Annotated in this window: 43 protein-coding genes and 2 pseudogenes (1 of these 45 cut by a window edge); 22 read left to right on the top strand and 23 right to left on the bottom strand. The window is 38.4% G+C overall.

What is annotated here, in order from left to right; genetic code table 11:
* Window positions 1-90: 90 nt before the first annotated feature.
* The 10 genes from H6G69_RS14795 to H6G69_RS14840 all read left to right on the top strand — a co-directional run bounded on the left by H6G69_RS14795 (window position 91) and on the right by H6G69_RS14840 (window position 8,158).
* The gene (locus tag H6G69_RS14795) at window positions 91-408 is read left to right on the top strand and encodes a Nif11-like leader peptide family natural product precursor (protein ID WP_190688134.1); all 318 of its coding nucleotides are present in this window, start codon (window positions 91-93) and stop codon (window positions 406-408) included.
* Window positions 409-582: 174 nt separating this feature from the next.
* The gene (locus tag H6G69_RS14800) at window positions 583-1,854 is read left to right on the top strand and encodes a nif11-class peptide radical SAM maturase 3 (protein WP_190688137.1); all 1,272 of its coding nucleotides are present in this window, start codon (window positions 583-585) and stop codon (window positions 1,852-1,854) included.
* A gap of 47 nt (window positions 1,855-1,901) precedes the next feature.
* Window positions 1,902-2,087, top strand: a complete 186-nt coding sequence (locus H6G69_RS14805; RefSeq protein WP_190688139.1) for a hypothetical protein — start codon at window positions 1,902-1,904, stop codon at window positions 2,085-2,087.
* A 95-nt stretch (window positions 2,088-2,182) separates the two neighbouring features.
* Window positions 2,183-3,322 carry an aminoglycoside phosphotransferase family protein gene (locus H6G69_RS14810; RefSeq protein WP_190688141.1) on the top strand — a complete coding sequence of 380 codons (1,140 nt, stop codon included), beginning with the start codon at window positions 2,183-2,185 and terminating at the stop codon, window positions 3,320-3,322.
* Window positions 3,323-3,353: 31 nt separating this feature from the next.
* A complete protein-coding gene (locus H6G69_RS14815) occupies window positions 3,354-4,475 on the top strand; it encodes a T3SS effector HopA1 family protein (protein ID WP_190688144.1) in 1,122 nt (373 codons plus the stop codon).
* 419 nt (window positions 4,476-4,894) lie between these two features.
* A complete protein-coding gene (locus tag H6G69_RS14820; protein WP_190688147.1) occupies window positions 4,895-5,104 on the top strand; it encodes a hypothetical protein in 210 nt (69 codons plus the stop codon).
* Between the two features lie 133 nt (window positions 5,105-5,237).
* Complete coding sequence (locus H6G69_RS14825; protein ID WP_190688149.1) at window positions 5,238-5,459, top strand: hypothetical protein; 222 nt, start codon at window positions 5,238-5,240, stop codon at window positions 5,457-5,459.
* 502 nt (window positions 5,460-5,961) lie between these two features.
* On the top strand, window positions 5,962-6,171 hold the full coding sequence (locus H6G69_RS14830) for a hypothetical protein (RefSeq protein WP_190688152.1): 210 nt from the start codon (window positions 5,962-5,964) through the stop codon (window positions 6,169-6,171).
* 160 nt (window positions 6,172-6,331) lie between these two features.
* On the top strand, window positions 6,332-7,354 hold the full coding sequence (locus tag H6G69_RS14835; RefSeq protein ID WP_190688155.1) for an aldo/keto reductase: 1,023 nt from the start codon (window positions 6,332-6,334) through the stop codon (window positions 7,352-7,354).
* A 24-nt stretch (window positions 7,355-7,378) separates the two neighbouring features.
* Window positions 7,379-8,158: a peptidylprolyl isomerase gene (locus tag H6G69_RS14840; protein WP_190688158.1), complete on the top strand. Its 780-nt coding sequence runs from the start codon at window positions 7,379-7,381 to the stop codon at window positions 8,156-8,158.
* Between the two features lie 86 nt (window positions 8,159-8,244).
* On the opposite strand, the gene H6G69_RS14845 is transcribed toward H6G69_RS14840, so the two are convergent.
* The 4 genes from H6G69_RS14845 to H6G69_RS14860 are packed head-to-tail and all read right to left on the bottom strand — an operon-like array spanning window position 8,245 to window position 13,994.
* Window positions 8,245-9,000, bottom strand: a complete 756-nt coding sequence (locus H6G69_RS14845) for a peptidylprolyl isomerase (protein WP_190688160.1) — start codon at window positions 8,998-9,000, stop codon at window positions 8,245-8,247.
* 59 nt (window positions 9,001-9,059) lie between these two features.
* Window positions 9,060-10,622: an HlyD family efflux transporter periplasmic adaptor subunit gene (locus H6G69_RS14850; RefSeq protein WP_190688163.1), complete on the bottom strand. Its 1,563-nt coding sequence runs from the start codon at window positions 10,620-10,622 to the stop codon at window positions 9,060-9,062.
* Between the two features lie 23 nt (window positions 10,623-10,645).
* Window positions 10,646-13,375, bottom strand: coding sequence for a peptidase domain-containing ABC transporter (locus tag H6G69_RS14855; RefSeq protein WP_190688166.1), 2,730 nt, complete (start codon window positions 13,373-13,375; stop codon window positions 10,646-10,648).
* Window positions 13,269-13,994, bottom strand: a complete 726-nt coding sequence (locus H6G69_RS14860) for a helix-turn-helix domain-containing protein (protein WP_190688169.1) — start codon at window positions 13,992-13,994, stop codon at window positions 13,269-13,271. Before H6G69_RS14860 ends, H6G69_RS14855 begins: the two co-directional genes overlap by 107 nt.
* 542 nt (window positions 13,995-14,536) lie before the next feature.
* On the opposite strand from H6G69_RS14860, the gene H6G69_RS14865 reads away from it, so the two are divergent.
* Window positions 14,537-15,904 (top strand): NB-ARC domain-containing protein, encoded by a 1,368-nt coding sequence (locus H6G69_RS14865; RefSeq protein ID WP_190688171.1) that lies wholly within the window; start codon window positions 14,537-14,539, stop codon window positions 15,902-15,904.
* 183 nt (window positions 15,905-16,087) lie between these two features.
* Here the strand turns inward: H6G69_RS14865 and H6G69_RS14870 are convergent, their stop codons facing one another.
* Window positions 16,088-17,206, bottom strand: coding sequence for a hypothetical protein (locus tag H6G69_RS14870; protein ID WP_242072067.1), 1,119 nt, complete (start codon window positions 17,204-17,206; stop codon window positions 16,088-16,090).
* A 262-nt stretch (window positions 17,207-17,468) separates the two neighbouring features.
* Between H6G69_RS14870 and H6G69_RS14875 the strand changes: the two genes are divergently transcribed.
* A complete protein-coding gene (locus H6G69_RS14875; RefSeq protein WP_190688177.1) occupies window positions 17,469-18,968 on the top strand; it encodes an AMP-binding protein in 1,500 nt (499 codons plus the stop codon).
* A 215-nt stretch (window positions 18,969-19,183) separates the two neighbouring features.
* On the opposite strand, the gene H6G69_RS14880 is transcribed toward H6G69_RS14875, so the two are convergent.
* Together H6G69_RS14880 and H6G69_RS14885 are read right to left on the bottom strand one after the other, a co-directional pair.
* On the bottom strand, window positions 19,184-21,439 hold the full coding sequence (locus tag H6G69_RS14880; protein ID WP_190688179.1) for a DUF1796 family putative cysteine peptidase: 2,256 nt from the start codon (window positions 21,437-21,439) through the stop codon (window positions 19,184-19,186).
* Window positions 21,440-22,635: 1,196 nt separating this feature from the next.
* The gene (locus H6G69_RS14885; RefSeq protein ID WP_190688193.1) at window positions 22,636-23,430 is read right to left on the bottom strand and encodes a GH25 family lysozyme; all 795 of its coding nucleotides are present in this window, start codon (window positions 23,428-23,430) and stop codon (window positions 22,636-22,638) included.
* Between the two features lie 125 nt (window positions 23,431-23,555).
* Between H6G69_RS14885 and H6G69_RS14890 the strand changes: the two genes are divergently transcribed.
* On the top strand, window positions 23,556-29,345 hold the full coding sequence (locus H6G69_RS14890; RefSeq protein WP_397326929.1) for an AAA family ATPase: 5,790 nt from the start codon (window positions 23,556-23,558) through the stop codon (window positions 29,343-29,345).
* A 27-nt stretch (window positions 29,346-29,372) separates the two neighbouring features.
* Here H6G69_RS14890 and H6G69_RS14895 read toward each other — a convergent pair whose 3' ends face one another.
* The 8 genes from H6G69_RS14895 to H6G69_RS14930 all read right to left on the bottom strand — a co-directional run bounded on the left by H6G69_RS14895 (window position 29,373) and on the right by H6G69_RS14930 (window position 43,658).
* Window positions 29,373-35,240: an AAA family ATPase gene (locus tag H6G69_RS14895; protein ID WP_190688196.1), complete on the bottom strand. Its 5,868-nt coding sequence runs from the start codon at window positions 35,238-35,240 to the stop codon at window positions 29,373-29,375.
* Between the two features lie 785 nt (window positions 35,241-36,025).
* Window positions 36,026-36,292 (bottom strand): hypothetical protein, encoded by a 267-nt coding sequence (locus tag H6G69_RS14900; RefSeq protein ID WP_190688199.1) that lies wholly within the window; start codon window positions 36,290-36,292, stop codon window positions 36,026-36,028.
* 46 nt (window positions 36,293-36,338) lie between these two features.
* Window positions 36,339-36,593, bottom strand: coding sequence for a hypothetical protein (locus H6G69_RS14905; RefSeq protein ID WP_190688201.1), 255 nt, complete (start codon window positions 36,591-36,593; stop codon window positions 36,339-36,341).
* A gap of 412 nt (window positions 36,594-37,005) precedes the next feature.
* On the bottom strand, window positions 37,006-37,890 hold the full coding sequence (locus H6G69_RS14910; RefSeq protein ID WP_190688204.1) for an ABC transporter permease: 885 nt from the start codon (window positions 37,888-37,890) through the stop codon (window positions 37,006-37,008).
* Between the two features lie 9 nt (window positions 37,891-37,899).
* A complete protein-coding gene (locus tag H6G69_RS14915) occupies window positions 37,900-38,694 on the bottom strand; it encodes an ABC transporter ATP-binding protein (RefSeq protein ID WP_190688207.1) in 795 nt (264 codons plus the stop codon).
* A 12-nt stretch (window positions 38,695-38,706) separates the two neighbouring features.
* Window positions 38,707-39,732 carry an ABC transporter substrate-binding protein gene (locus H6G69_RS14920; protein WP_190688210.1) on the bottom strand — a complete coding sequence of 342 codons (1,026 nt, stop codon included), beginning with the start codon at window positions 39,730-39,732 and terminating at the stop codon, window positions 38,707-38,709.
* Between the two features lie 244 nt (window positions 39,733-39,976).
* The gene (locus tag H6G69_RS14925) at window positions 39,977-40,915 is read right to left on the bottom strand and encodes an ABC transporter substrate-binding protein (protein ID WP_190688213.1); all 939 of its coding nucleotides are present in this window, start codon (window positions 40,913-40,915) and stop codon (window positions 39,977-39,979) included.
* Between the two features lie 418 nt (window positions 40,916-41,333).
* Entirely contained in the window at window positions 41,334-43,658 is a 2,325-nt protein-coding gene (locus tag H6G69_RS14930) for an FAD/NAD(P)-binding protein (protein ID WP_190688215.1), read from the bottom strand.
* 365 nt (window positions 43,659-44,023) lie between these two features.
* On the opposite strand from H6G69_RS14930, the gene pyrE reads away from it, so the two are divergent.
* Window positions 44,024-44,545 carry an orotate phosphoribosyltransferase gene (gene pyrE / locus H6G69_RS14935; protein ID WP_190688218.1) on the top strand — a complete coding sequence of 174 codons (522 nt, stop codon included), beginning with the start codon at window positions 44,024-44,026 and terminating at the stop codon, window positions 44,543-44,545.
* Between the two features lie 12 nt (window positions 44,546-44,557).
* On the opposite strand, the gene H6G69_RS14940 is transcribed toward pyrE, so the two are convergent.
* Window positions 44,558-45,424 carry a Cof-type HAD-IIB family hydrolase gene (locus H6G69_RS14940; protein WP_190688221.1) on the bottom strand — a complete coding sequence of 289 codons (867 nt, stop codon included), beginning with the start codon at window positions 45,422-45,424 and terminating at the stop codon, window positions 44,558-44,560.
* Between the two features lie 108 nt (window positions 45,425-45,532).
* Between H6G69_RS14940 and H6G69_RS14945 the strand changes: the two genes are divergently transcribed.
* The 4 genes from H6G69_RS14945 (at window position 45,533) to H6G69_RS33910 (ending at window position 49,334) form a co-directional block, all read left to right on the top strand.
* The gene (locus H6G69_RS14945; protein ID WP_190688224.1) at window positions 45,533-46,348 is read left to right on the top strand and encodes a class I SAM-dependent methyltransferase; all 816 of its coding nucleotides are present in this window, start codon (window positions 45,533-45,535) and stop codon (window positions 46,346-46,348) included.
* A 117-nt stretch (window positions 46,349-46,465) separates the two neighbouring features.
* Window positions 46,466-46,873, top strand: coding sequence for a FosX/FosE/FosI family fosfomycin resistance hydrolase (fosX, locus tag H6G69_RS14950; protein ID WP_190688227.1), 408 nt, complete (start codon window positions 46,466-46,468; stop codon window positions 46,871-46,873).
* Window positions 46,874-47,488: 615 nt separating this feature from the next.
* Window positions 47,489-48,604, top strand: coding sequence for a sulfate ABC transporter substrate-binding protein (locus H6G69_RS14955; protein WP_190688230.1), 1,116 nt, complete (start codon window positions 47,489-47,491; stop codon window positions 48,602-48,604).
* 469 nt (window positions 48,605-49,073) lie between these two features.
* Window positions 49,074-49,334, top strand: coding sequence for a hypothetical protein (locus H6G69_RS33910; RefSeq protein ID WP_242072070.1), 261 nt, complete (start codon window positions 49,074-49,076; stop codon window positions 49,332-49,334).
* Between the two features lie 108 nt (window positions 49,335-49,442).
* Here H6G69_RS33910 and H6G69_RS14960 read toward each other — a convergent pair whose 3' ends face one another.
* The 5 genes and pseudogenes from H6G69_RS14960 to H6G69_RS33915 form a co-directional block, all read right to left on the bottom strand.
* A complete protein-coding gene (locus tag H6G69_RS14960) occupies window positions 49,443-49,808 on the bottom strand; it encodes a hypothetical protein (protein WP_190688233.1) in 366 nt (121 codons plus the stop codon).
* A 321-nt stretch (window positions 49,809-50,129) separates the two neighbouring features.
* The gene (locus H6G69_RS14965) at window positions 50,130-51,146 is read right to left on the bottom strand and encodes a TOBE-like domain-containing protein (protein ID WP_190688236.1); all 1,017 of its coding nucleotides are present in this window, start codon (window positions 51,144-51,146) and stop codon (window positions 50,130-50,132) included.
* Window positions 51,147-51,468: 322 nt separating this feature from the next.
* Window positions 51,469-51,570 (bottom strand): pentapeptide repeat-containing protein, encoded by a 102-nt coding sequence (locus H6G69_RS34805; RefSeq protein WP_397326930.1) that lies wholly within the window; start codon window positions 51,568-51,570, stop codon window positions 51,469-51,471.
* Window positions 51,571-51,592: 22 nt separating this feature from the next.
* Window positions 51,593-51,661 (bottom strand): pentapeptide repeat-containing protein, encoded by a 69-nt coding sequence (locus tag H6G69_RS34810; RefSeq protein ID WP_397326931.1) that lies wholly within the window; start codon window positions 51,659-51,661, stop codon window positions 51,593-51,595.
* A pseudogene (locus tag H6G69_RS33915) lies at window positions 51,658-51,885 on the bottom strand (IS701 family transposase); the annotation flags it as partial. The gene H6G69_RS34810 and the pseudogene H6G69_RS33915, both read right to left, overlap by 4 nt.
* Between H6G69_RS33915 and H6G69_RS34815 the strand changes: the two are divergent.
* The 4 genes and pseudogenes from H6G69_RS34815 to H6G69_RS14990 all read left to right on the top strand — a co-directional run.
* Window positions 51,880-51,963 (top strand): annotated as a pseudogene (locus tag H6G69_RS34815) (IS1 family transposase); the annotation flags it as partial. The pseudogenes H6G69_RS33915 and H6G69_RS34815 overlap by 6 nt on opposite strands.
* Window positions 51,964-52,303: 340 nt before the next feature.
* On the top strand, window positions 52,304-53,992 hold the full coding sequence (locus H6G69_RS14980; RefSeq protein WP_190688239.1) for a Mu transposase C-terminal domain-containing protein: 1,689 nt from the start codon (window positions 52,304-52,306) through the stop codon (window positions 53,990-53,992).
* A gap of 3 nt (window positions 53,993-53,995) precedes the next feature.
* Complete coding sequence (locus H6G69_RS14985) at window positions 53,996-54,832, top strand: TniB family NTP-binding protein (protein WP_190688242.1); 837 nt, start codon at window positions 53,996-53,998, stop codon at window positions 54,830-54,832.
* On the top strand, window positions 54,832-55,341 hold the full coding sequence (locus tag H6G69_RS14990) for a TniQ family protein (protein WP_190688246.1): 510 nt from the start codon (window positions 54,832-54,834) through the stop codon (window positions 55,339-55,341). The genes H6G69_RS14985 and H6G69_RS14990 overlap by 1 nt, the downstream gene beginning before the upstream one ends.
* 52 nt (window positions 55,342-55,393) lie before the next feature.
* Here the strand turns inward: H6G69_RS14990 and H6G69_RS14995 are convergent, their stop codons facing one another.
* Window positions 55,394-56,092, bottom strand: a complete 699-nt coding sequence (locus tag H6G69_RS14995; RefSeq protein ID WP_190688249.1) for a M48 family metallopeptidase — start codon at window positions 56,090-56,092, stop codon at window positions 55,394-55,396.
* A protein-coding gene (locus H6G69_RS15000; RefSeq protein ID WP_190688252.1) for a type I restriction endonuclease subunit R crosses the window boundary here: on the bottom strand, window positions 56,089-57,671 show its 3' end. 1,594 nt of this gene lie beyond the right edge of the window; only the last 1,583 of its 3,177 coding nucleotides appear in the window; the start codon falls outside the window, past its right edge; the stop codon is at window positions 56,089-56,091. Before H6G69_RS15000 ends, H6G69_RS14995 begins: the two co-directional genes overlap by 4 nt.

Below are 57,671 nucleotides of genomic sequence, written 5' to 3' on the forward strand. Positions count from 1 at the left end.
AAACTCACGGCTTCAATTATCTCCATCATTTATCCGGTTTTGTCAGTAAAGTATTACATCTTGCCCGACCAGTAATCATAGGAGAATATTATGTCTTTAGAAAACGTCAAAGCTTTTTACGCTAGACTTGCTAATGATGAAGATTTTCGCAATCAAATTCAAAATGTCAAAGATAAATCAGAGTGTAGTCAAATAGTCAAAGCAGCTGGTTATGATTTTACTTCGGAAGAATTAGAAGAATATACTAGCTATTTGTTGGAATTAGGTAGTGATAATAATGCTGAACTTAGAGACCTCAACGAAAAAGAATTAGAAGCCGTTTTTGGTGGAGCCACTTCAGTACTGCAATTATTACCTTATTTGCCAATACTGTTATATGGGGTTGTACCTATCAAATATCTCTACTAATTAATCTTGATGGTGCAAACTACAAGGTGTTTGCAGATATTTGTCGGTGTTGCATCAATGTGGTATGAATTCAGCGTTTCTATGAAAAATAAAGTTTGAACAGCACAAACAATCATCCCATTAATTAGCAGCACCGCTTTTTTTGATATCAATAATTTAATCGAGGATATATTCATGACTTATCGCAGAATTAGCTATGCCGTTTGGGAAATTACTTTGAAATGTAATTTAGCTTGTCAACATTGTGGTTCTCGTGCTGGTCATACAAGAACAAAAGAACTGTCTACTGAAGAAGCTCTTGATTTAGTCAGACAAATGGCAGATGTGGGAATTACAGAAGTAACACTGATTGGTGGTGAGGCTTTTTTACGTCCTGACTGGTTAGAAATTGCTAAAGCTATTACTTCGGCTGGGATGCTTTGTGGAATGACAACTGGCGGTTATGGTATCACACTTGATACAGCACGTCGAATGAAAGATGCGGGAATTAGAGTAGTTTCGGTATCAGTTGACGGCTTAGAAGCAACTCACGATCGCCTGCGTGGTAGAGTAGGTTCTTGGCAATGGGCTTTTAAAACCATGAGCCATCTTAAAGAAGCGGGTATTTCCTTTGGTTGCAATACTCAAATTAATCGCTTGTCTGCACCAGAATTTCCTCGCATATATGAGTACCTTCGTGATGCAGGTATCTTTGCATGGCAAATTCAGTTAACTGTTCCAATGGGCAATGCTGCTGATAATAATGAGATTTTACTGCAACCATACGAACTACTTGATGTTTACCCAATGATTGCTCGTGTGGCTGAAAGAGCAAAGCAAGAAGGAGTGCAAGTTCAGCCAGGAAATAATATTGGCTATTATGGCCCCTATGAGCGACAGCTGCGCGGTGGAGAAGCTTGGTCTTTTTGGCAAGGTTGTAGCGCTGGCCTCTCTGCATTAGGAATTGAGGCTGATGGAGCAATTAAAGGTTGTCCTTCACTACCCACATCAGCTTATACTGGCGGCAATATCCGTGACCATTCTCTGCGAACAATTATTGAAGAGACTGAAGAATTACGCTTTAATCTTGGTGCTGGTACTCCCAAAGGAACCGAACATTTGTGGGGTTTCTGCAAAACTTGTGAATTTGCTGAACTTTGCCGGGGTGGTTGCAGTTGGACTGCTCATGTTTTCTTTGATAAACGAGGTAATAATCCTTACTGCCATCACCGTGCTTTGACTCAAGCAGAACGCGGTTTGCGAGAAAGAGTGTTTCTCCAACATCAAGCAAAAGGCAACCCATTTGATAACGGAGAATTTGCCTTAGTTGAAGAACCTATTAATGCACCTTGGCCAGAAAATGATCCGCTTCATTTCACAGCTGACCGTATTCAATGGCCACAAGGTTGGGAAGAGGATAAAGTAACATCTTTGTTAGTTCCAGCGACTGTTGCAGGCGAAAGCTAAGAAGTTAAAGAGTTACAAGTCTTTTATCATTTAGGTTTAATCAGATTATGTCTAATAGTTCTCAAATTACCGAAAATACTCAATTTACTAATAATTCTCAGTCTCAAGTTGAGGATTCACCTACTTTATTACCTCGTGCTGCTTGGGATAGTCAAGTAGCTTATTTGCGAGTTTTGTTTAGAGCTAAAAAAGCTTTAGACAGAATAGAACAAGCTCACAAATCGAAACGATAAGTTTTTGGCAAAGGCAATAAACCTAGACAATACTTATTTGCCTTGCCTACTATCTGATAACATCAGTCAATTAAAAAATCAAACTTGATTGTGATATGACACTTGTCTTAAATTCTCAAAATGTTGTTGAATATTTGACTGCTCAAGGTTTATGCAGTCAGTCAGAACAGGCACTGAAAATTGAGCCAGTCACAGCTAAAAACTTTAATTTATTAGTGACATTTACCCAGCGTCAACTTTTGGTAAAACAAGAACGACATAATCAAGAAGGGAAAGCTTTTGGTGAGTTTGTTGGTGAGTGGCGAATTCAAGAATTATTACGAGAATTTTCTCAACTGAATCACCTGTATCCTTGGCTACCACAGGTACTGCATTTTGATCAACAAAACTCCATTATGGTCTTTCGGTATTTAGATAATTATCGAGATTTAATGGATTTTTATGCTAAAGAAAATCATTTCTCTAGCGAAATATCAGCAAAAATTGGTACTCTTTTAGCAACTATTCATCGGGATACATTTAACTGCCAAGAATATCAATATTTCTTGGAGCAAAAACAAGGTAATTCACAAGTTTATCAGGTCACAAATTTAATTCAAGGTTTGGCAAGGATAGAACCAGAGATTTTTGGTGTAGTGCCTGCTGATGCCTTAAAGTTTTTCGCATTGTATCAGAGGTATGATAGTTTAGGTCAGGCGATCGCACAATTAGGTAGTGCTTTTACTCCCGCTTGTCTGACTCATAATGACTTGAAACTAAATAATATTCTTTTGAGCAAAGATTGGGAACAATCAAATCAATTTAGCCTCCGATTAATTGATTGGGAACGTTCTGCTTGGGGAGACCCCGCCTTTGATTTAGGCACAATTATTAGTAGCTATTTACAACTTTGGTTGAGTAGTTTAGTTATTAGTAAATCATTAAGCATTGAAGAATCTTTGCGTTTAGCGGTTACACCGTTAGAACAGCTTCAACCCTCAATTGGCAAACTGAGTTTAGCTTACTTACACACTTTTCCCACAATCTTAGAACATCGTCCAGATTTTTGGCTGCGAGTTGTGCAATTTGTCGGTTTTACTTTGATTCAACAAATTCATGCCATGATTCAGTATCAAAAATCTTTTGGTAATACTGGCATTGTTATGCTTCAGGTAGCTAAGACATTGTTATGTCGTCCTGAACAATCAATGTCAACAATTTTTGGTGCTAGCACTGCTGAATTAATTTATGCCTAATATTGTTTAAAAAATTTGATTTTCCAAAATTATGCAGTTACTTGATTTGACTCAAACTCAGTTTAAAATCGATACTAGCCAGCCATTGCTCAATGTTTTGACAGATATTGTTCATCAAGTTGAAATTCAACCTAATTTCTCCATCCATCATCCAGATTACCAACCATTAGAACTACCAGCAGAAATAATTGAACGGTTTCAAAAAACACCACAAGAAATTCAGCAAAAATACCTGAGTTTACAATTACGCAGCTTTCTTTATGGCATTTATTACAACGGTTCGATGCAAAGTGTATTAGCACTAGATAAAGAAAGAAAAAATCTTGCCTTAGATTTAGAAAATAATACTTTCTTGGGTGTAGATTTAGCCTTTTATGAGCGATTACATCAAAACAATTGTGGAGAAGGCTATTTTGATTTTGGTTGGTCTGTTGTCAAAGAAGAAAGTGATGGTAGTTTAGCCGTTACTAAAAACGGTTTGAGACTACATATTGACAGAAACAAGCATCTACAAGCATCAGAAAATACTGCTGTTGTCGGTGATATTGTAGCGATTAAAATGCCTAAAAATCTCGTGCAGAATGGCTTTTATATGGCTGTCAGCAATTTAGGATTAAATCGAACTGTAGATTTTAACAGCCAGCCTGTAACTGTGCGGATATATTTTAATTTGACTCCCGAAGGTGCTGTTTTGGTGATGAACAGCCTGACAAAGCAACTCAATCAAATACAGATTCCTTTTAGCTTTAAAGTTCTGTATAACCCTGATGATTATCAACGTTATGATTCTGGGGTTTTATATTTTGATCAAAGGGATTATCCGGCTGTACAAAATATTTTAAGGCAAGTGTATGATGAAATGCGCCCATATTTTCATTCGGAAATTCCTTTATTTACTAAACATCTAGCACCAGGGTTAGGATTAGCAGAAGAACCAAACCAAAAATTTGCTGTTCAAGAAAGTTTTGGGATGAATCGTTGTCAGATTGTAGCTAATGGATTATTAGAAGCTTGGTATCAAGATGATAATTCACCGCAGCAGCGATTTGAAGCTATATATAAGCACTTTTCGCTGTTGAGTATTGATTTGCAACGCCCTTATCTAAATGCTAATTCAACAGATATATATACTGAAATACAAGTAGAGACGTAGTATACTAAGTCTCTACTGCATTTAAATTTGTGTTAGTCAGCCCAAGCAATTGTTTGGGCTGATTTTTTATATTGTTATAATATTAAAATTGTCAAGCAAATAAGAAAAATAAAAATTTAAATTTGTTTAGATACTCAATACTTTGAATAATATTAAAAAAGGTCATAAAAATTATATTTATGGTTTTTAATAGCAGTAATTTTTACGAAATGGACATAATCTGTTATGAAAGCAGATTGTAATTAACAAATATGTTCATTTTTAGCGAATAAACGGACATTGATTTGTGATTTTTTTGTCTCCTTTTTATATATTACGCCTCTAGATTTTTTTTAATTAATATTAGAAGATATAAATCGACAAGGCACTTCAAAGTCTAGCCTTAACTTAAATAATTTGACTTAGGAGTACATTTCAAAATGGCTGCTATTGCAATTGCAGATTTACGTCCTGTTGGTTGCGATCTTCTTTGCGATCGCGAAAGCTTTATGGATGAATTGTCTGAGGGTGAACTCAGCATTCAAGGCGGATTAACTCCAACTCCTTTTTGGGCTTCTGTAGCTGTAGTTGGTGGTGCTGCTGTAATTAGCGGTGCTGTTTCTGCGGCTGTTGCTTACTTCTCCAAATAGCGAAGCGATCGCATCGCAATTTTGCACCATCTTGACTCTGTTTTGGATATCACTGGCAGCTAGTTACAGCTATCAGATGATTTATAGCTATTTCAACCTGAATTTAAATTAACCCTTTTGGAGGTCACTGATCATGGCAACTATCAACATTACCGATTTGCGTCCTGCTGGTTCTACATTGTTCTTTGATGGCGAAAGCTATTTAGAAGAACTATCTGATGACTTAACTAGCGCAACTCATGGTGGAGTCTTCATTACATTGATTTCTCCTGCTTCACCTCAAATTGGTGCTGCTGCTGTTGGTGCTGCTATTGCTTCTGCTGCATTAACTTACAACATTGTTAAAAATTGGTAATACTTACCAATCACTTCCTTAGCATATTTAATTAAGTTGAAGACATTAGATTAGTTCACATCTTGCACCTAGCCCCAGCGAATGGAATTCGCGGCTATACAAACGAAGTCCGCCTACGCGGACTAACGCAATATCATGGGTTTGGAACCCGCGCAGGTGGTCACTGAGCTTGTCGAAGTGCGGGTTTTGTCTGTGTAGCTGCGACTTCAGTCGCTTGGTGCAAGATATGTGTTAGTCTTTTTGTCTTTGTTAGAGCTTAATTACAAAGATTGGGTGGAAAGGGGTAAAAGTATAAGTTTGTCGGGGTTTTGAATACTTAGATACTTACACTTATATACCCCTTTACCCTTACTCAAATTTCCCTTTTACTACTTCTATACATATATATTGAAGTGAAGTATAGAGGTAGTCACCTAAGCTAAGATAGTATTGACTACTAAATACCTTGACTTGGTTAATTGATGCTCCGCTTAGTTACTTTAATCAGCAGGAGATTAAGGTTATGAAACGTCATTTTTTTGACTTTACAGATTCTCAATGGGCAATCATCGGTGCTTTAACTGTTCTGGCAATGGTTTTAGCTGCAAACGTGGGATATTTTATAGTTAGAGATATTGTGAAAAAATCCGATAATCGTCACGAACAAGTAAGCCGACAAATCAATCAAGAAGGGCAAAATAACCGCTCAGATGAAAGCGATCGCTCTCTTTAACTTACGGCTGATGCCAGTATTTTAATCGTAATTGCATAAGTAAATATTCTCTAAAAAATTGGATGGCTGGTATATTTTTATATCTATACTGCTCACAATTAATTCGAGCCATCCTGTTTTTAAATAATTAATTTGCAGACATCTCAGCCCCGTTAGATTTATGAAACTAACCGACCTCGCACCGCCTCAAGCAACATTAGAAAGTAAAGTTACTCATACGACAAATCAAAATATAGAATCTGATTTGCCGTTTTATCGTCAACTAGGACGGACTGATTTAACAGTTAGTTGTCTGGGCTTGGGTGGTGGTGGTGGTATTTCCAGCGAAGATACTTTTTACGCCTTTGACAGAGGAATTAACTACTTTTTTTACTCTAGCGACCTCCATCATCACATCTATAGTTGGATGTCTGGAGCATTGCGTCAGTTGTGTGGGCGCGGTTCTTCGGTACGAGAAAAAGTAGTATTAGCCACAGTGACTTATATTAAAAGTCAAGAAATGGCGATCGCTGCTTTATTAGATCAGTTCATGGAATTAGGAATTGATTACATTGATGTATTTTTCTGGGGCTGGATTGGCGAGCAAGATGAATCAGCTTTACACAATTGTTTACAGCTATCTCCTGATTTAAGAGGCCCAAATAGCGTCTATCAGCGCACTATCGAAAGAATGTTTGACACCTCAGAACGCCTCAAAAAAATGGGGGTCGTGCGTTATATCGGTGCTTCTTTCCATGACTTAAATGTAGCTCAAAAGTGGCTAAATAGTCCTTTGTTAGATGTAGTCATGGTCAGACATAATATTGCCCATCGTTCAGCCCAAAATTTAATATTTAATCAATTAGATCCTCAAGATAAAACTCGACAAGGTGTCGTCACATTTAAGAGCGCAGGTTCCCACACAGGTTTTTTAGGAAATCCCCCAGTAGGCTTACCAGAAGATTGTTGGCGACCTACTGTCCCAGATTTATACCGTTATTCTTTAACGCAGAACTGTGTAGATGTCTGCTTAACAGGTTTGACTAAGCGATGTGAAATAGATCAAGCGCTCGCCGCCATCCAACAGGGAAAACTTTCCCCTGCTGAAATTGAATATCTAAATCTCTGCGGTGATTTACATCGTAACAAGCTAAAAATTCATCAAATTTCACCTGAAAAACTCATTTCCCAAGCTTCACGATAAACTTATTATTCATCAAAACCAACAATGAAAGATACTTTAGAAACAACTCAATTACAGCCTCTCCAAAAAGTTACATTACCAGAAATTCCTCCGGCTAAAGACGAAGAAATTCTGGCTTATCTACGTCGTTCTACTCAAATTGCGGAAATTGCAGCCAAAGCTGAACAAGATGCCCTAATTTTGAACCTCTGTGAACAATTAAATGTGACGGCTTCAGATGCAGAATTACAAGCAGCCGGAGATCAATTTCGTCTAGAACACAAATTATTAGGAGCTTCAGAAACCCTATTGTGGCTTTCTGTGCAACGTATTACCGTAGAAGATTGGTCTTATGGAATTAGATTAAACTTATTAACCAAGAAGTTAAAAGAATTATTATTTGGCGAAATTGTCGATAATTACTATATCCAACATCGCCAAAACTTTAGACGTGTGGCTCTCTCTCAAATTCTTGTGCGCGAACTAACACAAGCACAACAAATAGTCCGCATTATCAAAGAAGAAAATGCTTCTTTTTGTGCGTTAGCATTAGAACATTCCAAAGGTAAACAATCTAAAGAAAACGGTGGCTTTGCTGGAATTCGCTTTTTATCAGAACTTTTACCAGAAATTTCCACAGCCATTTCTCAAGCAAAAGAAGGGGAATTAATAGGGCCGATTCAAACTACACTTGGTTATCACATTATTAGAGTAGAGAAATTCTTTCCTCTTGAACTTAATGCAGAACTGAGAGAAGAAGTTCTAGACTCATTCTTTCAAGCTTGGTTACAAGGAAAATTAAATTTTGCCCTTCCCGGCTCGTGACAAAAAACTTTTATAATTAAGTTAGTAAAAAACTAGAGCTAAATTAATTTAGCTCCAGTTTTTTAATGAACATCAATTTTTTATTTCTAGGCTACTTGCTGATTTAAATCAAGATTTATCACTGTTTTAAATTCCTTAACTTGTTGCTTTAACCATTCAGCAAACAAATCCGACAAAATAATAGCGTGTAGTTTTTCATCTAAATGTGGCTGAATCAGTTCTTCGACAAAAATCAAATGTACGCCTTTAGAAGTCATAATTGGTTTGATAAGTTGAGGTGGTTTAGCCGCAAAAACAGCCATAGAGACTTCGGGCTTTAAATCTTTGCGATGTAATATACCTTTATAACCTCCTTGACGACGTAATTCTACATCTTCAATATATTTGTGAGCCACATCATAAAAACTCATCTCGCCTTCTTGAATAGCGTAGAAAAGTTCTATAGCTAAATCTTCATCATCTAAAATAACTTCATGCATAATTACACCAACATAATCGAGTTGATGTTCAAAAAACCAAGGTTCAACTTTATCAGCAAATAAGTGATTAGCTAATTTACCAGAAACAAAAGTTGTATGTGCAATATGCTCAAAATCATCTAATGAAAGACTATGTTTTTCTAGCCATCCCCATGTCTGTTCAGCACTATGCAGCTGATAAACTAACCTAAACTGGTCTGCTGCTTTTTGCAGTTCTTCTGGTTCTACTTTTATGCCAACTTCTAGGGCAGTATTTTCAATAATCTTCCGACTAATAATAGCTTCAGTTAGTTCAGGAAGTTTACAAGTTAGCCTCACTTGGTCGAGAATGTCTTCGCTCGTAATAGTAATAATTTTTGACATGATATGCTTCCTCAATTAGCTACCTAAACTTCAATAAATACAAGTTGTTTTTAATCTTTTTATAATTCCACTCCACCCCGTTGCAACTTCTTAAATGGGTCGAGTAAAAAGTCAATAATGCGACGCTGACGCACAATTATCTCCGCAGTGGCTGTATCTCCTGGGCGCAAGGCAATACACTTATCACCTGTCGAGATACAATGCTTGTTGAGAGAAATTTCTAAATCATAAGCTGCTAATTTACCATTACCAGTATCCATCTCTAAACTAGTAGGAGAAATTTCAATTAACTTACCTTCTATAACGCCATAATCTTGAAAAGGATAAGCATCAAATTTTAACTTAACTGGTAATCCTGTACGCAAAGAACCGCTTTCATTAGTGGCAATTTGCGCTCGAATGATCAAAGGTGAACTTAAAGGAGCAATTTCTGTAACCATTGTTCCTTGTTGCACTACAGAACCAGCTTTTTGGATAGGTAATTGAAATACTGTACCATCTTCTGGAGCTTTTAGAATTCGTTGTTCTATCTGAAAATTTAAAGCTTTAATTTGACTCTTAGTTTGAGCGATTTCTGCTTTTAGTGAGGTGATTTCTGTTTCTAAATTTTTTAACTGTTCTTCAGTTTTTAAGATGGCAAGCTTACCAGAATGAGTCAATGTCTGATAACTTCTTTGTTGTTCTTGTAATTGTAACTTAGCTAATTTAATATCTGTATCTGCTTGTTGCAGAGTACGTTCGTAACTGCTTTGTTGTTCTGCTAACCGTAACTTGGCTTGCTCAATATCTGACTTTGTTTGTTCATATAATTTCTTTTGTTCTTGAACTAGATCCTGTTTTTCCACAAACTTAATTTCCGGAACAACTTGTTCTTGCAAAAGTTTGCGATAGCGTTCAACTTCGCGCTGAGTGCTAGATAAACTATTCTCAACTAATCGATTAGCAGTATGGCTATGCTGAAGTACTTGTCGTGCTTGATTAACTTGAGATAGTTTTTCTTCTTTTTTTAAGTCAGCAGAATTTGTAGTAGCACTAAGATTCTGTTGTGCTTGGTCAATTTGAGCCTGTTTTTCTAATTCTTGCGCTTGATTTTGTTGTCGTTGAGTTGCTAAAGCTACTACTAACTGATTCTTTAATAAATTAAATTGCGAAAGTCGATTTAATTGTCCTTCTAATTTATCTTGTGTTTGTCGCAATTCTGCTTTGACCAACTCAGATTCTAACACTAATAAAATTTGCCCTTTTTTGACTAACTCACCTTCTTTAACTCGAATTTCTGCGACAGTTCCCGGTACAGCAGCATCTAACTTTATTGTTTTTCCTTCCGGCTCAAGTCTGCCTCTAGCCATACCAGTTTCATCTACTTTAGAGAGCATTGCCCAAGGTAAAACTATAGACACAAATATTACTAAAAAATAGAGTAATCCTCTTGTCCAAACTTTAGGTAAACTATCGAGTGACCCCTTGGTGACATCAGACCAATCATCTGTGGATATCACTGGTGTTTTTAGAGTTAGATTGTGAATATTCTCTTCACTAACTTGATTTTGAGATGTATTTTTTTCACTCAATTCATAGTGATGAGTTTGAGAATTTACTCTTCCATTTAGTGTATTTGGCATAAGTTACAAAAAAATTTAAGTTCTTATACAGAAGCATCTAATTGTTGTTGATTAAGATAAAAGTAATGTCCTCGTTTTGCCATCAATTCTGAGTGAGTTCCTTTTTCAACTAACACACCTTTATCTAGCACTAAAATTAAATCTGCATTGCGTACAGTCGAGAGGCGATGAGCAATCACTAAAGTAGTTCTTCCTTTCAAAATTGTGTTGAAATTATTCTGAATAATTCTTTCTGATTCTGCATCTAAATGAGAGGTTGCCTCATCTAAAATTAATAATTTAGGATTGCCTAATAATGCCCGAGCAATAGCGATGCGTTGTCGTTGTCCGCCAGATAATAAGCCGCCACCTTCACCAATTTGGGTTTCATATCCCATTGGTAGTTTTTTAATAAATTCGTCTGCACCTGCTAGTTTTGCGGCTACAATAATTTGTTCTAAACTCGCCCCAGGATGACCCAAGCTGATATTTTCTCGAATTGTACCACCAAATAAAAAAGTATCTTGATCAACTACTCCAACTTGATGACGTAAGGAACGTAAAGAAATACTAGTAATATCTTGTTTGTCAATTAAGACTTTGCCATTTGTAGGCGGATATAAACCTAGTACTAATTTAGAAATTGTAGTTTTTCCTGAACCACTACGTCCGACTAATGCCACCATGTGTCCGGGTTTGACCTCAAAAGTGAGATTTTCTAAGACATTTATATCGCTTTCTGGATGATAGCGAAATGTCACGTTATCAAAGCGAATTTCGCCTTGAATTGATGGTAAAGATTGTCTAGCTTGATGTTGTAAATCTTCTTCTGGTTCTGTATCTAAAACATCGTTGATGCGTTCAGTGGCAATCACTACTTCTTGCAATTGATTCCATAATACTGTTAAACGTTGGAAAGGAGTAATAATATTACCCAGCAGCATATTAAATGCTACTAGTTGCCCTATAGTTAACTGATTATGTATGACTAAATGCGCTCCAAACCATAATAAAACTGTTGTGACAATTGCTTGAATTGTGTTGCTAAATATTTGCAAGCGATTGCTAATAATTTGTCCAGAAAAGTTGGTTTGAATTTCTTTATCTAATAATTCTTCCCAATGCCAGCGTACTGTTTGTTCTACTGCTGTCGATTTAACTGTTTTCACACCAGTTAAAACTTCAATTAGATAGCTACTTTCGTTGGCATAAGCATTAAATATTTCTCGAGAAATTTTTTGTAAAAATGGTGTAGCGATTAATGCCAGCAGAAAAAAAGGTGGCACTATTAGCAATGAAAGCAGTGCCATTTTCCAGCTATACCAAAACATTAAACCTACATAAATAAAAACCGTCAATAAATCTAGCAGAATAGATAATGCTTCACCAGATAAGAAGCGTTGTATTTTCCGGTTTTCTTGGACGCGAGAGAGAATATCTCCGACATAGCGAGATTCAAAAAAGCTTAAAGGTAGTTGTAGAGTATGGCGAATAAATGCAACTATCAATGCTAAATCAACTTTGTTTGCAGTGTGATCGAGCAAATATTGTCGCAATCCGGTCATTGCTACGCGGAATAAGCTAAAAATCAATAAACCCAATCCGACTGCTGTCAAAGTCAGTTCTGATTGTTGTACAACTACCCTATCTAAAATTAGCTGGGTGAATAGTGGGGTGATGAGTCCAAATATCTGGATAAATATTGAAGCTACAAAGACTTCTAGCATGACTAATCCATGAGGTTTCATCAACTCAAAGAATTGCCAGAAGGGGGTTGTTGCTTCTTTAACGTCTTTAAAAAAAGCTGTGGGTTGTAGTAGCAGTGTATAGCCAGTCCAATTAGCTTTAAACTGTGTGTGGCTGAGGGTACGCTGACCAATAGCGGGGTCTGCAACTATAACGTGTTTGGATGTGATTTCATAGACAACGATGTAGTGTTTGCCTTCCCAATGAACGATCGCAGGTAGTTTTTGTTTAGCTAATTGGTCAAGGCTAGCTTTGACTGGTCTTGTAGTAAAACCGATACTTTCTGCGGCAACAGATAATCCGCGCAGTGATGCACCATTGCGGTCAACGTTGGCAATATCTCGCAGGCGATTGAGACTAAAGCTTTTTCCCCAATAGCGAGACACCATGACTAAACAAGCTGCACCGCAGTCGGATGAACTTTGTTGGGCGAAAAATGGATAGCGACGAATGACTCGTTGTAGTAAGTGTCCGACTCTTTGTGTAGGATTGGGAAAGTAAGCTTTACTAATTTTTTTGGCGGATTTTGGCTCTGTGAAGGAGTTGGATATAGGATAGTTTGAGGGATTTGTCGGAGAGTCTATATTTGTTTGGGGGAGGCGATCGCAGTTAAATAACAAGTTACGCTGCTGTGCTTTTTCCCATAAATGTTGTCGGATTTGAGGATACTGCTTCATCAACGATGATAAGACTTCACCAGAAACAAAGCATAATTGCAAATTAACACTCGCTCTGGCCGCATAAGCTTGGAAACGAGCTTCGGGAAATAAGGTAAATTCGCCGAAGGAATCTCCGACTTCGAGAGTGGCGATTAATTCACCGGTTTCGTTCAACAAGCGAGTTTTACCTGTAATCACGATGTAAATACCAGGTTGAGCCTCACTTCCTTGCCAAAATTTACCGACTTTTGGCTTTAAATATTTAAATTCTGGGCCATAAGAAAGCCATTCTGCTTCCGTCAGAGAGCAGCCCAAAAATTTGTTCAACTGTTGTAGCGAAATTAACTGCTCGGAGAGATTTCCCACCATGAATATTTAACTCCCTACCCAATGTTGCTAAGTTAATCGGCAGAAGTCCACGCTCATCCATGATGCTTTCGGATTTAAGGTCGTGGATTAAGATTTTGGCATTATTTGGTTTTTGGGTTGTGGCTGCTGATTGTTGACTTTGTTTTGGAATGGTTGATAAGCCCATTTGTTTGAGCAGTCGTTTGATATGGCGATCGCTCAATTCAATTCCCAATTCTTTAGCCAAATGTTTGCTTAACCAGCTGATTGTCCAGCGTCTAAAACAGTAGCCATAATCACGGGGACTTTGACTAATCAGTTCTTTTAAACGTTCTGAATAGGCCTCATTCACTGTTTTCGGACGACCAATTGGACAATCTTGCCATTGGTGGGCCATACCAGTGCGTGCTATGTGCGTCCAATGTCTGACTGTCGCTGTACTACATTTTAGGGTTCGACAAATTTCAACTTGAGATTTTCCCTGATCAGCTAGCAACATAATTTGAATGCGCTGGCGATATTGATTAGGTAAATCTTCTTGCAAACTCTTTTGCAGCAGTTTGCGCTGAAAAGGCGTTAATATCTGCTCTTGCACCAGATCATTGCCTTTGCAAGTAATTTGATTATTCTGCTGTGACATATTTAGTAATCGTTGGGAGAATCGACTTAGCTAAATAACTGGTACAACTGTTTAACTAATACGATGAAATAAGTCTCCGATTCGTCTTATCACATGAATGATGTAACAATGCTTATTATTCTCATTCAAATCTACTTTGTCAAGTTAAAAATAGGTAAAGAGACCTCACAAGCGGGGGTCAACACTATAATTAGAAATTCGCTATATCATAAAAAAATCTTAACTGAATATACTTAATTTCCTCTGATAAATTTTTATTTTGCCAAATTATTAATTAAATATAAACAAAATAATTATGGCAAAATCAATAATTTTATATTTGCTTTGGGATCGCTACTAATTTCGTGCCAAATTAGTAACAGTAAAGAGACAAAATCAAACTTGATTTCACTCATGTGATGTTTTAAATTAATATATGCATTCTCTGATGAATTAGTAAGTGGTCATCATGAATTGCGTACACAAAAAAATCTGAAAGAGTGACTAGTATTGTTACTCAGCACTTTCAAATCAGAACTCAGGGGGTTAACCCTTTGACCACGATGATTAACCAAGATTTTCTTCAAACCTTAGCGACGGCGAAAGGTGTATCTAATCTTGAACTAGATGTTGTAGTTTTAGCAATGGATGGTGATTCAACTCCAGCAATTGCCAAGAAGTTGAATGTTAGTGAAGATACTGTTCGCAAGAGACTCAGCGAGGTATATCGTAAGTTTCAAATTCCCGGAAGTGGCCCTGTCAAGTTAACTAAATTACAACAAATTTTAGTATCTCAGTATCAACAATATCTGAGTCAAAGCTATTCAGATTTGCCCAATCATCTCCCAAGTGATGGACAACAAGACATTAATCTGCATCACATTTGGAATGGCGCGCCTGATGTCTCAGCTTTTTATGGACGGACTGAAGAACTAGCAACATTAGAAAAATGGATTGTGCGCGATCGCTGTCGAATTGTAGCATTGTTAGGTATGGGAGGAATTGGCAAAACTTATCTGTCTGTAAAGTTAGCTAGGCAAATTCAAGAGCGCTTTGAATACATTATTTGGCAATCTCTCCATCAAGCCCCAACAATTCAGGATGTTTTAGCCAATTTAATTACAATCTTATCTCAGCCACAGAAAATTGATTTGCCAGAAGCCCTCGATCAAAGAGTTTCATTATTAATCAAATATTTGCGCGAAAAGCATTGTTTATTAGTGTTAGACGCTGTAGAAATAGTCTTAGATAGTAGCACAGTTTTTTGGCGTTATCACAATGAATCAGAAGGTTACGGTATACTATTAAGACGTTTAGGAGAAGAACAGCATCAAAGCTGTTTATTGATGACAAGTATAGAAAAACCCCGAGAAATTGCTCTGTTAGAAAGTTCTACAGGTTGTGTGCGTGCCTTGGAACTCAAAGGTCTAAAACCAGAAGCCGCACAAAAAATTTTGCAGAGTAAGAGTTTGACTGGAGAACAACAATGGTCAACATTAATTCAAACTTATCGAGGTAATCCTCTAGCCCTAAAAATAGTGGCTACTACAATTCAAGAAGTATTTAGCTGTAATGTTGATGAATTTCTCAAGTATGAATTTTTAGTAGTGAGTGATATGTTTCGAGAAATTCTTGATTGGCAGTTTAAGCGTCTGTCAAATGCAGAAAAAGAAATTATGTATTATTTAGCTAAACAAAATAATTTAGTCTCTGTTCAGAACCTACAACAGGCTATGCAAAATTCCATAACTACCTCAGAGTTGATTGTAGCTTTAGAATCGCTAGGCGGGCGATCGCTGCTAGAAAAAGTTCAAAGTGAAGATAAAAATACTAGTGAAACTCTTTTTTCTCTCCAGCCTGTTGTGAGAAATTATGTGAACAAATTAATTCCTGTATCCAAAAGATTAAATGAAGATAAAAAACGCGCATAAAACTTCCCCATAGTGCTTACAAAGCAAAACGAAAAATCAAGGAGAGATAAAGGGAAGTGGGGAGTAGGAAGATCACAAGTGTAGGTTTTTTAAAGAGTGATGAGTAATTACTCTAAAAATCACGATTGAATCAGAGTTTTATCACCCCTACACCTGTGAAGTCTGAAAATAACTATTGTTTGATTACGGTGCTGGAACGGCTACGCGATTTCCGGGAACAATTTGTGGTTGATATGAAAACACTTCTCGGCTGGAGGGATCGACAGTCACTTTAACCCACTGTACGTCGTTAGTACCGTTGGCTTGATTGTCGCCAAATGTCTCAACCCGGGTGAAGTTTTCTAGCCGTCTACCTTGAGAATCTAAAAATGGCTTATCAATTCGGAAGTAATGAGAGTCGCCATGTACATAAGCTACAGGTTTACGAAAAGCAATGACTTCATCGCGTAATGCTAATAAAAAGTCTTTAAAGCCATCAGGTTGTTGATCTGTTTCTACAAGGGTTTTTGGATCGCGCAAAGGCGATCTAGTACCATCAGACAGATCCCATCCAGGTTCAGCTTGGGAGATTAACATTACTGCTGCCGAGTTGCGTTCTTTTGCCACTTTAAAAGTCTCTTTTAGCCACGCAATATTCGCTGCGTTTCTGGCTAAATACTCATTTTCGTTAGGTGCAGTGTCGCATAAGTTATTACAAGAACCTTGAATGTTGAGGGTGGCATAAGTAACTCTGCCAACTGTCCAACGTCGATTTTCCACACAAGGCACTTCACCATTCACACCAAGACACAGAGGTGTAGTTTGTACTTCTTGAAGTAATCGACGTTTACCCAAAGAAAAAGGAGTGCTAAAGAATATTTGACGCTCGTAGTCGAGGCGTTCTAGAGAATTGAATCCGCCATTGGAAGCCCTATCGCAATCTGTCCAATCGTTGTCACCGGGGGTAAAAGCTGCGGGAGCTTCTAGAGCATCAAAGTAACTTTTGGCTTTGGCATATAAAGCATTGTCACAGAGGCTATTAGAACCAGCTTTGAGATCACCATCATGAACAGTGAAAGCTAGTTTCTGCGAATTCATATCATCAATCAGTCTTGTTACACCAGCTTCTTGAGCAGCTGAGTAAGGTAAGTCACCCCAAAGTCCAATTTCATAAGATGCATTGGCATTTTCTCTGTCTTTGGCAAATACCAAATTCCCGGCAATGGAGATTAAAAACGGTATAGTCAGAGCTAGTAAACACATTTTTAAGAGTAAATGTGTATGATTTATGCGTCGCAATAATGAGTAGTCAAGCTTGGTCATTACCATATCCTCGATTCTGATGACATTAACAGCATTTTGAACAAATAGCTGCTGCCCACACCGTTCTAATTAGGAATTCAGACTACCGGATTGTCTATGGCGAATAGGTTATGAATAGGTTATGAAGAAAAAAAATTTACAGATTGCACGAGATTTTCTATTTTGTATTTCCTGTTAAAGCCAAAAAAATGCCAAAAATATTTGAGATTGCTATATGCTTTCAGTAATTAAATTGATAATAAGCATAAATTGGTAAACAAAAGTGAATCTTCCTTTAATTAATCGTGCAGAAGAACATCATGAGAAAATAGCCATTGTTGCAGATGAAGGCACATTTACATATCAAGATTTGCTACAAGCTTCTAGTCAAATAGCGGCAAATCTATTACAAAATACAGTAGATTTACAAGAACAGCGAGTAGCTTTTTTGATTCCGCCTGGATTTGAGTATGTAGCGACACAGTGGGGAATTTGGCGGGCTGGGGGGATAGCTGTACCTCTGTGTACTTCGCACCCACGACCAGAATTAGAGTATGTAATTATCAATTCAGGCGCATCGGTAATTGTTGCCCATCCGCAGTATGAGGATATCATGCGATCGCTCGCCACAGAAAACAATCTCAGATTTATCCTGACTTCGGAAGCATTACCAGATACTATTGTTAGTCTGCCAGAAATAGATATTACTCGGCGTGCGTTAATTCTCTATACCAGTGGGACAACAGGCAAACCAAAGGGTGTGGTAACAACTCATCAAAATATCCAAGCACAAGTTACCAGTTTAATTACAGCTTGGGAATGGACATCAAGCGATCGCATTTTACACGTACTCCCACTACATCATATTCATGGCATTATCAACGTCCTCACCTGTGCTTTGTGGGCTGGCGCAGAATGTCTGATGTTAAGCAAATTCGATGCAGAAGTTGTCTGGAATCGCATTTCTACTGGTGACTTAACCTTATTTATGGCAGTGCCAACGATTTATGTAAAATTAATCGCCGCTTGGGAAAGCACCACAGCTGAACGCCAACAAACTATGAGCGCAGGTTGTAAAAAAATGCGTCTAATGGTTTCTGGTTCCGCCGCTTTACCAGTACAGGTTTTAGAAAAATGGCAAACTATCAGTGGTCATTTTCTTCTAGAACGCTATGGAATGACCGAAATTGGCATGGCGTTGTCAAATTCTTTACATGGTCAACGTTATGCAGGTTATGTTGGTCAACCTTTACCGCAAGTAGAAGTAAGATTAGTTGATGAAAGTGGAGAAATAGTACCACCCGGAACACCAGGCGAAATCCAAGTTAAAAGCCCAGGTGTCTTTTTAGAATACTGGCAAAATCCCCAAGCAACCGCCAAAACTTTTAAAGATGGCTGGTTTTGTACAGGAGATTTAGCTGTAGTGGAGAACGGAAACTATCGCATTCTTGGCAGAATGAGTGTAGATATTATCAAAACTGGCGGCTATAAAGTATCTGCTTTAGAAATTGAAGAAGTGTTAAGAAATCATCCCGATATTCAAGAATGTGCAGTGGTGGGAGTTGCTGATTCTGAGTGGGGTGAGCGAGTTTGTGCGGCGTTGGTATTGCATCCCCAACGCCAGTTAACATTAGAATCGTTTCGGAGTTGGGCAAAAGAGCAATTAGCAGTTTATAAAGTGCCAACTAAAATACTCACAGTTGCCGAGTTACCCCGCAATGCAATGGGTAAAGTAACTAAGCCAGCAGTAGTTGAGTTATTTCGTTGCATAATTGCGGGATGATTTAGCTCGCGCAAAGGCGCAAAGACGCCAAGAGAACAAGGAGTTTGAAATCCTGTCTGATCCAATTTCATCCCATGATTCAGCAACGCCTAAAAATACGATCGCTCAAACTCTCATTCTCCGCGCCTCCCTTCGGGTTCGCAGTTCCTTCAAGTCGGCAAAGCCGCCCAACGGACTGCTCACTGCGTCTCTGCGTGAGTAAACAATCATAGTCTTCATTCCTTAACGCGCACGTTGGGAGGACACCAAAACAAATTTTTGCTGGAAATACCCAAAGATTCTAAAATTTCCCGCATAATTTCTGTGCAGTACATCCAATGTTCCAAGTCATCATACATCCGGTCGGGGTTAAACTCGACATTGTAATGCAGCACATTGGGAATATCTAAAAACTCATCAGAGTTTTGGGGCGAAAGTAGCAAAAGTTGAAATGGTTTACCTTGGCAGTGTTTTTCTAGTTTGCTGACTAAATCTAACACGCCGCCGCGATCGCATATACCCGTGCGGACAAACAGTGCTTGGTCGCAATTTTCAACTGTGTACCAAAATCTTTGAGAACGTGCTGTGTAGCGTACCCGCATCCGTTCATACACAGGAGACATATCATATACAGGGTTGTCTGTGGCTTCCACTTCATGGGCAAAGGATAAACCAGACCATTTGCTGTGATAAATTCTCCCTGCTTCTGGACTGTAATCTAGCAAGCTGGGATTCCACATATCATCAAAACGATTTTCGATGATATCTGCGATGTCTGCAATCTTGGTAGTGCGGGTTAAGTCAAAGGGAAAAGCCGGGCCATCATATTCCATTTTATACAGCATCATCCGCACCGCACAGCGATCGCCCAATGGCACAATTGCTACGCGACTAATGTCTGATAATTTACATTGATATTCAAATAACACCGCCGACTGTGAGGGAATTTTCACTCGACTTTCCAGCCCATCTTTACCTATCATCATCGTGCGGAAGGGAATATCTGGGTGTAATGGGTCTTCGTAAACACCTGCTGGTACGGCTTTTAATGCCTGCCGGACTTCTTTCCACATGGGATGGATATTATATTCATGGTCTGATTCGTTGATTACCCAGAGATGACTTTCATCTTTTTGCAAGATTCCCAAATGCCCATCATAAAACAAAACTTGGGAGTCATTCGGGGCAAATAAATTAAAAGCGGCAGTATATTCTAAATCAGAACCTGACGGTATTTCTACGGTTGTAGCGATCGCGCCATCTTCCTGTACAGCAAAAAACGGCAGTGTTCCCGGCTGGGGATTTTTGGCAACGTAAATACCTGGAAGCAACTTGGCTTTGCTTTGCACAACCGTTTGGAGTTCTTGCCAATAAGGTGCAATGGTGTAATTGTAGGGTGATGGATTACTAATTCGCAGACTTTTTTCTTCGATGTAGGCACAAACATAAAATCCCGCATGATCAAGATAAATCGGAATTTCGTTAGGTTGCCAGAAATGGGGATTTTCTTTGGCTAATTTGGCTTTGTCGATATCAAATAATTGTAAGTTTATCGCTTCAAACATCAAGCGATGACCGAAGGTGTTGGGATGCGCCGGGTCAAAAGATATCCCTTCCCGCCAGCGTCCCTGGCCATTATCTAAGGCTGGCAACCAATTTAAAATCGGCACACCCCAATTTAACATACGATTGTGGGTATCTTTTAACAGCCAGTAATGCTCAGAAGAATAATTGTTATTTGGATAAACACCCCCTAAAATTGGCAACGCTCCGAGTTTGCGCGTCATTTTCACCAACTGCTGCAAACCGCTTTCAAACCGCCTTTGTACTGCCCGCCGTTCGTGGGGCGCACAATAAGCCAATCCTTCATTACCTAAAGATAAGGCAATAATTACTACATCAGGTTGTTCTGGTGTAACTACTGAAGCAAAGCGAGCGATCGTTCTGCTAACATTGGCTCCCGCTTCCGATACATTAACTACTCTATGTCCATATTTTTGTTCTAAAGCCTGCGTCAGTAGCCAGACCCAACCTTCAAACAACCAGGCTTTATGACCCACCGCTACAGAACTGCCGATGACAGCTATTTTTAAACCTTCGTCACCTTCGCGCCTGGGTTGATTTATTTTTATTGATTGTTCAATGTATCCGAAAGGATAAGTCTGTAAATAACCAAATGCTCCATCATCCACAATAATCGTACTGGAATGCTCATGGTTAATCGGTAGCCAACGATTCCACCCAAAAGCTTCCCATTGTCCATAACCTTTCGTATCAAAACGCACATATTTATATTCCACGTTCTGATTATCGCCCCCATCTTTAGACGGCTGAATATCAATTTCATCTGTCCACCATATAGGATAGCGATCGCCACTGGTGTGCAGACGAACACATTTAGTAATATCCCAAGACCCTAATTCTGGTGTAGAGCCAACTAGACCAATAGATTCACCAGTTTGTGTATATGCAATAATCTGGAATTGATACATATATTTTTTGCTTATTGAAGAATAAAATGTTACAGAAATAAGTGAATTTTTATATGTTTTCACAGTATCATATACTACATCTCCAGCCCAGATTTAACTAGCTGTTAGTCTACCTCTAGGTAATGTTTGCCCAAAATTGCACTTTGAACTAGAGGCTAACTTTTTGGTCAATAGTACAAATTTTGAGATACTGTTCAATTCATTTTTCAAGATGGTCTAGGTAAACAATCAGTGTTGATAATTTGACCTATAGTCATCTTATTTGATTTATAAATTCCTCAAGGGGTCAGGCAATAGGTATTTGAAAAAGTAATGGACGATGGGAAATCGCCCGATGAGTCATAATTGAGACTTTTCAAACCACCTCTAAGTGGAACACTATATGTAGGAGTTTTGTCAGAGTTGCTAAAGTTTAAAAATTTGTCTGAGAAATTTGGCTAATTTTTATTTATTTTAATTTTAATATAAGCTACTAGTTTATAGTATCTCATTAATGACAAAGGCAACTATTTTTTCTTTGCAGATTTAGCATAATTTTGTTTACCAAATCTTAAATTAAGGTTAATCAAATTATAATTGAATAAGAATACATTCGCCGGAATTTAGTAGCCAGAATGTTAGAAAATTTAATCACATTCTGCTCGCTCAAAATAGACTAATGATTCTAAATTACTCTTCTATTCGTTTTTCATTCTTACTCTGTACTCTAGAGCGACTCATTTGAGCAAACTTAAAGTAAAACGATATTATCTGTCATCTGCTATAACTGCGGCTTTAAAAATTAGGTGCAGAAAATCTTTCCGTATTTCAACTGATTTCGCTATAGGATAAGAAAGTTAAAACTTGTAGGGTACTAAAGTGTGACAAGTGGGGACTTTCTTCCCACTTTTCTATCCTCAAGCTAATTAACCTATGAAAATTACATTGATCAAAACGCCACATCTTATCATTGCTGTTCTCATTGCGGCTAATTACATATTATTCTCTATGTTACTCAAGTATTTCGACGGTATTAGTTTATTGTTTAATAATTGATTTTTAGCGAATTAGATGGTTAGCTATAATTACTAATTTGCTTACTGTTGTTTGTTGTGCGATCGCTATTGCTCAAAAAGTAGCGATCGCATTTTTTATGCCTAAACAACCAAAGTTAACCTAGCATTTGAATGCAGATGTCGGTAATTTCTTAACTTTGACTAAATCCATAGTAAAGTTATCCAAGTTTTAATGCCAACAATCCCATCTGCTTGCAATCCTTTAGAAGATTGAAAACTGATTACAGCTGCTTCCACTGCTGATGAGAATTTTCCATCAATCGCATCTGTAAACAAGCCAATATTTGTTAGCTGCTGTTGTAGCTGCTTAACTCTTAACCCCACATCCCCTTTTTGCAACAAATTAAAACGATTGAGGTCTGCTTTACCACTCACTCCAGTTACGCCAGAGACATCACCTCTATATTGATGGATAATATATTCTCCACCCCACGTATGAGGGACACTTGGCTGGGGTTGATCGTAGTGGGCAATCCATAGTGGATAGCTGCTAAAATCATCAGGATCGCCCAATTCGTTCCAAAAACCAGGATAAGTATAGATAATCGGTTTAATAGCTTTTCCTGTTTGCTGTAAAAGTGTTTTTTCAACCTGTTCTAACCATTTCTTAGCAGCATCAATCACAACTTGTGGATTGCTAACATTATCAGTCACTTCTATATCTAAAACTGGCGGCAAGTCTCCTGGCTCCAATTTACCAACAGTTGTTAAAAATTCTTGAGCTTGTACCACAGGATCAGATTTGTGCGGATGAAAGAAATGATAAGCCCCACGAATAATTCCTACAGCTTTCATTGTTTGCCAGTGATGAGCAAAAGCTGAGTCTTTAATGCTAGCACCTTCTGTCGCTTTGACAAAAGCGAAAGTTTTACCAGAGTTTTTGACTGCTGTCCAATCGACTTTACCATCTTGATCTGCCACATCAATTCCTAGCATAAAAATTCCTTAATTTTTTTAATAATGTCATAGCAAATTTATCAACAGTTAGGAAAAATAATACGCAATCTATAAAAAATTTTAATGAGCGTATGGGAATACTAAATGAGTATATTTAATGACTCATGACTATGCTCATTCTTCCTAAATACAAACTCACCGAAGAACTATATAATGGCTCCAGGACTATAGTTTATCGAGGATATCGAGAAACTGACTTATCAAGAGTAGTCATCAAACTGCTGAAAAATCTTTATCCAAACTATCAGGAACTCTTATCATTTTGTAATCAGTACACCATTACGAAAAATCTCAATTCTCCTTGGATTGTCCAAACCTATAGCCTAGAATCTTATCAAAATGGTTATGTGCTGGTTATGGAAGATTTTGGTGGCATCTCTCTCAAGCAATGGCTACTACAGCAAAACCAAGCATCTCTAAAAGAGTTTTTAGAAATCGCCATTTCACTGTGCAATGCACTCCATTTACTCTATCAAGAGGGGATCATCCATAAAGATATTAAGCCCAGCAACATCTTAATTAATCCCGAAACCAAACAAGTTAAATTAATTGATTTTAGTATTGCAACATTACTCCCACGGGAAACCCAAACTCTCGTTAACCCGAATGTCTTAGAAGGAACCCTCGCCTACATTTCCCCAGAACAAACCGGAAGAATGAATCGGGGTATTGACTACCGCACAGATTTCTATTCCTTGGGTGTAACTTTTTATGAATTACTCACAGGCGAATTACCCTTTACATCAAATGATGTCATGGAATTGGTACATTCTCATATTGCGAAAATACCGCCTAGTCTAGAAGGCAGAACGCAGGCGGTAGGAAGCAGCAGGGAAGAAATACCAAAAGTGTTGTGTGATATTGTCATGAAATTAATGGCGAAAAATGCCGAAGACAGATATCAAAGTGCCTTGGGACTAAAATCTGATTTAGAAAATTGCTTACAGCAATTACAACAAACGGGTAAAATTGAGAGTTTTGTCATTGGGCAGAAGGATGTGTGCGATCGCTTCATCATCCCTGATAAACTCTATGGTAGAGAAGCCGAAGTTAAAACCCTACTGCAAGCATTTGCAAGAGTCACTCAAGGCGCAACAGAAATCATGTTGGTTTCTGGTTTTTCGGGAATTGGCAAAACCGCAGTCGTCAACGAAGTTCATAAACCCATTGTCAAACAACATGGTTATTTCATTAAAGGCAAATTTGATCAGTTTAATCGCAACATTCCTTTTAGTGCCTTCGTCCAAGCATTCCGTGATTTAATCGGACAATTATTAACAGAAAGTGATAGCCAAATTCAGCAATGGCAAATTAAAATTTTAGCGGCTATTGGCGACAATGGACAAGTCATTATTGATGTGATTCCCGAACTCGAACAGATTCTGGGCAAACAACCACCAGTACCAGAATTATCAGGAACAACAGCCGAAAATAGATTTTATTTAATATTTCAAAAATTCACTAAAGTTTTTACCAGTAACGAACATCCCTTAGTATTATTCCTAGATGATTTGCAATGGGCAGATGTCGCATCATTAAAATTAATGCAGCTATTAATCACCGAGAGTAAATATCTGTTATTAATTGGTGCTTATCGAGATCATGAAGTCAGTGCCTTACATCCATTAATGTTAACTTTGAGTGAAATTGAAAAAACACACACAACAATTCATCAATTACATTTATTACCACTCAGACAAGAACAAGTAAATCAATTAGTAGCTGATACCCTGAAATGTCCGGAAAATTTAGCTTGGACACTTTCACAAGTGATATCACAAAAAACCTACGGCAATCCCTTTTTTACAACACAGTTTCTCAAAGCGCTGCATCAAGATGATCTGATTCAATTTAACTTTGACTTGGGCTGTTGGGAATGTGACATCACAAAAGTAAATCAACAGGCACTGACAAATGATGTAGTCACATTCATGACCTTTCAGTTACAAAGATTGCCAGTAGCCACGCAATATGTATTACAATTAGCCGCTCATCTTGGAAATCAATTTGATTTGACAACTTTAGCAATTGTAGCGGAAACATCAGAAATTGAAGTAGCAGCGGATTTATGGAAAGCTTTACACGAAGGGTTAATTGTACCGAATAATAATATTTATAAATTTTATCAAAGAGATATTAATGATGAAGTTATTATCAACAATGATTATCATCAAATATCAGTTCAATATCGATTTTTACACGATCGCATTCAACAAGCAGCTTATTCATTATTTCCTTTAGAACAAAAACAGAAAACCCATTACCGCATCGGCAAACTACTGTTACAAAAAATTTCTCCCACTGCTAGAGAAGAGCGGATTTTTGAAATTGTCAATCAATTAAATCAAGGTATTGATTTAATTACCCAAGCAACAGAAAAAGAGGAACTTGCCCAACTCAACTTGATGGCTTGTCGCAAAGCTAAAGCCGCCACCGCTTATCAAGCCGCGCGGGAGTATGCCACGCTGGGATTATCTTTGTTAAGTCCACAAGCTTGGCAACAGCAATATGAAATCACTCTCGCCTTGCATGAATTAGCTGCGGAATTAGCTATGCTGTGCGGTGATTTTGCGGCTATGGAACTGTTCATTGATGTTGTGATTAACCAAGCACAATCTTTACTAGAACAGGTGAATGTTTACTGCTTGAGAATTGACGCAAATCATTGGCAGAATAAACAAGTTGAAGCTGTTGAAACTGGAAGAAAAATTTTACAAAATTTGGGTGTCACGCTGCCAGAAATACCAACACCACAAGATATTCAACAGTCAATGCAAGAAATTAACGAATTACTGGCGAACAAAAAATTTGCAGATTTTGTTCATTTGCCTGTGATGACAGATGCTAATGCTATTGCCATTGTGCAGTCTATTCGCAGTATATTGCCAGCAGCTTATGTTTCTGCTTCTCCTATACTGCCATTACTGACGGCTTTATCTGTTAAATTATCTCTGCAGTACGGTAATATCCCTGCTTCTGCTTACGGTTATATTTCTCATGGCGTGATTATTTGCCAGCTGCTGCAAGATGTAGATTTAGCTATCAAGTTTGGTCAATTAGCATGGGATGTGGTTGTCAAACTTGATGCTAAAGCTAGTAAACCAGAAATATTAATGGTGTTGGCAGGTTTTATTCTGCATCAAAAATCTCACCTTAAGGAAACATTACCTTTGTTGCGGGAAAGCTACACAACTGCTTTAGAAGTCGGTAACTTAATCTTTGCAGGCAATAGCGGTTACAATTTCTGCTTAAATTCCTTTTGGTGTGGTCAAACTTTAGTAAGTATGGAAGAAGAGATACGGACTTACTATGATAGTTTGTTTAAGCTTAAACAGATATTAACCGCGAATTATTGCAGTATCTTGTGGCAAAGTATTTTAAATTTACTAGGCAATGCGGAACATTTTACTATTTTGTCTGGTTCAGCCCTGCAAGAAGCAGAATGTCTGTCTCGGCTGCATTTAGCCAATGATTTTTCTGGCTTGTATATTTTCTACCTACATAAACTGCAACTATGCTGTTTGTTCGCAGAAATTGAACAAGGCAATATTTATGCTTTTGAGTGCCGAAAATATTTAATTGCTGTATCAGGTTCGACTACTTTCCCGATTTTTTATTTATATGATTCTTTGGTGGCTTTAGCCCAATTCAGCCCAGGTTCTAGCGCAGTTGCCACTGTATTAGAACGAGTGGCGCAAAACCAAACTCAGTTACAACAATGGGCATATCATGGGCCAATAAATCACCAGCATAAATTTGATTTAATCGAAGCAGAAAAACATCGAGTATTAGGCAAATTATACGAGGCTGGAGATTTTTACGATCGCGCTATTGCAGGAGCCAAAACTAACGGCTACATTCAAGAAGAAGCTTTAGCCAATGAACTTGCAGCTAAATTTTACCTCAATTGGGGCAAAGAGAAAATCGCCGCAGGTTATATGCAAGAAGCATACTACTGTTATGCTCGCTGGGGTGCAAAAGCCAAAATTACCGACTTAGAAAAACACTATCCTCAACTGTTAAATTTAATTTTGCAACAACAAAAATATGACTTAAATTTCTTAGAAACTCTGGCGACTAATCAGGTAAATTTATCGACTCGTACTTCTAGCAGCAATAGCACCAGTTATTCCGAAATTCTGGATCTTAATTCTGTTATCAAAGCGGCGCAAGCAATTTCTAGTTCTTTAGAATTAAATGAATTAATTGCTAATTTACTAAAAATTATTCTAGAAAACTCTGGTGCAAAAAAAGCTATATTGTTGCTGTCCGATAATCATACTTGGCAAGTACAAGCCATTGCTGTGATTGAGAATGAAAAATTACACACGATTCTGGAACCACAATTACTCGAAACTTACCCAGATATTCCCACAAGAATTATCCATTATGTTAAGAATATCCAAAAAACACTGGTGATTGAAAATTGCCAAACAGATATACCAGGGGTAATTGGGGAATATATGCTGCAACATCAACCCCAGAGTGTATTGTGTACACCGATAGTAAATCAAGGGCATTTAGTAGGTTTGCTTTACTTAGAAAATAAAATAACTGCTGGGGTATTTACTCAAGAACGTGTACAAGTTATTAAACTTCTGGCTTCCCAAGCGGCAATATCTCTAGAAAATGCCCAACTTTTCCAAAAAGCACAGCAAGCACTTCAAGATTCTTTACTCAAACAATTTTCAATCGATAGAGCATCTGTTGGTATCTGGTGGGTTGAAGAAGATGCCAGCATTTTTTATGTGAATAATGCAGCTTGTGAAGATTTGGGATATCCGAAAGACGAGATTATTGGAAAAAATATTTTTGATTTTGATGCTGCTTTCCCGCAAGAATTATGGCAAGAACATTGGCAATCATTATCTCAAAAAGGTTTTTGTGTATTTGAATCTTATCATCGGCACAAAGATGGCCATATTTTTCCTGTGGAAGTTACTGTTAACTATGTGGAATTTAATGGTAAAGCCTATAACTTTGCCTTTAGTAGAAATATTAGTGAACGCAAACAAGCCGAAGCGGCTATCAACCAAAAATCTCAAGAATTAGCAGCCGCCTTGCAGAATTTACAACAAGCCCAATTACAAATGGTGCAAAGTGAAAAAATGTCGGCTTTGGGTAATTTAGTTGCCGGGGTTGCCCACGAAATGAATAATCCTTTGGGCTTTATTGCTGCTAGTTTAAAACAAACTCAGCCCACAATTGCGGAGATTTTTGAACATTTACGGCTTTATCAAGCAAGTTTACCACATCCCAGTGAAGAAATTCAAGATCATGCTGAAGAAATTGATTTAGACTATCTTTTAGAAGACTTACCAAAAGTTATTAATTCGATGATTTTAGCTTGCGATCGCCTCAAAAATATTAGCACTAGTCTTCGCACTTTCTCGCGTGCTGACCAAGATTATAAAGTCAGTTTTAATATTCATGAAGGTATTGATAGCACAATCTTAATTCTGCGACATCGCCTTAAAGCTAACGAAAAACGTCCGGCTATCGAAGTCATCACAGATTATGGCAATATCCCGGCAATTGAGTGCTTTCCTGGGCAATTAAATCAGGTATTTATGAATATTATAGCTAATGCGATTGATGCTTTAGAAGAAATTAAAATTGCCAAAAATCAAGAAATAAAACAGCAAATTACAATTCAAACATCTCTGCAAAATCAATATGTTGTCATCAAAATTGCTGATAATGGCATTGGGATGAGTCCAGAAGTGCAGCAAAAAATATTTGACAATTTATTTACTACAAAAGGCGTAGGTAAGGGAACAGGTTTAGGACTTGCCATCGCTCGTCAAATTGTGGAGGAAAAACACGATGGCAAATTAACCTGTGAATCTGTTTTAGGCAAAGGCACAAAATTTATGATTCAAATACCTGTGTAAAATTTACCTATAATTTGGCTATGGAAATTATGCTATGGGTAGAGCAATTATAAATTCAGTTCCTTCACCAACAACAGAATTAACGGTGATTTTACCGCCGTGTTTTTCGGCGATAATTTGATGAGCGATCGCTAGCCCTAAACCAGTACCTTTCCCTACAGGTTTAGTTGTAAATAGATGGTCAAATATTTTACTTTTAATTTCTTCTGTCATGCCTTTACCATTATCAGCAATTGATATTATTAACCAGTGATTTTCTAAGCAAGTTTTAATCGTGATTTTACTAGGATTTAATTTTATTTCTTCCCAGTCACGTCCGCTATTCGCATCATCTAACGCATCAATGGCATTCGCTAAAATATTCATAAATACCTGATTTAATTGCCCCGGAAAACAATCTATCGGCGGCAGATCATCATAATCTGTGATGACTTCAATTGCCGGGCGTTGGTCATTGGCTTTGAGGCGATGCTTGAGAATTAAAATTGTACTATCGATACCTTGATGAATATTAAACGGCACTTTGTGGTCTTTATCAGCACGAGAAAAAGTCCGCAAGCTGGTGCTAATATTTTTTAATCTGTCGCACGCTATGACCATTGCCTCAATTACCTTGGGCAAATCTGCTAATGTATATTCCAAATCTATTTCTTCGGCATGGTCGATAATTTCTGGATGAACATCGGCAAAACTAGTTTGATATAACTGCAAGTGGTCAAAAATATCTATAAGAGTTGGTTTAACTTGTTTGAGACTAGTCGCAATAAAGCCCAAAGGATTATTCATTTCATGGGCGACTCCAGCCACTAAATTACCCAACGCCGACATTTTTTCACTTTGCACCATTTGTAATTGAGTTTGTTTCAAACTAGCTAGTGCTTGTTCTAATTGCTGAGATTTTTGGGTGACGGCGGCTTCTGCAAGTTTACGATCGCTCACATCAATAACTACACCATCCCATATAATTGCTCCATCTGCTTGCTTTTCTGGTCGTGCTTTTGATTGAATCCATTTGATGGTTCCTGAAGGGAGAATAATCCGCCATTCTTGCTCAAACGGAGTTAAATTTTGGGCAGATTCCGCGATCGCCTGGGCAATCATTGGTTCATCTTCTGGATGGTGTAAAGTATAAAGGGCTTTTCTCCCCGTCATGACTTCTTCTGGTGCTATGCCATACAGGTCATAACAACCAGAGCTAATATAAGGAATAGAGACACTACCGTCGGGGGCTAGGCAAAACTGATAAACTACGCCAGGAATATTATCTGCTAGATTGCGAAATTGCACTTGGCTAGCTTGCTGTTGTGCTAGAGATTGTTCTAACTGTCGAGCATAGTTTTGCAAATCTTGATACAAGCCAGCATTTTCTAAAGAAATCGCAGCTTGAGCGCATAATAAATTCAGAATTTCGATGCGATCGCTAGTAAATACTTCTGTAGTTAATCTATTCTCTAAATACAAAATCCCAATTAATTTCCCTTGATTGATAATAGGGCTACAAACAATACTTTTGGGTAAATGTTGCTGAATGTAGCTATCTGCCATCCAGGCAGTTTCGGTGGTAATGTTGTGAATAATAATTGGTTGTAGGGTATGTTTAACTGCATAAACCATCTTGATGGGAACATCAGTGCTGCTATCTAAAGTATGGGGCGAAAACACTGGCTGTTCTACATGATTCACGTTAGCCACCGCAGCCACAATCCAATTAGTCTTTTCTGGCAAGATCAGGGCAATTTTCTGCGCCTCAGAATGTTGCAGGAGAACTTGCATTAAATTTTTAATCAACTCCTCTAGCTCAATTGCACCTAATAATACTCTGGAGGCTTTGAGTATCAAACCAAAATCAAGACTGTCAGCAAAAGTAGTGCTATGGGAAGTCGAAGAACTTTGGCGATTGTAAGGAGCAATAGTAGTTTTGGCAATGGTGGCTTGCGGATCGAGATTTAATATCTTACGCCGTTGCAGAATGTGTTGCAAAAGATGGGCGTATACTTCTTCTAAGTTATCTGTTTTGGCTTTTGCACCCCAATGAGCGTAGCAATAGTATGCTTGCTGCATATATGCTTGGGCGACTGTTTCTTTACCCCAATCAATATAAAACTTCGCAGCTAGTTCATTCGCCAAGGCTTCTTCTTGAATGTAGCCGTTGGCTTTGGCTCCAGCAATAGCGCGATCGTATAATTCCATCGCTTCTATTTTTTGACCTAACACTCGATGCTGCTCGGCTTGAATTAGGTCATATTGATGCTGAAAATTCATGGGTGCATAAAACGCTCTTTTCTGGAGGATTTGCTGATTAGCGGCGATCGTTTGAGAATCACCTGATGTTGCTAATAAGGCTAATGATTCATAAAAATACACCAGAGGTACACTCAATGTACCAGTCCCACCCCCCAAATATTGTTTAGCCTGTTGGACAATTTCTAAAGCCTGAACATATTCGCCAAACAAGACACACAAATAAATTTTGTGTGTCAACAAAAACCACAATCCTGATTTGTCACCAATTTCCTGCAGCGTTGCTAACATCTCGGCTTCATCCATGACTTCGCCAGTTAAAACAACAGGATTATTTGCCTTACCTAGCAAATTGAGTACTGTCTGTTGGCAGGATTTGAGAAAGTTGCCTGCTGTTTGCTGCCCAATCTGCTGGATACCTTGACTATATATATATATGTTCTCAATCAGTTCATTTAAAGGTTGCCCAGTCAAAAAGGAGTTTAAGCAATAAGTAAATCCCCCAAAGCCTGCAAATACTAAGTCACCCACTTCTAAACCATGACTGTAGGCCGCTTGCAAGGGTGCTAAAGTTTCTTTGGTATGATGGGTGCTAAATGTAATGTAAAAATGCACGAGAACTAAGGTGCGTCCATAAAATTCTTTGTCGTTGTGTTGTTCGCACAGTTGAATAGCCAATTGCCCAAACTCATAGCCTGTGGAGAAGTCTTCGAGTAAGGCACAAAGCAACAAGCCATAATAAACATAGCCAATGACAGAAGTATTGGCATTTCCATACTGAAGGGATAATTCTACTTGTTTTAAAGCTACCAGTGGAAATAACTCCGGTTGACAAGCATAGGAAGCCGCCCCAACTTTTACTAAAATTCGCATAGCCGCTAAGATAGTTGGGTCACTCATCAAAGGCAAGTTGCGTAACTCAGCAGCCGATCGCCCATTTAGTTGCGTAGCGATCGCTTCAAATGCTGCGGTAATTTCTGCGGGTACAGGCTGTTTAGGTAGATGAATACCTAATTGACTCAGTACATCTAATGCCATCTCAATCGCAAAAATAAATCGCCCTTGATTAGTGTATGCCTCTAGCTTAATTTCAGTAATCTTGATGATATCCGTCAGAGTTTGAGCTTGTTGCAAAATCTCCCTGGCAGATTGTTCCATAGCATCAATATTGCCAGATAAATAAGCTGCTTCTGCTGCTAAATTATGCAGATTTAGTGTTAAATAATAGTTGTCATCCCATGCAGATACGCCTAATAATCTTAGTCCATGATGAGCATAGTCAAAAGCACTAGTATAAGCTGTCGCCACCAGGGCTTTTTGACTAGCTGTGAGGTTATACTCAGCCAACAAGAGTTTTTCGGTTGTGTCGCTAATCAAACTTTGACCTAAATTGAGTTGACTAACAATTTCAAACAACCTTTCTTCTGGTTGCTGCTCTGAATTATTTTGTAGTAAGAGCCTGCCAATTTGCAGATGCGTGGCTTGCTTTTGCTCATCCGGAATTAACGAGTAAGCAGCCTGCTGAACGCGGTCGTGGAGAAATTTATAAGTAACAAATAAAGGATTTTGCGCCGTTAAATTTTGAGTTTCTTGCCCGATATAAAACTTGTAAATTTCACTTTGGGGTAATATTAACCCTGTTTGTAATGCTTGCCACAAATAATCAGCCGTTACTTTGGGTGATTTTTGGCAAACAACTGCTAAAGTTTTTAAGTCAAAGTGATTACCTATGCAAGCCGCTAATTGTAATATTTCTTGAGTCGATGGGGGCAGCTTTTGTAATTGTGTTGCCATAAATTGCACCACATCTTCTGTGAGCGATCGCTGATTGATTTGGGCAATATCACATTGCCAGCAACCTTGAGCAAAATTGAAATAAATTAGCCCATCTTGATATAATGCTTTAAGAAATTGGGTACTAAAAAATGGATTACCTTGAGTTTTTTGATATACTAACCGTGAAAGTGGTAAAGCTAATTCTGGTGTACAACCTAAGGTATCAGCAACTAACTGATTTAAATTGAATGCACTCAGAGGTTTTAAGTTAATTTCATCTATTTTAGAATTAGCCTGATGAATTTCCTCTAATGTCAACATTAAAGGATGCCCCAGAAATAATTCATTGTCTCGATACGCACCAATTAATAGTAAGCAACTACTATTAACTTCACTCATTAATAATTTAATTAATTGTAGTGAAGCAGAATCAGCCCATTGCAAATCATCTAAAAATAAAACTAAAGGATGTTCTTGCGTGGCGAATATTTGAATAAACTTTTGAAATAATAAATTAAAGCGATGTTGAGCGGCTGTCCCCGATAATTCTTGTGCAGGTGGTTGTTGACCAATAATTTTTGCTAATTCGGGAATTACATCAATAATTATCTGAGCATTTTCGCCTAAAGCCTGCAAAATTTGGGCTTGCCAGTGTTGTAGCTGCTGGTCAGTTTCGGATAATAACTGTCCAATTAAATCACTAAAAGCCTCTACAAAAGCCGAAAAGGGGATATTACGTTGAAATTGGTCAAATTTGCCTTTAATAAAATAACTGCGCTGTCTGGCTATGGGTTTATGAACTTCGTTAATTACCGAAGTTTTGCCAATTCCCGAAAAACCAGCAACGAGCATCATTTCTGTTGCGCCAAGGCTGACTCGCTCAAATGCTGCTAATATTTGCTCAACTTCGGTTTCTCTACCGTATAATTTTTCTGGGATAATGAAGCGATCGCAAATATCCCATGCACCTATCTCAAAATTAACAATCTTTCCAGTTTCTTTAATTTGTAACAAGCAAATTTCTAAATCATGTTTTAGGCCTAAAGCACTCTGATAGCGGTCTTCGGCATTCTTCGCCATCAGTTTCAGCACAATATCAGAAATTACTTGCGGAATTCTGGGTTGATTTTCCTGATGTCTATTCCTGATTTTCTCTTGGGCATTATCTACTAACGCCTCGGGCATTTTAGCTAGGTGACAATGTACCAATTCTATAGGGTCGTCACTATTGAAAGGTAATTTTCCTGTCAACAATTCAAAAAATGTCACCCCCAAAGAATAAAAATCACTGCGATAATCAATCCCCCGATTCATTCTTCCTGTTTGTTCTGGGGATAAATAAGCCAGCGTTCCTTCTAAAATTTTAGGACTAATGACAGTTTGAGTTTCTTTCGGTAGTAGAGAAGCAATACTAAAATCTATAAGTTTAATTTCTTGGGTTTTGGGATTAATGAGAATATTCGCTGGTTTAATATCTTTATGAATGATGTGATTTTGATACAGATAGTGTAATATATCACACATTTGTATAGCAATTATCAAAAATTCTTGCACCTCTAAGTGCCGCCCCTGCAGATATTCACCTAATGACAAGCCGCCAAAATCAGGCATGATTAAGGCATAACCATGACGATATACTTCTAAACTTAAAGGACTAACAATCCCCGGAAAGTTAATATTTTTAGCAATTGTGTATTGGTTGTGAAATTGCAAAAGTTCACTAAAACTGGGATACTCTTGTTTGAGTAATTTGACGACAACAGGTTTTCCATCTATTTCTCGAATTCCCCGATAGACTATCGTTCTTGAGCCATCATAAAGTTGTTCTGTTAGTTTGTAGCCGGGGATGGTTGCTGTTATGTCCACAGGAAGATTCATGCTCTACATACCTCAGTACAAAATTTCGATTGCGAAATGAGTACATTTATTGTTCCCGTAGTTTAAGTAATGTTAACAGCAAAACTGTTTTTAAAGTTACTTGTCAGCTGTTAATCGTTCTGTCTGCACTTGCTGAGACTGAGTTAACCTCCTATCTTGCTGTGTGGAATTTGTGATTTTGCGAAAAGTTGAGCCAGTACTTTAGACGGTTTTCCGACTTCGGAAAACTATATTCCATACAAATGGATAATTTATTTTACGCCAATCTCTCTATCGCCATAATTTTTTCTTTGGTATCCGCAATTTCATCGTGAAACTAGAAGACACCACCTAACAACTGCAAAGGTGCTTATTAATATGTGAATATCAAGCTAATAGCTTTGTTTATCTCTAAATTACTTCGATTAATCATATTTAACTTGGATAAAATTTGCAGACAAGATGTCCACACCACAAGAGTTTGATGTAATTACAATATGCAAACTAAATACAGCATATTTCAACTAAGTGAAGCACACAATTTAATCCTCAAAGCTAGGTATAGACAGTATTTATCTCCTGAATTCTGCTGTATTTTCGATCTTATTAAAAATCATTAAATAAAAATCGCCCAACTTATCTTTTTTGAGCGATTAATCTCCATATATATACAACTAAAAATTATCAATTCATTCGTCAAATTTTTTACTGCAGATTGTCGATAAATGAAAGCAAAGATTTTGAAATCAAATGTAGATCAAGTGAGGCTGTTAACTCTATTTGCTGCATCTACAGAATTATCCAGACTAACAATTAATTTCAAAATTTTGTCCAGTTGCACAAGGTATTCTCAAATGAGCATAAACACCACTCAGTTGAATAGCGGCTGGTGGTAGATGCAAAACCATACAACATCTGTAAACTGTGGCTTGATATTCTCGCCATTGCATCTTGATAGCTGCGCTTTTAGGATCATTGCCTAAGTCTGCAAATTTTAGCCCAGCCCTAGCCAGCCAAATTTCAACTTCGGTAGTTTCGCCAACAGGCTCGGATAAAAAATTAGAGTTGTTCATAAAATCAGTTTTTTGGATAAATGAAGATTTATATCAATCTTAAGCGTCACAAGTTGATATCTGGTTCTAAGTTTAACATTTGAAAATTCTCTTTTAACTGCTCCCAAAGGTGTTCTATTTGCTCGTAGGAGTCATACATAGAGAGTTTCCCAGCAGTCTGAAGATTAGATATATAACCTACTCTTTGTGCAAATTCTTGCAAGTTGGTATTAAATACCAGATTCTTGGTGGTGAATTTACCTGAGTATTGGTAGCGTTGATAAATAAAATTGTGTTTGTCTATATGATTGGTATTATTCATATTTATCTATCCTATTTAATTACTCAACTACTTATTTGGGTAGGTAACAATCAAGCATCACTATGTTATGTGTTTGTGTCAAATTGTAGATGCAGTTTGTACAGTTTTTCATAGGCAAGCTAGTGAAGTTATGGCAGATAAAACTAGACTTGGTTTAATTTTGAGTTGTAATTTTAGTTGCAACAATCTAAACCAGTAATCTGAGAAATCAAAAAGCAAATTGCTGAGGATACTTGAGATATTAAACCTCTACCTAAGAGTAGATATTATTTAATTTATAGCTAAAAGATATACAAAATCCTCTGCGTTTTAGGTTCAGTATATGCAGAGGATTTCATAACCCGCAATTTTGTTTATTTGTTAAATTAATAAAAATAATTTATGTAAGATGATATCGCAACAAAGCATAGCTTTATAACTCTTGAGGATTAGCGCGCCAGCGTAAAACATAAGCTTCTAGAACACGCACACCCCAATCGAGTAAAACGCTAATAAATGCCAAAACTACCAATATCGCCCAAGCTTGATCAACGTTTAAAGTTCCCTGTGCTGCCATTAAAAGATAACCTAAACCTTGGGTTGAACCGATATACTCAGCTACTAACGCCCCCACTAAAGCCATGCCTAAACTAGTGCGAATTCCGGCAATTACCCAACTCAGAACCGAAGGTAATACAACCAAATACAACATCTGCCAGCGATTTGCACCCATAACTTGAAAAGCAGAAACTAACTCGCGCTCAATACTTTGCAGTCCTTGATAAGTTGTAAAAAATATTGGAAAAAAAGCAGCTAAAGCTGCTAATAATACTTTGGAGAGTAATCCAATGCCAAACCAAACAATAAAAAATGGTGCTAAAGCAATCCGTGGTAAAGAGTTAAATATCTGAACGTAAGGAAGAGTGATTTTAGCTCCAGATGGCGAATATGCTAAAACTATTCCCAGACTCACGCCGCCAGTCATAGCTAAAATTAGTCCAGTCATTGCCTCTTGAAATGTCACAAAAATATGTTTAAATATACTCCCGCTAGATAATAGTTGCCATATCTGCTGCATAATCAAACTTGGTTTACCAACAAGTGCTGGTTCAATAAATGGAGAAATATTAAATGCACCTGTGCCAAGTTCCCACACTAACAAAATGATCACCAATGGTGTTAGCTGAATTGCTAGCTGGATTATGCGTTGTTCCCAACTAATTTGATTAGGGAGCGAACTGATATTTTTTGATTTATTTTTACTAAAAGCAAGAGCAGATTGTCCCAAGGTTAAGCTACGATCGCGGGTAGTTTTCATATTATGCAATTAAGTTTTTAAAAGGGAAATCCCTCGGTCTGGTTGTAATACTTGCGTGGTTAACTCTGACCACATCTCACGCTGGATTTGTTGAAATTTGGGATCTGTGCGAATAGCTATAGCCGAGCGTTCTGTAGGTAAATCAATCAGAAATTCCTTGACAATTTTGCCAGGACGTGAACTCAATAAAAATACACGCTGTGATAAGGCGATCGCTTCATCTAAATCATGAGTTACCAATACAAAGGTACATCCTGTATCACGCCATAATCTGAGGAATTCATCTTGTAAAAGAGCGCGTGTTTGTGCATCCAGACTACTTAACGGCTCATCCAGCAATACGACATCTGGTTCATAAATCAACGTCCTAATCAATAACACACGCTGCTGCATTCCTCCTGATAGTTCTCGCGGAAAACTATTTTCAAACCCAGACAAGCCATATTTTTCTAACATTGCCAAGGCTTTTTTTCTTCTTTCAATGCGAGTGACACCACGAATTTCTAAAGGTGCAGTTACATTATCTATAACTGTCCGCCACGGTAACAAAGTTTGCTTTTGAAATAAATAACCAATTTTTTTGATACCACTGATATTAAAACTACCATTTACTTCTGTACCACTATTAATTAATCCCGCAATCACATTTAATAATGTACTCTTGCCGCAACCACTGGGGCCAATTAAACTCACAAATTCACCAGCATTGATAGTCAAGCTGACATTTTGTAATGCTTCAATCCGTTTATTTTTGCTCCAATAAGAAATGCAGAGATTTTGAGTAATGATTGTCGGGACTGACATATTTTGATTCTCCTAGGCTCGATGACCTGCAAATTTGTCAAATACCCCTTCCGAGTAAGGAACTATTTTCTTAATAATTCCTGTGTCAAAAAATACTCTTTGGTCTGCAAGATAGGCCTCTTGACTAATAGAAGCATCTTTAGGAACAGAAAGTTTGAGTTCAGTATTCAGACCTGTCAAAATAGCGTCTAAATTTTTGCTATCAAATCGTTTACCCACCACTTGCAAAATTTGTTCTGGTGGAGTTTGATGCATATATGTGAAAGTGCGATTGACAACTTCGACCAATCTTTTCACCACTTCCGGCTTTTGGGTAGTTACACGCTCATGACTCAGCCAAGCACGAGTCATAGCCTCGTTAGCACCAAAATATTTTTTGTGTACGTTGGGATCTAAAGCATTCAAGAGTTGAAATACTGCGCCTTCTTTAAGTAGTTTATGTAAATCTGGCGCACCTGCGATCGCTGCATCCACCTGACGAGATTTGATTAATGTATAAGTAGAAGCAGTTGTACTTTGAACGTATTCGACATCTTTATCGCTCAAACCATTTTGGCGTAAGTATTTTACAAACACTGCCCAACTCCAAGTACCAATTTCACCAGCTGATACTTTTCTTCCTTTGAGGTCAGCAACACTTTTGATTTGAGACTTTAAATCAGAACGCACAATTAAAGAAGTATCAACCAGATTGCGACGGTTGGCTACGACATTTAACGGCACTCCTTTGAGTCGAGAAAGATAGACGTGTAAAGGTGCTTGGGCCGTAAAATCAATTTCGCCTGCAATCAACGCATCGCGCATCTTTGCACTACTTTGAAAAGTAATGACTTCTGCATTTAAACCAGCCGCATTAAAATAACCTAAATCCTGGGGAATCCAAACATCAATTGAATTAATTCCACTAACTGCTCCTAGTTTCACATTGATAGTTCCTTGACTCGCCGCAGGCTGAGTAATGCTATTACAAGCTTGTGTAGCCAGAGCAGTTGTGACTCCCAGAGAAGCATATTTTAAAAAGTCTCTACGTGTGTGCATTTGCTTATCCAAGATTGATGTAAAAGAATTCCGAACTCAGGATTCATACTAAATTGCAGTCAAAGATAGTAACCTAAGGTGGGAGTAGGGAGTAGGAATACTACTCAGCAAAGCAACTTAGTATCAGAATTCAGCATATTGGTTGAAAACTTTTTCCCTGGTGGGCGAAAACAATTTAAACATTTTAAAAAACGTGGGTTTGCCAGAGTTAGGTAAGCCCACGTTTATCGGGCAAATCAAACATTTACCCAACTGTCAAAACTCGGTTATCAACAATCTGTTGAAATGTAGCATCAGGTTGAATTAGTCCCCATTTCACCATCCAGTTGTAAGTCCGATGAAAATCGGTTTCGCAGTATGGGGCTGGGTCTGCATAGCGCAGACGATTGCGACGGAAGTCTGATGGCTCTAGATGGACAATCTCTTCGGATACGTCATCTATCAGATACTTCACATAGCGGATGGGGTCTTCTTGCAAATCCTTCACTGCACGACGGATAGCTTTGTTAATGGCTTCAAAACTGGCTTGGTCTACTTCTGGACTAGCAATTTCTAGACCTACATAGTGAGCCTCAGCAATAACCTTGTAGCCTAGTTTTTCGGCAACTGTAATCCAAGGTTCCATCACAGCAACCGCATCAACTAAACCATCACGCAAAGCTACAAAGCGGTTGAATTGTTTGGGTTGACTACCGCCTTCAATGTGAACTATTTTTATCTCTTCTGCTGGAAGAAAGCCTTCTAGCGTTTGGATAGCAATATAGTGAGAACCGTGGTGAAAGTTTACACCAACAGGGACATTAGCGAGGTCTTGAGGAATGTTGTAGGGTGAATCTGGGCGAACAATAATCGCTTGGCTCGCAATAGCAGCTCGCTTGGCAATTACCTGTCCACCACGAGAACTATCGTATGTGCGGCGTACTTGTCCCCATTCACAGGCGCGGTAAAGGCTGCTTTGGCCTTGCTCAAACAAAGAGGGGCCACCAAAAGAACTGACTTGACGGTGATCATCAATTAGGGTGATGTTAGCTGGGCGATCGCCATAATTCCGTTTGACAAACTCAATCTCCAGCCCTAAGTCAGCAAAGTAACCCTGATCACGAGCTACATAGTAAGGCAGCGAAAACACTGTCCCACTAATCTCGGTGGTAATTTTCTTGAGTGCCAAATTTGCGTTACTCAAGGTATGGCTCCTTCCTGATTTGGATAAGTGAGATTTATTCTCCGGTAAATACTAGTATTTAGTCAAGATTAAATATATTTGTTTACAACGCTCAGTCCTGAGTGCTGAGTGCTGAGTGCTGAGTGCTGAGTAAGAAGAAAGAGTACTCAGTACTTTTGCACTATGGTAAAAGCCCCGCCCGATATTAAGCGGAATCCTATTACCGAGAGAAGGTTGATACCCCACCCCTTGCGATGCACTCAAGTATGAAAATCGAATAAATATGTGTTTCTCGTACTACGTATCTCGAAACACGGAGTCCTTGCTTGAAACCCCTGATTTTAATTATGTATGGGGTTCCCTACACCCCACACCCGTTGCGCCACACCCTGTTCATCATTATTCTTGATTGTTTCTTTTGCCTTGTTCGCTCAGACTACTAAATATACATAGCAAAGTAATCATTATAGATTTCTGTATTGGTCATGACGGTGAGTTCTATTTGTTTTTGTTCTGCATCTGTGGCCGGACTTGTGGCGGAACCTAAGCTTTCTTGAGGAATAAAATCACCACAGTATTCATTTGCGGGTAGTGCAGCGTTCATCTTTTGAGGATAACTCAATTTGAGATTATTCATGATGGTGATGAATTGACTGCGGCTGCGATACTCGTTCTGAGTCGCTCCGCGAACGCTAAATCTGGGATTGAGGCGTTTTTCTTCGCCAATAGTGGAGACTGTACGTCCTTTGTAGTCATGAGCCGGATATACTAAAGTCTCATCGGGCAGGGTAAATAAGCGTTGCGTTACCACATCATAAAGAGTTCCTGCGTCGCCTCCTTGAAAATCTGTGCGTCCACAACCACGAATTAATAAAGCATCACCAGTTAATAGGTGGGTATTATCGACTAAATAGGCGATGTGGCTAGCTGTATGGCCTGGTGTGGAAATTGCTTCAATAATTACCGAGCCGACTTCGAGGTTTTCACCACCCACAAGCGAGCGATCGGCTTTTGTCACCGCCGGATTTTGCGGAACAATCACCTGACAACCTGTTTTGCGTCGGAGTTGACCTGCACCTGTGATGTGATCTGCATGAAGGTGAGTTTCCAGACAGTAGCGCAATTTTAATCCGAGTTCATCCAATGCTTGCAAATCGCGCTCGACTTGCTCGAATACAGGATCGACTAAAACAGCATCTCCGGTTTGCTGATCGGCAATTAAATATGTGTAGCTACTACTTTCTGGGTCAAAAAATTGGCGAAATAAAAAGTTTGATGGGGATGAATGAGGATGGCTGACTTGGCTATGGGAAAACGGCATTGTCGGAATTGAACGCACCCGCACGGGTAATGAATCCCACAATGTCTTGGCTAATTTCTGTGCCTGTATCCGTAATTCTGGAACTGCGATTGTTTCCCACAAGTCGCCTTTGCGGGGAGTTCCCAAGGTATAAAGTAAATTGGAAACAGTATCATTAGCAGTGTATAAAGCACCATCAGTATATGTGTCTAGCCCTAAACCGATGCTATTGGGACGGACTAATTTTTGCGATCGCAAATTAGCAATTAGCGGATGAGATGAGTGGCGATAATCTGCGGCTACCCCTGTACAATTTACCACCCGATTCACCTGTAAGACGATATTCTTCTGAGTTTTGCGTCCAGATATTGTCACTTCTACGCCATCTGGTCTTGGTTGATATGTTTGAATTCGCCCAGCCCAAATGCTGAGTTGACCAGATTCCAGCATTTTTTGTACGACATCGGCCACTGTTTGAGCAATCCGATGACGATGCACGTCCCAATATGGTGTTAGATGACGCAAAAAACGCCGCTTTTCTACAGTTGGTAGTTTTTGCCAAATTTTTTGAGTCATCGGTCGTAACGAATCAATCACGGCTCGCCAATCGTAACCTTGAGCAGTGGCAATTTTGACTTCTTCACGTAACCGACGTAACCAACCGCGCGCTGTGTTGGGTGAAGTTTCGGCAGTTAACCAAGCTGGATAAGGCTGAGATGCTTGATGTTGTAGCGGAAACAACCCTCTTCGAGACACTGCATAAATTTTGCCACGATGCTGGCGATCGTGCAGAGATAAAACCATATCCACCATTGTCAGCCCTGTACCAACAAGTAACACAGAAGCATCAGGATCAAGTTCTGCTAGAGCATCGGCTGACCAAGCATTTCGCCGATAACTTTCGTGATGAGTATCTAGATGATTACTTGTTATGGGTGCAAAGGGTGAGTTTCCTAATGCCAACACCACTCTATCGGCGTTAAAACAGCGACCACTACGCAAAGAAATCATGGCACTGCTTCCTTCAGGCTCTATTGCTACCACTTCATCACTCAGTCGTTCTAGTTGCACATCATTAGGTGCTGTAGCTTCTGCCTCTGCTAAAACCGACTGAATGTATAAACCATAAACTTTACGAGGTATAAAGCTACTAGCATTAACTTCTGCCGATTCCGCAAAAAATGTAGCTAACTCGTTTTGGTTGTACTGAAGCCACCGCATTAGATGTCCGGGATCATGAGCCAATGCACTCATATTCCCTGCTGACACATTCAGCAAGTGACAGTTAGTATCTGTACTGTAGGCAATACCTTTACCTATCTGATGACTACGTTCAATCAGCTTAATAATTAGGGGTTGGCTGGCAGTTTTTAAGAGGTGCGTAGCCACCAGAGAACCACTAAAGCCTCCGCCAACAATAACTATCGTGGTTGGAGTGTGGGTAGTTAAAGAATTAGGCTGCATAGCGGTTTTATATAAATAGTTACAGCGAGTTTTTCAAGTCTGTTTACCAGGGATAAATCTATTTCCAAACCAGCTAACAAAATTCAGACTTGATGTCAGATAAATTTTCATAATACTCTGAATTCAGTCTAAAAATACATTTTATCGGTAGAAAAACCGTATTTATAAAAATATGCAGCTAATATCAATACATTCCCATATCACCCGGACTTAAAATACCGACTGCTTGAATTGCCATAAAACGCTCAATAATGCTGTGTATTGACTTTGGTAATTTAGTTCTCAGCAAAATTACTGTAAATTGATAGAATTAACGTACTTAGCTTTGATGAGGAACTGATCACAATTCATAGGCGAGGTAAATAATGGAAGTTAAAAGCGAACTGGCAAAGCAAATTTATGCAGTTTCGCATCTATCTGGCTCATTTCAACTGCGTTCTGGCAGAATATCAAGCGAATATTTTGATAAATATCAATTCGCGGCAGATCCAACTTTAATTGATGCGATCGCCAGACAGATGGTTAGCCTCATTCCCAGAGATACTGAAGTATTGGCTGGTCTGGAACTGGGAGCTATTTCGATAGTAACGCTATTATCACATTACTCTGGTTTACCCACAGCTTTTGTCCGTAAAGAGGCAAAAAAATATGGCACTGCACGTTTAGTTGAAGGTGCTAAAATTAGCGATCGCAAAGTGCTAATTGTAGAAGATGTGGTAACTTCTGGCGGTCAAATTGTTATCTCAGCCAATCAAATGCGTCAACTTGGCGCACAAATTAATTACGCTCTTTGCGTTATCGACAGAGAAGAAGGTGCTTTTGATAAACTCCTAGCTGAAGATATCACATTACTTTCTCTGCTAAAGCGTCATGATTTTTCTAATTAATATTAAGCTAAATTACCTCGATATCTTATTGAGCGCGACTTTCTTTGACCAATCCTGATGAATATATTTCACGACACTATCTTCTGTATTAGAGCCAATGACTGATGACGCAAAAAGTTTTAATTTAGCATCTGCATTCGCAACCGCAATAGCATAATCAGCTATCTTGAACATTTTAATATCGTTAATTTGATCACCAAAGACCACAATCTCGCTTTCTCCTAAGCCATAATTCTCGACCAAAGTCTGAATAGCTTGGTCTTTAGTAGCTTTGCTGTCGTGAACTGTTAACCAATACCAGCCCGGAGAGTATTGGTTAGAAAACAGGTGTATCTCTATACTAGTGCCATATTTTTCAGAAATTATATCTTGAAGTTCTAGCAGTTCTTGTACATGACCAATCACCGTCAAACAAACAACTTGATCACGAAAGGAATAAGTTAAATCTTCAATAGTACGCCATCTTTTATCTTGGTTTTTTAGGCATTGATTAATATACCAACCCATGCCATCTTTGATAATATCTTTATAATAAACACAGTCTTCCACACCATTAAAACTTGAGATAAAAGGAACGTAGCCGAACTCAATAACTAGTTTATAGATACTCTCCACTACATCAGGATGAATAGCATGAATAATTTCGTGTCTACCAGAATTTAAATCAGAAATAAAAGCACCATTAAATTCGATAATTGGAAGACGCAGATTTAAACCCTTCAGCATTCTTTGGATAGAAATAACACTACGCGCACTAGCGACGGTAAATTGTAGCCCTTGACTTAATAGTTCATGCAGGACTTGTTTGCTAAATGAAGAAAGAAGCGCATCATTTCCCAGCAAAGTACCGTCTAAATCAGAAACATAGACAGTGTTCATAAATTGTTTGGTTGCAGATATTGAAAGAAAAATTATAACTTAATCTACGATAAATCTATCAATTTATTGTATTATTTGCTCAACTAAGCAATATTAGGGATACATATTATGACTACTGTTGTTTCTTTTGACCGAGTTTCTGATATTTATGATGCCACCAGGGGATTTCCACCGGGAATTTCTGAGCAGGTGACAGACTTTATTCTCAACTTAGTTTCACCAACACCAGAAACAAAGTTTTATGAAACTGGTATTGGTACAGGTAGAATTGCTGTACCAATTGTGAAGCGGGGTTATTCATATACAGGTATAGATGTTTCAGAAAAAATGTTGGCTGAACTACACCAAAAACTAGAGGGTGTTTCCCACAAATTAACAACTGTTCAAGGTGATGCTACAGCTTTACCGTTTGAGGATAATTCTTTTGATGTAGCCTTGACGGTTCATGTATTTCATTTAATTTCGGCTTGGAAACAAGCATTAGCAGAAATCCGCCGTGTCTTGAAACCAGGTGGAATTTACCTCTACAGTCACGGACAGGCTAACGCTACTCAACCTAGTGAGGAGACGAATCCTCAGAGGTGGGAATTTACTCAACGTTGGCGAGCCATTTTAGATGGCTATGGTCATCCTTTACCTCGTTATGGTGCAACACAAGAAGAAGTGTTAGCAGAATTAGAAGCACAAGGCGCAACTTTAGAAACAGTAATTGCTGCTAGATGGCCATTCAAACAAACACTTGGCAAGTTGTTAGAAAATTATGAAAACAAGACTCAAAGTGCATCTTGGGCAATTCCTGATGATATCTTTGTTCCGGCGGTGCGAGATTTGCGCGAGTGGGCTTTACTACACTTTGGTTCTCTAGATTATGATTTGTCTGAAGAGCGTAGTTTCAAAATTGTTGTAGTGCGTAATTGGGCTTAATTAAATTAGTTTCGCTTACAAAAAATATACCTGGCTGTTTGATAAAGTCGGGTATATTATTTTGCATATTTATCATGCTTTTAGGGTTCATTTAATTACATAAATCTAGAAATTAAGATGATTCAGGGAGTTAGCCATATTACCTTTATCGTTAAAGATTTAGAGCGAATGACAAATTTCCTCACATTTATCTTTAATGCTCAAGAAATTTATTCTAGTGGTCAGCATAGTTTTTCAATCGCTAAAGAAAAGTTTTTCGTAATAAATGATTTATGGATTGCTGTTATGGAAGGTGAACCTTTACCAGAAAAATCATACAATCACGTAGCTTTCAAAATACTTGAAGAAGATTACGAATTGTATGCAGCGAAAATTCGTAGTCTTGGTGTAGAGGTCAAGGAAGGTCGCAGCCGTGTAGAAGGTGAAGGGCGTTCTTTATATTTTTACGACTACGATAATCATTTATTTGAGTTACACACAGGTACTTTAGAGCAGCGATTAGAGAAATATCGCCAAATATCATAGCAGTCTTATGTGAACGTGAACCAAACAGACAAGGGAGAGGTGTTTTCTGTTTACTCTCCGAATTTTACATTTTGGATTTTGAATTTTTTGGGGTACAAACCCCACTCCTAGTAGCTACCGTGCATACACAAGTCAAAAATTTGTAGTATGGAAACCCTATCCCGCCTTGAACTAAAGTTCCAGGCTCACAGCCAAAGTCCACAAAGCGTGGACTGGAATGAATTTCTAGTTGAGTCCTCTTCAGAGGACTTGTGCTGTGAGACTCGGAATTAATTCCGAGGCGGGATAGATGCGCTCAACCTAGATTTTTGTATACACAGCAGCCCCTAGTGGGTGGAAAAATCTAAAATACTCGCTGCGCTGTGTCCACTACGCTAACGTCAATATCAAATCCCTAAGCCCCGCACCCTGGTGATCAGGGTCAATCCAAAATTGCAAATCTAAAATCCAAAATTGGTTAACTCTCTTAAGGAAGAAGCTTGTACATCAACTGCTAACCACAATTTGTTTAAATTTAGGTTAACTAAAGGTTATGTAATTTTAGTGACTACCTTATAATATCCCTAATCTACAGTAAATTGATCGACTTACCGATTTAGAGGGGGGAGGTTAACTTTGAAGTTCAACAAACACATAACAAAACAAGTTCGCACTCGTATTGTTAAAAGTTGGCAAGCTACACGAAATTGGGGCTTAATATTCTTATTTTTATTGGGAATCAGTTTGAGTCTGGTGGTGACGGCTTGCACTTCAGTTAATGTTGCTAAAACGGATAGTAGCGTCGCTAATTCAGGAGGTGATGTCAATCTAACCTTTGTTTCTTACTCAGTCACCAAGGCTGCCTACGAACAGATTATTCCGCAATTTATTGAGAAGTGGAAACAAGAACATAACCAAAATCTCAAATTTACTGAAAGTTATGATGGCTCTGGCTCTCAAGCTTTGAATGTAATTGATGGTTTAGAGGCTGATGTGGTACACCTATCATTGGCTCTAGATGTAGAGAAACTGGTTCAGACAGGTTTTATTCAGCCGGGTTGGGAAAAAGAAGCCCCAAATAATGCAATTGTGACTCAATCTGTAGGTGCGATCGCTACTCGTGAGGGTAATCCTAAAAATATTCAAACATGGGCAGATTTGACAAAACCTGGAGTCAAGGTATTAACAGCTAATCCCAAGACTTCTGGTGGTGCGCGATGGAATTTTTTAGGTTTATGGGGCTATGTCACAAAAACCGGAAAAGATGAAAATCAGGCTCTAGATTTTACTACCAAAGTTTATCAAAATGTGCCTGTGTTACCCAAAACTGCTCGTAACGCTACAGAATTATTCTTTAAACAAGGTGAAGGAGATGCGTTACTTAACTATGAAAACGAAATGATTTTATCAAAACAAAAAGGCGAAAAGTTTTCATATATTGTGCCTGATGTCAATATCTCGATTGAAAATCCAATTGCTATTGTCGATAAAAATGTCGAGCAACACAAAAATCGAGAAGTTGCAGAAGCATTTGTGCAGTATCTTTACACTCCAGAGGTTCAACGCGAGTTTGCCAAAATCGGATTTCGCCCTGTGAATACCGCGATCGCGCAAGAAGTAAGTAGCACTTTCCCTCAGATTAAAACTCTGTTTAAAGCTGAAGATTTAGGCGGCTGGAACCAAATTCAACAGAGGTTTTTTAATGAAGGTGCTATCTTTGACAAAATTCAAGCCCTGAAATCTTCAAAATAGACAGGTGATACCAATTCGCAATTCGTAATGACGCTCGCAGGCTCGCTAACGCAATTCGTAATTTGTAATTAAAAAACTTAAATGCAGCAAAGCTTTCAGGGTTTACATCTGTATCATCTTTTTCGTGAAATGGTATGAGTGAAAATTTTCAGCAAGTTTATAACCTACATAACAATGCATAATAGAAACCCGATTTATCCTATAAATCGGGTTTCTAAATCTCTAATTTTTAATAATTCATATAGAATTGCTAGAGTCTAAATTCATAGATAAATTAAATATTGCAGCAAGAATCAGCATTTTCAAAGCAGAAATCTAACTAGATTGGCTATGATGAGGAGAAAGTTTTGAATAAAATCTGAAACTATGCAACAGCCGCGTGAACCAGAAAAAGACCAATTTATTTCTCCTCGCAGTCGCTACTATAGGACTCATATTTGATTTCTGAAAAACCAAATTGGCTAGAAGCTTGCCATACAAAGGTTCGTTTCTCAGTATACTTAGCAATATTCAAGTACGATTCCTATATGGTCAGGTTAAGCCAGAAAACTTGATTTTTAATGCGAATCTCCAAGAATTTGCTCAGAAAGTGGGCATTATCACTAGTTTAGAGACAAATGGCAAGCTCACATCACAGGAAGCTTATAAAAAAATTAAATCTCTTTGGAAACAATTGAAGCGTAGTAAAAAACAACTCTTCAATAATAATGATTCATCAACGTCATTATAAAATTCTTTTTTCAAACTTTTTTAAATCCCAGATAATTACGATAAACCGATTAAAAATATCAGGACTTAAATTGAGTCAACAAATAAGTCCTGATCTAACCCAATCAAATTAATTAATGAAGTTATTTCTGACAAAACCATCTAGAGAATTTCTGACAGCATTAATGTATGCTTGGTCATTTAAAAAATGTGATGGTAATTTGTTAGCTAAAACTGCACTACGAACAACATCTTTAGCACTAATTTGTCTAGTTTGATAAGCTTGAAGCAGACTAGCATAACCAGGAATTCCCTGATTTCTCAATTGCCCTTGATAAGCCAAACCAGCAATTTCAAAAGGCTTGATTGCATTAGTGACTTCTGAAATATCACTTAAAGCTTTGGAATTATTTACTATCACTTCTCTGCTATAAGCAGGACTGAAAGTAGTAGATATCAACAAGAAAGTTAAGCCACCAAAAATTATACTTTTCATTGTAGATTTATAAGTGTGTGATCAAGCGAAGTAAAGCAAATTTATCCCTGCTTAAAAAGCAAAAGGATATTAGTAACTTTATCTATTGCCAGACAAGTTATTTGCTTACAAAACTTAATCTCATTTTGTCTTAAAAATTTAGTCAGTGACCTCTTCCTTTAGGATGTTAATTATGGTGTTTTCCATAACAATTTTTTATATAAAATATGTATAATTAAATCTTGACAAATTAAATAAAATGTTAAGCAGTAAAGGCAATAAAAAAGGGAATTAGGAATTTTTTAACTCCTATTCCCTCAACTGAAATATCGATTTTCACTATTAGACGGAGTAATAAGCAGGAAAAGATTTAGCATCTTTTGGTTTGACGTAAACCTGTTGTTGTGGTTCTAACTCTAATTCGTTGAAGCGATCGCGTGTTAGGTGTGCTGTCACAACTTGACCATCGTCTATAGTTAATTCCACCTGAATTTCCCAACCCAGATGAATCAGACGGCTGATTTTAGCGGATGCTGTCGCTTCTTGAGGGTACTTTTCAATAATCACATCTTGGGGACGCAAAAAGACTTCTGGGTGTGGTGCATTAAACCCGGTGCTTTGGAAAATTCTGGCGGTGTTAGGTAAGACATTCACAGGGCCGATAAAACTCATCACAAATGAGGAAGCCGGATTGTCATAAATCTCGGCGGGTGAACCTACCTGTTCTACACGTCCTTTATTCATCACCACGACTTCATCCGATACTTCCATCGCCTCTTCTTGATCGTGGGTAACAAATACAGTGGTGACATTCACCTCATCATGAAGATGACGTAACCAGATTCTTAAATCTTTCCGCACTTTCGCATCAAGCGCACCAAAAGGTTCATCTAATAATAATATTTCTGGTTCTACAGCCAAGGCTCTTGCTAATGCTACCCGTTGCCTTTGACCACCAGATAACTGTGAAGGATAGCGATCGCCTAATTCTTTTAATTGCACTAACTCTAATAACTGTTCAACTCGTCCCTTGATTTTTTTATCTTGAACTTTGCGAATTTCTAAACCAAAGGCAATATTTTGTCGCACAGTCATGTGCTTAAACAAAGCATACTGCTGAAATACAAACCCAATATTTCGCTCTTGGACATTTTTATAAGTAGCATCTTTGCCAGTGAGGATGATTTTACCGCTATCGGGCATTTCTAACCCGGCAATTAGTCTTAGCAAAGTAGATTTACCAGAACCCGATGGCCCCAGTAATGCTACTAAAGACCCGCTCTTAACTGTTAAATCAACTTGATCAACCGCTTTAAAACTTCCGAAATGCTTGGATATATTCTCAACTACTATGCCCACTGCCGTTATCCCTTAATTAATTAACTACGGCTTATTGCTAGGTTTACCGTATTGTATCTTACATATACCATTGCTAACAAATTAAATACAAGTAAATTTTGTCAATATATCTTTAAGTAGAAGTAAACATATATATCAATAATTCCTAACCAGAAAAAAATGACAAAAACCCTACTATCAAGTGTGACAATAGGGTTCAAAACGGAAAATATTCACTGATAGACGAATCCGATTGGAGACAGGGACTAGGAAAGAAGGGTGATTTAGGTGTACTGATTTTTTCCCAAATCAAATATTAGCCCTATACTCAGGCTAAATATTGTTAGTAGTTTGTTAAGCCTGGTGGTGTAATGGCTTTTTCTAAATCAGCCCCTTGAAAGTTTGCACCGACAATACTTATCCCTGTCAGATTAGCCTTCTCCAAATCGGCATCAAATAAGTTAGCATTATCTAAATTTGCGCTTATAATGCAAATCTGCGCCTTGAAGATTAGCACCTTGGAGATTAGCTCTCATTGGTCACTCTTAGCAGAGAAAAATAAAAAATTAGGGTGAGTTAGGAATATAAACATTGGGGAAGTGAGTCTATAAATAATAGATTGACGTTGAGAAAATCCCAATGACAGTTGAGGAATATGAAAGACTGTAAGCCAAGGTTGAATTAAATTAAGTAGGATAAAAGGTTGTGCAATTAAACGAAGATTATTCAAAATATTCTTCCAGCCTTTTTCATAAGTCCACCAAAAGGATATCCAGATGAAGTCAAGCAAAGTTGTCTGCGCTCGTATGTTAACGGTATGGGATTTAGGGCAATTGAGCTAATTTGATTGAGAGAAATCGGAGACAAAAGCATCTCTCTGTTTTAGAGTTGTTTTTGAGAATTTTGTCGATTGCCAAATTAAATGACCACTTGACAAATTTATGTCTTTGAAAATACCGACCTTAGAACCCTTACATGGTAAGGGTTTTATTATTTTAGCCTGAAAATGCCATAGTAAAAACTTATTGCCAAAATAGCTGTCCTCTTTTGAAAAAATGACAAAATATCTGTCCTTGTTTGAAAAATAACTTAAGCCAACATTTTTACCAAAATTGACAAAATAAGTGTCCTTTAAATAGTACAATACAACTACGTTTGTATTGGACATATATGTAAATATGCTGGATGATCCTCACAAGGGCGATCAAGAGCCAGAAACTAATGAGATAGTGACTGAACTCTCAGCAGATGATAGGCATTTGCTGGATATGATTCAGAAATTGCTAGAACCATGCGATCGCATTACTTACGGGCAAAGGCAAAGGGAAGTAGCAGCTAAACTAGGTAAGTCAGTACGGACAGTACGACGGCTAGTAAAAAAGTGGGAGGAAGAGGGTTTATCTGCACTCCAAACCACAAAACGGGCTGATAAAGGTAAACACCGTATTGATGCTGAGTGGCAAAAGTTCATTATCAATACATATAAAGAAGGTAATAAAGGTAGTAGGCGAATTACTCCCCAACAAGTTGCTATCAGGGTAAAAGCAAAAGCAGCAGAATTAGGGGAACAGAAGTATCCAAGTTATAGGACTGTATATCGAGTCCTGCAACCAATAATTGAGCAGCAAGAACAAAAAGCGAGTATAAGGAATCGTGGTTGGCGTGGATCTCAAATATCACTCAAAACCCGTGATGGAGAATACATAGAAGTTGAATACAGTAACCATGTCTGGCAGTGTGACCATACTCTTGCAGACATATTGCTCGTAGATCAGCATGGTGAACTGCTGGGTCGTCCTTGGCTGACAACAGTTTTAGATACTTACTCACGCTGCATCATGGGAATAAACTTAGGTTTTGCTACATGGAATTCTCAAGTCGTAGCATTGGCACTACGTCACGCAATTTTACCGAAGCAGTACGGGCCAGAATACGAACTTCATGAAGAGTGGGGAACATATGGTCAGCCAAAATACTTTTATACAGATGGTGGCTCAGATTTTAACTCTAAACATTTGAAGCAAATTGGGGTACAACTGGATTTTTCTTGTGATTTGCGTGACCGACCCAGTGAAGGGGGCATTGTTGAACGTCCTTTTGGTACCTTTAACACCGACTTCTTTTCAAGTTTGCCAGGTTATACAGGTTCAAATGTACAGGAACGTCCAGAGCAAGCCGAGAAGGAGGCTTGTCTTACGTTAAGAGAGTTAGAACGCCTTTTAGTACGTTACATCGTAGACAAATATAACCAAAGTATTGATGCTCGTCTGGGCGATCAAACTCGTTATCAACGATGGGAAGCAGGGCTAATTACTGCTCCTAAACTAATTTCAGAGGAAGAGTTACGTATATGTTTGATGAAGCAAACGCGACGCTCAATTTACAGAGGTGGATATTTACAATTTGAAAATTTAACTTATCGAGGAGAAAACTTAGCAGGTTATGCAGGCGAAAGTGTTGTACTACGATATGACCCCAGAGACATAACAAGTATCTTGGTCTATCGCCAAAAAGACCAGAAAGAAGAGTTTCTAGCTAGAGCATATGCTCAAGATTTAGAAACTGAGCAATTGTCTTTGGATGAGGCTAAAGCTATGAGCCGTAAGCTCAGGCAAGTGGGTAAGACTATTAGTAATAGTTCATTTTTGGCAGAGGTACGCGATCGCGATACTTTTGTCAAAGAAAAGCTCACTAAACAAGAACGACGAAAACAAGAAAACACAGAATTCCAAAAAGCTAAAAAAATATTGCCAGTTAAACCTGAAAAAGAAATAGAAATTGAACTAGCATCCATCGAAAGTTTACCAGAACCGGAAATGCCGGAAGTCTTTGATTACGAACAAATGCACGAAGATTACGGGTGGTAGAAAATGACTTCACAGCAAGCCCAAGAAGTCGCTCAACAATTGGGTGATATACCCAAAAACGATGCGAAATTACAAGCAGAAATTCAACGATTAAACCGTAAAAGTTTTGTGCCACTAGAACAAGTACAAATTCTACATGATTGGCTAGAAGGGAAGCGTCAAGCTCGCCAATGCTGTCGAATTCTTGGAGAGTCACGTACAGGCAAAACTATGGCCTGCAATGCTTACAGATTAAGACATAAGCCAATACAACAGCCAGGTAAACCTCCAATAGTTCCTGTTGCTTACATCTTAGTTCCTCCAGAATGCAGTTCTAAGGACTTGTTTACGCTAATTATTGAGCATCTGAAGTATCAAATGACTAAGGGAACAGTAGCTGAAATTCGAGAGCGGACTCGGCGGGTTCTTAAAGGCTGTGGTGTAGAGACATTAATTATTGATGAGGCCGACCGCTTGAAGCCAAATACATTTAAAGATGTACGAGACATTGGTGAAGAATTAGAAATATCTGTGGTCTTAGTAGGAACAGATCGCCTGGATGCAGTGATTAAGCGTGATGAACAGGTTTACAATCGCTTTCGGGCTTGCCATCGATTTGGTAAATTCTCAGGGGAAGAATTTAAGCGAACTGTTGAAATTTGGGAAAAAAAAGTTTTACAGCTGCCAGTTGCTTCCAATCTTTCCAGTAAGACTATGCTAAAAACTTTAGGCGAAGCGACGGGAGGTTATATTGGTTTGTTGGATATGATTCTCAGAGAAGCAGCAATCCGAGCATTGAAGAAAGGATTACAAAAGGTGGATTTAGCAACTTTGAAGGAAGTAGCAGCAGAGTACAAATAATGGAAGTGCCAAAGATTCAACCTTGGCTGTTTCAAATAGAACCTTTAGATGGAGAAAGTCTGAGCCACTTTTTAGGACGGTTTCGACGGGCAAATGATTTAACGCCCACTGGGTTAGGTAAAGCAGCAGGATTCGGTGGTGCGATCGCTCGATGGGAAAAGTTTAGGTTTAACCCCCCACCGTCTCGCCAGCAATTAGAAGCTTTGGTTAAGGTGATGGGGGTTGAAGCTGATAGGTTAGCGCAAATGTTACCACCTGCTGGGGTGGGGATGAAAATGGAGCCGATTCGGTTGTGTGGTGCTTGTTATGCCGAGTCGCCATGTCACAAGATTGAATGGCAGTTTAAGGTAACGCAAGGGTGTGATCGCCACACAATAACTTTGTTGTCCGAATGTCCTAACTGCGGGGCGAGGTTTAAATTTCCAGCGTTGTGGGTGGATGGATATTGCCAGAGGTGTTTTATGAGATTTGTAGAGATGGTAAATTATCAAAAACCTATAAAAATTTGAGACATTATTTTAACTTTGTCTAAATGCGATCGCTCCCATTATTCCACGATTTCTATAGGTTATAAATTGCTCCATTCTCTGCTAACCACTGTTTACGTTCTTGATAATTTGGCACAATTCGTTCAACTCTCTCCCAAAATGCACTATTGTGATGCGGTTCAATTAGATGCACTAATTCATGAACTACCAAATACTCAATCATCGTTCGCGGTAGCATCGCCACTCGCCAGTGAAAATATAAATCTCCTGTGTGTCCGCAAGAACCCCAATGATTACCTAATTCGCGTACTTGGATAGAACGAGGTGAAGCACTAACTCGTTTAATCAGTGTGGCAATTTGTTGTTCTAGTATTGTCTGAAGATGTTGGCGATACCACTGAATAAAGTTTTCTCGACCTTGAGCTTGTGCTTGTCTCTGTAATTCAAAGCGGCTTTGGTATAGTTTTAATAATGGTTGTTTTTGAAGCTCATCGACTATTTTCAGGCGATAGCTGCGTCCTAAATAATAAAAACCTTCGCCTGAGACGTATTCCTTAACGTTAGCTGGTGCATTGAATGACTCTTTCTTTATAAGCCTACTGTAAATCCAGTAACGTTTCTTATTCACAATTTTTTCTAATGTTTCTATTGGTACTCCTGGAGGAGAAGCCAAGACTAATTGACCGTCACGTTCAACGGTAATACCTACAGTGCGGCGTTTAGAACTGTGGCGAATTTCAAAACTCAGGTCGCCAAAGGTGATAGTTGTCATGCCATTAAATTATCACGATTTCTCCTAGCTAGTTCGACTAATTTATCCGCGATTTCTTCTAATTGGTTGTAACTAACTAAATCATTATCATCCAAGTAGCCAGCTATCCACTTTCTTAAATCCTCTTGGACTATTTGGCTACCCCAATTTATCAGTTGTACTTCTTGCCGGATGTGTTCAACAATTTCTACAGTTGCTTGAGCAAGTTCGGGGAGTTGTCTTTGTGAGTATTCACTTAAAATATTGAGAAATGGCATTTGAGTTTTGGGATCTAATCCAGTCTCATCTGTAGTGCGACCAGCTTGTATTTGTTCTATATACTGCTGTAATGCCTCAACTTTTTCTTCCCAGTTCTCAGATAAAGATTCCAAAATGTCTGTGAGCTTTTCACTTAAGTTTTTGTAGTAAACTGGGTCTTCTTCGTAATTTACACTGATATAGTGACGGGCTGCAAATTCCATTTCTGCGGCTCGTGCTTTAATTGAGCGATGACGCTGGACATGGGTTTTAAAATCCAGGGACATGATATCAATTGGTGGCACTTTGGGGTCAATCCCTTGGGATTCAATATATTGGTCTATTAATGCCCTAACTTTCTCCTTTGCACTAACGATGTTAAGTTTTTCATCTCTGTAGAGGTCAGCAACAGCTTTTTTAATAAAGCCAAGTTTTTTGGCATCTCGCACAAAATTATAGGGCTGACGTGCTTCTGGTCGTGGCAATATTGTATCGAGAGTGTTGAGAAAATCTTTGAAACAATCATTAAATTCGACTCTCAGTCGTTCATCTCTGAGCAAGTCTACACAAGCGTCTACATCATCGATTGTGCAGCCTTTTTCAGTGAATAGTGCCATAACTTGCTGGTGTCTGTCGCGCAATTTTGGTAATTCTGCACGAATATCAAACAAAGCTAATTCTGTATCAACATTCTCGTAAACTGAAAGAGCAGCAGCGATATCAACACCGTAATAATCGACTACTAAGCCCTCTGTTTTTTTGTCATTATACACTCGGTTAACGCGAGCGATCGCTTGCAGCAATTCGTATTCTTTGAGTGACCTGTCTAAATATAAAACTTGTTCTAACGGTGCATCAAAACCCGTTAACAGCATATTTTTGACAATTAAAATCGCTAAACTGTCTTGCTCTAAAGGTTTTTTAAATTTCTCAATATTAATTTCTTGTTGACTTTTATCTGTCCACTTTTTCCAGCTAGGATCATCGCCCTTATCACCAGAAATCACAGTAGCAAATTCTAATTTGCGGATGATTTCCAGATGTGGGAGTGCTTGAGCAAAAAAACGATCATCATCACGCAATTCTAAAGCCTCCGCGTCAAGACTTTGCAGAATGGGGGCGCGGTGTTCTAGCTGCTGCACTATTTCCCGTTGTGCTTCCACAAATGCTTCTTGATAACGGACTGCGGCGAGACGGGTAGAGGCGACGACTTGCGCTTTAAAGCCTCCTGCTAAAATGCGCTCAATATAATGACACAACATACTTTTAGCTTTGGCTTTAATTAGTTCCCGTGCTTCGCCAACTTGGGTTTTAGTCGCGTATTTAGCTTTAATTAACGCCC

The organism is Nostoc sp. FACHB-110 (assembly GCF_014697425.1).
In the GTDB taxonomy this organism is placed as follows: Bacteria; Cyanobacteriota; Cyanobacteriia; order Cyanobacteriales; family Nostocaceae; genus Nostoc_B.

Bases quoted from the DNA above. Each gene is read 5' to 3' on its own strand.
- H6G69_RS14795 (WP_190688134.1), top strand. From the start codon at position 91: ATGTCTTTAGAAAACGTCAAAGCTTTTTACGCTAGACTTGCTAATGAT.
- H6G69_RS14800 (WP_190688137.1), top strand. From the start codon at position 583: ATGACTTATCGCAGAATTAGCTATGCCGTTTGGGAAATTACTTTGAAA.
- H6G69_RS14805 (WP_190688139.1), top strand. From the start codon at position 1,902: ATGTCTAATAGTTCTCAAATTACCGAAAATACTCAATTTACTAATAAT.
- H6G69_RS14810 (WP_190688141.1), top strand. From the start codon at position 2,183: ATGACACTTGTCTTAAATTCTCAAAATGTTGTTGAATATTTGACTGCT.
- H6G69_RS14815 (WP_190688144.1), top strand. From the start codon at position 3,354: ATGCAGTTACTTGATTTGACTCAAACTCAGTTTAAAATCGATACTAGC.
- H6G69_RS14820 (WP_190688147.1), top strand. From the start codon at position 4,895: ATGGCTGCTATTGCAATTGCAGATTTACGTCCTGTTGGTTGCGATCTT.
- H6G69_RS14825 (WP_190688149.1), top strand. From the start codon at position 5,238: ATGGCAACTATCAACATTACCGATTTGCGTCCTGCTGGTTCTACATTG.
- H6G69_RS14830 (WP_190688152.1), top strand. From the start codon at position 5,962: ATGAAACGTCATTTTTTTGACTTTACAGATTCTCAATGGGCAATCATC.
- H6G69_RS14835 (WP_190688155.1), top strand. From the start codon at position 6,332: ATGAAACTAACCGACCTCGCACCGCCTCAAGCAACATTAGAAAGTAAA.
- H6G69_RS14840 (WP_190688158.1), top strand. From the start codon at position 7,379: ATGAAAGATACTTTAGAAACAACTCAATTACAGCCTCTCCAAAAAGTT.
- H6G69_RS14845 (WP_190688160.1), bottom strand. From the start codon at position 9,000: ATGTCAAAAATTATTACTATTACGAGCGAAGACATTCTCGACCAAGTG.
- H6G69_RS14850 (WP_190688163.1), bottom strand. From the start codon at position 10,622: ATGCCAAATACACTAAATGGAAGAGTAAATTCTCAAACTCATCACTAT.
- H6G69_RS14855 (WP_190688166.1), bottom strand. From the start codon at position 13,375: ATGGTGGGAAATCTCTCCGAGCAGTTAATTTCGCTACAACAGTTGAAC.
- H6G69_RS14860 (WP_190688169.1), bottom strand. From the start codon at position 13,994: ATGTCACAGCAGAATAATCAAATTACTTGCAAAGGCAATGATCTGGTG.
- H6G69_RS14865 (WP_190688171.1), top strand. From the start codon at position 14,537: ATGATTAACCAAGATTTTCTTCAAACCTTAGCGACGGCGAAAGGTGTA.
- H6G69_RS14870 (WP_242072067.1), bottom strand. From the start codon at position 17,206: ATGACCAAGCTTGACTACTCATTATTGCGACGCATAAATCATACACAT.
- H6G69_RS14880 (WP_190688179.1), bottom strand. From the start codon at position 21,439: ATGTATCAATTCCAGATTATTGCATATACACAAACTGGTGAATCTATT.
- H6G69_RS14885 (WP_190688193.1), bottom strand. From the start codon at position 23,430: ATGCTAGGAATTGATGTGGCAGATCAAGATGGTAAAGTCGATTGGACA.
- H6G69_RS14890 (WP_397326929.1), top strand. From the start codon at position 23,556: ATGACTATGCTCATTCTTCCTAAATACAAACTCACCGAAGAACTATAT.
- H6G69_RS14895 (WP_190688196.1), bottom strand. From the start codon at position 35,240: ATGAATCTTCCTGTGGACATAACAGCAACCATCCCCGGCTACAAACTA.
- H6G69_RS14900 (WP_190688199.1), bottom strand. From the start codon at position 36,292: ATGAACAACTCTAATTTTTTATCCGAGCCTGTTGGCGAAACTACCGAA.
- H6G69_RS14905 (WP_190688201.1), bottom strand. From the start codon at position 36,593: ATGAATAATACCAATCATATAGACAAACACAATTTTATTTATCAACGC.
- H6G69_RS14910 (WP_190688204.1), bottom strand. From the start codon at position 37,890: ATGAAAACTACCCGCGATCGTAGCTTAACCTTGGGACAATCTGCTCTT.
- H6G69_RS14915 (WP_190688207.1), bottom strand. From the start codon at position 38,694: ATGTCAGTCCCGACAATCATTACTCAAAATCTCTGCATTTCTTATTGG.
- H6G69_RS14920 (WP_190688210.1), bottom strand. From the start codon at position 39,732: ATGCACACACGTAGAGACTTTTTAAAATATGCTTCTCTGGGAGTCACA.
- H6G69_RS14930 (WP_190688215.1), bottom strand. From the start codon at position 43,658: ATGCAGCCTAATTCTTTAACTACCCACACTCCAACCACGATAGTTATT.
- pyrE (WP_190688218.1), top strand. From the start codon at position 44,024: ATGGAAGTTAAAAGCGAACTGGCAAAGCAAATTTATGCAGTTTCGCAT.
- H6G69_RS14940 (WP_190688221.1), bottom strand. From the start codon at position 45,424: ATGAACACTGTCTATGTTTCTGATTTAGACGGTACTTTGCTGGGAAAT.
- H6G69_RS14945 (WP_190688224.1), top strand. From the start codon at position 45,533: ATGACTACTGTTGTTTCTTTTGACCGAGTTTCTGATATTTATGATGCC.
- fosX (WP_190688227.1), top strand. From the start codon at position 46,466: ATGATTCAGGGAGTTAGCCATATTACCTTTATCGTTAAAGATTTAGAG.
- H6G69_RS14960 (WP_190688233.1), bottom strand. From the start codon at position 49,808: ATGAAAAGTATAATTTTTGGTGGCTTAACTTTCTTGTTGATATCTACT.
- H6G69_RS14980 (WP_190688239.1), top strand. From the start codon at position 52,304: ATGCTGGATGATCCTCACAAGGGCGATCAAGAGCCAGAAACTAATGAG.
- H6G69_RS14985 (WP_190688242.1), top strand. From the start codon at position 53,996: ATGACTTCACAGCAAGCCCAAGAAGTCGCTCAACAATTGGGTGATATA.
- H6G69_RS14990 (WP_190688246.1), top strand. From the start codon at position 54,832: ATGGAAGTGCCAAAGATTCAACCTTGGCTGTTTCAAATAGAACCTTTA.
- H6G69_RS14995 (WP_190688249.1), bottom strand. From the start codon at position 56,092: ATGACAACTATCACCTTTGGCGACCTGAGTTTTGAAATTCGCCACAGT.